At 36.9% G+C, this 57,671-nt stretch carries 53 protein-coding genes (2 of these 53 running past the window's edge); 43 read left to right on the plus strand and 10 right to left on the minus strand.

What is annotated here, in order from left to right; all coding sequences use genetic code 11:
• Positions 1-181, plus strand: the 3' portion of a protein-coding gene (locus MHB42_RS03255) for a hypothetical protein (RefSeq protein ID WP_340804352.1). 41 nt of this gene lie to the left of the window's left edge; the window shows 181 of its 222 coding nt (coding positions 42-222); its start codon lies beyond the left edge, outside the window; the stop codon is at positions 179-181.
• A 159-nt stretch (positions 182-340) separates the two neighbouring features.
• Here MHB42_RS03255 and pruA read toward each other — a convergent pair whose 3' ends face one another.
• Positions 341-1,885: an L-glutamate gamma-semialdehyde dehydrogenase gene (gene pruA, locus MHB42_RS03260; protein WP_445299969.1), complete on the minus strand. Its 1,545-nt coding sequence runs from the start codon at positions 1,883-1,885 to the stop codon at positions 341-343.
• Positions 1,886-2,064: 179 nt separating this feature from the next.
• Between pruA and MHB42_RS03265 the strand changes: the two genes are divergently transcribed.
• Complete coding sequence (locus MHB42_RS03265; RefSeq protein WP_340804353.1) at positions 2,065-3,396, plus strand: helix-turn-helix domain-containing protein; 1,332 nt, start codon at positions 2,065-2,067, stop codon at positions 3,394-3,396.
• Positions 3,397-3,418: 22 nt separating this feature from the next.
• Here MHB42_RS03265 and MHB42_RS03270 read toward each other — a convergent pair whose 3' ends face one another.
• Positions 3,419-4,393: a proline dehydrogenase family protein gene (locus MHB42_RS03270; RefSeq protein ID WP_340804354.1), complete on the minus strand. Its 975-nt coding sequence runs from the start codon at positions 4,391-4,393 to the stop codon at positions 3,419-3,421.
• Between the two features lie 359 nt (positions 4,394-4,752).
• On the opposite strand from MHB42_RS03270, the gene MHB42_RS03275 reads away from it, so the two are divergent.
• The 4 genes from MHB42_RS03275 to MHB42_RS03290 all read left to right on the plus strand — a co-directional run bounded on the left by MHB42_RS03275 (position 4,753) and on the right by MHB42_RS03290 (position 9,848).
• Complete coding sequence (locus MHB42_RS03275; RefSeq protein ID WP_340804355.1) at positions 4,753-5,733, plus strand: proline racemase family protein; 981 nt, start codon at positions 4,753-4,755, stop codon at positions 5,731-5,733.
• 96 nt (positions 5,734-5,829) lie between these two features.
• Positions 5,830-7,191, plus strand: coding sequence for a branched-chain amino acid transport system II carrier protein (brnQ, locus tag MHB42_RS03280; protein ID WP_340804356.1), 1,362 nt, complete (start codon positions 5,830-5,832; stop codon positions 7,189-7,191).
• A 133-nt stretch (positions 7,192-7,324) separates the two neighbouring features.
• A complete protein-coding gene (gene putP / locus MHB42_RS03285) occupies positions 7,325-8,809 on the plus strand; it encodes a sodium/proline symporter PutP (RefSeq protein WP_340804357.1) in 1,485 nt (494 codons plus the stop codon).
• Between the two features lie 175 nt (positions 8,810-8,984).
• Positions 8,985-9,848 carry an EamA family transporter gene (locus MHB42_RS03290; RefSeq protein ID WP_340804358.1) on the plus strand — a complete coding sequence of 288 codons (864 nt, stop codon included), beginning with the start codon at positions 8,985-8,987 and terminating at the stop codon, positions 9,846-9,848.
• 67 nt (positions 9,849-9,915) lie between these two features.
• On the opposite strand, the gene MHB42_RS03295 is transcribed toward MHB42_RS03290, so the two are convergent.
• Positions 9,916-10,464: a helix-turn-helix domain-containing protein gene (locus MHB42_RS03295; protein ID WP_340804359.1), complete on the minus strand. Its 549-nt coding sequence runs from the start codon at positions 10,462-10,464 to the stop codon at positions 9,916-9,918.
• Positions 10,465-10,787: 323 nt separating this feature from the next.
• Here MHB42_RS03295 and MHB42_RS03300 point away from each other — a divergent pair, with 323 nt between their 5' ends.
• The 5 genes from MHB42_RS03300 to MHB42_RS03320 all read left to right on the plus strand — a co-directional run bounded on the left by MHB42_RS03300 (position 10,788) and on the right by MHB42_RS03320 (position 16,425).
• Positions 10,788-11,789, plus strand: a complete 1,002-nt coding sequence (locus MHB42_RS03300; protein WP_340804360.1) for a proline racemase family protein — start codon at positions 10,788-10,790, stop codon at positions 11,787-11,789.
• 19 nt (positions 11,790-11,808) lie between these two features.
• Positions 11,809-12,786, plus strand: coding sequence for an ornithine cyclodeaminase family protein (locus MHB42_RS03305; RefSeq protein WP_340804362.1), 978 nt, complete (start codon positions 11,809-11,811; stop codon positions 12,784-12,786).
• A 132-nt stretch (positions 12,787-12,918) separates the two neighbouring features.
• Complete coding sequence (locus MHB42_RS03310) at positions 12,919-14,142, plus strand: dicarboxylate/amino acid:cation symporter (protein ID WP_340804364.1); 1,224 nt, start codon at positions 12,919-12,921, stop codon at positions 14,140-14,142.
• 515 nt (positions 14,143-14,657) lie between these two features.
• Complete coding sequence (locus MHB42_RS03315) at positions 14,658-15,263, plus strand: IS607 family transposase (RefSeq protein WP_099806482.1); 606 nt, start codon at positions 14,658-14,660, stop codon at positions 15,261-15,263.
• A complete protein-coding gene (locus MHB42_RS03320) occupies positions 15,256-16,425 on the plus strand; it encodes an RNA-guided endonuclease InsQ/TnpB family protein (protein WP_340804366.1) in 1,170 nt (389 codons plus the stop codon). Before MHB42_RS03315 ends, MHB42_RS03320 begins: the two co-directional genes overlap by 8 nt.
• Positions 16,426-16,768: 343 nt before the next feature.
• Here MHB42_RS03320 and MHB42_RS03325 read toward each other — a convergent pair whose 3' ends face one another.
• Both MHB42_RS03325 and brnQ (MHB42_RS03330) read right to left on the minus strand, forming a co-directional pair.
• Positions 16,769-18,142, minus strand: coding sequence for a S41 family peptidase (locus MHB42_RS03325; protein WP_340804367.1), 1,374 nt, complete (start codon positions 18,140-18,142; stop codon positions 16,769-16,771).
• Positions 18,143-18,304: 162 nt separating this feature from the next.
• Positions 18,305-19,630 (minus strand): branched-chain amino acid transport system II carrier protein, encoded by a 1,326-nt coding sequence (gene brnQ / locus MHB42_RS03330; protein ID WP_340804368.1) that lies wholly within the window; start codon positions 19,628-19,630, stop codon positions 18,305-18,307.
• 249 nt (positions 19,631-19,879) lie between these two features.
• Here brnQ (MHB42_RS03330) and MHB42_RS03335 point away from each other — a divergent pair, with 249 nt between their 5' ends.
• The gene (locus MHB42_RS03335) at positions 19,880-20,761 is read left to right on the plus strand and encodes a C40 family peptidase (protein ID WP_340804370.1); all 882 of its coding nucleotides are present in this window, start codon (positions 19,880-19,882) and stop codon (positions 20,759-20,761) included.
• Positions 20,762-21,282: 521 nt separating this feature from the next.
• Here the strand turns inward: MHB42_RS03335 and MHB42_RS03340 are convergent.
• Together MHB42_RS03340 and secA2 are read right to left on the minus strand one after the other, a co-directional pair.
• The gene (locus MHB42_RS03340; RefSeq protein ID WP_340804371.1) at positions 21,283-22,179 is read right to left on the minus strand and encodes an accessory Sec system S-layer assembly protein; all 897 of its coding nucleotides are present in this window, start codon (positions 22,177-22,179) and stop codon (positions 21,283-21,285) included.
• Positions 22,179-24,542: an accessory Sec system translocase SecA2 gene (secA2, locus tag MHB42_RS03345; protein ID WP_340804372.1), complete on the minus strand. Its 2,364-nt coding sequence runs from the start codon at positions 24,540-24,542 to the stop codon at positions 22,179-22,181. Before secA2 ends, MHB42_RS03340 begins: the two co-directional genes overlap by 1 nt.
• A 225-nt stretch (positions 24,543-24,767) precedes the next feature.
• Between secA2 and MHB42_RS03350 the strand changes: the two genes are divergently transcribed.
• A complete protein-coding gene (locus MHB42_RS03350) occupies positions 24,768-25,847 on the plus strand; it encodes a glycosyltransferase family 4 protein (RefSeq protein ID WP_340804373.1) in 1,080 nt (359 codons plus the stop codon).
• Between the two features lie 123 nt (positions 25,848-25,970).
• On the opposite strand, the gene MHB42_RS03355 is transcribed toward MHB42_RS03350, so the two are convergent.
• On the minus strand, positions 25,971-27,017 hold the full coding sequence (locus MHB42_RS03355; protein ID WP_340804374.1) for an LCP family protein: 1,047 nt from the start codon (positions 27,015-27,017) through the stop codon (positions 25,971-25,973).
• Positions 27,018-27,208: 191 nt separating this feature from the next.
• On the minus strand, positions 27,209-27,844 hold the full coding sequence (locus MHB42_RS03360; protein ID WP_340804375.1) for a YigZ family protein: 636 nt from the start codon (positions 27,842-27,844) through the stop codon (positions 27,209-27,211).
• A gap of 153 nt (positions 27,845-27,997) precedes the next feature.
• Between MHB42_RS03360 and MHB42_RS03365 the strand changes: the two genes are divergently transcribed.
• From MHB42_RS03365 to prfB, 28 genes are all read left to right on the plus strand, one after another.
• Positions 27,998-29,146, plus strand: coding sequence for a sensor histidine kinase (locus tag MHB42_RS03365; RefSeq protein WP_340804376.1), 1,149 nt, complete (start codon positions 27,998-28,000; stop codon positions 29,144-29,146).
• A 34-nt stretch (positions 29,147-29,180) separates the two neighbouring features.
• Entirely contained in the window at positions 29,181-29,855 is a 675-nt protein-coding gene (locus MHB42_RS03370; protein WP_340804377.1) for a response regulator transcription factor, read from the plus strand.
• Between the two features lie 195 nt (positions 29,856-30,050).
• Positions 30,051-30,599 (plus strand): DUF3225 domain-containing protein, encoded by a 549-nt coding sequence (locus MHB42_RS03375; protein WP_340804378.1) that lies wholly within the window; start codon positions 30,051-30,053, stop codon positions 30,597-30,599.
• Positions 30,600-30,768: 169 nt separating this feature from the next.
• Positions 30,769-31,614, plus strand: coding sequence for a DegV family protein (locus MHB42_RS03380; RefSeq protein WP_340804379.1), 846 nt, complete (start codon positions 30,769-30,771; stop codon positions 31,612-31,614).
• 67 nt (positions 31,615-31,681) lie between these two features.
• A complete protein-coding gene (locus MHB42_RS03385) occupies positions 31,682-33,049 on the plus strand; it encodes a DEAD/DEAH box helicase (RefSeq protein WP_340804380.1) in 1,368 nt (455 codons plus the stop codon).
• Positions 33,046-33,636: a ComF family protein gene (locus MHB42_RS03390; RefSeq protein WP_340804381.1), complete on the plus strand. Its 591-nt coding sequence runs from the start codon at positions 33,046-33,048 to the stop codon at positions 33,634-33,636. Before MHB42_RS03385 ends, MHB42_RS03390 begins: the two co-directional genes overlap by 4 nt.
• Positions 33,637-33,714: 78 nt before the next feature.
• Positions 33,715-34,128 (plus strand): TIGR03826 family flagellar region protein, encoded by a 414-nt coding sequence (locus MHB42_RS03395; RefSeq protein WP_340804382.1) that lies wholly within the window; start codon positions 33,715-33,717, stop codon positions 34,126-34,128.
• Between the two features lie 124 nt (positions 34,129-34,252).
• On the plus strand, positions 34,253-34,513 hold the full coding sequence (flgM, locus tag MHB42_RS03400; protein ID WP_340804383.1) for a flagellar biosynthesis anti-sigma factor FlgM: 261 nt from the start codon (positions 34,253-34,255) through the stop codon (positions 34,511-34,513).
• A gap of 15 nt (positions 34,514-34,528) precedes the next feature.
• Positions 34,529-35,029, plus strand: a complete 501-nt coding sequence (locus MHB42_RS03405; protein ID WP_340804384.1) for a flagellar protein FlgN — start codon at positions 34,529-34,531, stop codon at positions 35,027-35,029.
• Positions 35,030-35,044: 15 nt separating this feature from the next.
• Positions 35,045-36,592: a flagellar hook-associated protein FlgK gene (gene flgK / locus MHB42_RS03410; protein WP_340804385.1), complete on the plus strand. Its 1,548-nt coding sequence runs from the start codon at positions 35,045-35,047 to the stop codon at positions 36,590-36,592.
• Positions 36,593-36,620: 28 nt separating this feature from the next.
• Positions 36,621-37,541, plus strand: a complete 921-nt coding sequence (gene flgL, locus MHB42_RS03415) for a flagellar hook-associated protein FlgL (RefSeq protein ID WP_340804386.1) — start codon at positions 36,621-36,623, stop codon at positions 37,539-37,541.
• Positions 37,542-38,194: 653 nt separating this feature from the next.
• Complete coding sequence (locus tag MHB42_RS03420; protein ID WP_340804387.1) at positions 38,195-38,758, plus strand: DUF6470 family protein; 564 nt, start codon at positions 38,195-38,197, stop codon at positions 38,756-38,758.
• 17 nt (positions 38,759-38,775) lie between these two features.
• Positions 38,776-39,219, plus strand: coding sequence for a flagellar assembly protein FliW (gene fliW, locus MHB42_RS03425; protein WP_340804388.1), 444 nt, complete (start codon positions 38,776-38,778; stop codon positions 39,217-39,219).
• Positions 39,219-39,434 carry a carbon storage regulator CsrA gene (csrA, locus tag MHB42_RS03430; RefSeq protein WP_340804390.1) on the plus strand — a complete coding sequence of 72 codons (216 nt, stop codon included), beginning with the start codon at positions 39,219-39,221 and terminating at the stop codon, positions 39,432-39,434. Before fliW ends, csrA begins: the two co-directional genes overlap by 1 nt.
• 592 nt (positions 39,435-40,026) lie before the next feature.
• Positions 40,027-41,301 carry a flagellin N-terminal helical domain-containing protein gene (locus MHB42_RS03435; protein WP_340804391.1) on the plus strand — a complete coding sequence of 425 codons (1,275 nt, stop codon included), beginning with the start codon at positions 40,027-40,029 and terminating at the stop codon, positions 41,299-41,301.
• Between the two features lie 60 nt (positions 41,302-41,361).
• Positions 41,362-42,582 (plus strand): flagellin lysine-N-methylase, encoded by a 1,221-nt coding sequence (gene fliB, locus MHB42_RS03440; protein ID WP_340804392.1) that lies wholly within the window; start codon positions 41,362-41,364, stop codon positions 42,580-42,582.
• Positions 42,569-43,306 carry a hypothetical protein gene (locus tag MHB42_RS03445; RefSeq protein ID WP_340804393.1) on the plus strand — a complete coding sequence of 246 codons (738 nt, stop codon included), beginning with the start codon at positions 42,569-42,571 and terminating at the stop codon, positions 43,304-43,306. Before fliB ends, MHB42_RS03445 begins: the two co-directional genes overlap by 14 nt.
• A 70-nt stretch (positions 43,307-43,376) precedes the next feature.
• Positions 43,377-43,730, plus strand: coding sequence for a hypothetical protein (locus tag MHB42_RS03450; RefSeq protein ID WP_340804394.1), 354 nt, complete (start codon positions 43,377-43,379; stop codon positions 43,728-43,730).
• 191 nt (positions 43,731-43,921) lie between these two features.
• Positions 43,922-45,700 (plus strand): hypothetical protein, encoded by a 1,779-nt coding sequence (locus MHB42_RS03455; protein WP_340804395.1) that lies wholly within the window; start codon positions 43,922-43,924, stop codon positions 45,698-45,700.
• Between the two features lie 313 nt (positions 45,701-46,013).
• Complete coding sequence (locus MHB42_RS03460; protein ID WP_340804396.1) at positions 46,014-46,403, plus strand: flagellar protein FlaG; 390 nt, start codon at positions 46,014-46,016, stop codon at positions 46,401-46,403.
• Between the two features lie 25 nt (positions 46,404-46,428).
• Positions 46,429-48,804: a flagellar filament capping protein FliD gene (fliD, locus tag MHB42_RS03465; RefSeq protein ID WP_340804397.1), complete on the plus strand. Its 2,376-nt coding sequence runs from the start codon at positions 46,429-46,431 to the stop codon at positions 48,802-48,804.
• A 21-nt stretch (positions 48,805-48,825) separates the two neighbouring features.
• Positions 48,826-49,188 (plus strand): flagellar protein FliT, encoded by a 363-nt coding sequence (locus MHB42_RS03470; RefSeq protein WP_340804398.1) that lies wholly within the window; start codon positions 48,826-48,828, stop codon positions 49,186-49,188.
• 77 nt (positions 49,189-49,265) lie between these two features.
• Complete coding sequence (fliS, locus tag MHB42_RS03475) at positions 49,266-49,676, plus strand: flagellar export chaperone FliS (protein ID WP_340804399.1); 411 nt, start codon at positions 49,266-49,268, stop codon at positions 49,674-49,676.
• Between the two features lie 198 nt (positions 49,677-49,874).
• Positions 49,875-50,252, plus strand: coding sequence for a PilZ domain-containing protein (locus MHB42_RS03480; protein ID WP_340804400.1), 378 nt, complete (start codon positions 49,875-49,877; stop codon positions 50,250-50,252).
• Positions 50,253-50,393: 141 nt separating this feature from the next.
• Positions 50,394-50,945 (plus strand): ribosome hibernation-promoting factor, HPF/YfiA family, encoded by a 552-nt coding sequence (gene hpf / locus MHB42_RS03485; RefSeq protein WP_340804402.1) that lies wholly within the window; start codon positions 50,394-50,396, stop codon positions 50,943-50,945.
• A 128-nt stretch (positions 50,946-51,073) separates the two neighbouring features.
• Positions 51,074-53,587, plus strand: coding sequence for a preprotein translocase subunit SecA (gene secA, locus MHB42_RS03490; RefSeq protein ID WP_340804404.1), 2,514 nt, complete (start codon positions 51,074-51,076; stop codon positions 53,585-53,587).
• A 389-nt stretch (positions 53,588-53,976) separates the two neighbouring features.
• Positions 53,977-54,510 carry a competence protein ComK gene (locus MHB42_RS03495; RefSeq protein ID WP_340804405.1) on the plus strand — a complete coding sequence of 178 codons (534 nt, stop codon included), beginning with the start codon at positions 53,977-53,979 and terminating at the stop codon, positions 54,508-54,510.
• An 84-nt stretch (positions 54,511-54,594) separates the two neighbouring features.
• Positions 54,595-55,699 (plus strand): peptide chain release factor 2 gene (gene prfB / locus MHB42_RS03500; RefSeq protein WP_402894056.1). Its coding sequence is split into 2 segments (ribosomal slippage): positions 54,595-54,669 and positions 54,671-55,699, totalling 1,104 coding nucleotides; the frame shifts between segments, so codons are not numbered across the junction.
• A 41-nt stretch (positions 55,700-55,740) separates the two neighbouring features.
• Here the strand turns inward: prfB and MHB42_RS03505 are convergent.
• Positions 55,741-56,250 (minus strand): competence protein ComK, encoded by a 510-nt coding sequence (locus tag MHB42_RS03505; protein ID WP_340804406.1) that lies wholly within the window; start codon positions 56,248-56,250, stop codon positions 55,741-55,743.
• Positions 56,251-56,476: 226 nt separating this feature from the next.
• Between MHB42_RS03505 and MHB42_RS03510 the strand changes: the two genes are divergently transcribed.
• The gene (locus tag MHB42_RS03510; protein WP_340804407.1) at positions 56,477-56,719 is read left to right on the plus strand and encodes an IDEAL domain-containing protein; all 243 of its coding nucleotides are present in this window, start codon (positions 56,477-56,479) and stop codon (positions 56,717-56,719) included.
• 304 nt (positions 56,720-57,023) lie between these two features.
• Positions 57,024-57,671, plus strand: partial view of an excinuclease ABC subunit UvrB gene (uvrB, locus tag MHB42_RS03515; protein WP_340804409.1) — the 5' end (the start) only. Its footprint extends 1,332 nt past the window's final position; 648 of the gene's 1,980 nt are visible here — the first part of the coding sequence; the start codon lies at positions 57,024-57,026; the stop codon falls past the right edge of the window.

The following is a 57,671-nucleotide window of genomic DNA, read 5'->3' on the forward strand; positions in this document are numbered from 1 at the left end:
AAATAAAGATTGGACATTTATTATTATTGGGATTGCATTATCAACTGCTTTTTATGCGGGGAAGGCTAGAGGGAAAACTAAAAATCAATTACGCCCCAGCGTAATTGTGTTCGGATTTTTTCGAGTTCGCTCGAAAAGCTCCTCTCAAAAATCCGTAACATCCGCCGGGGCTTTTATCTAGATTCAGTAGGCGTTTGGGCACTCACTGAATGTAGTAAAAATTAGCATTCATCCCCCTCCTACAGAGGAAGAGGTCTTCTGCTGAATCAAGATAAATAGATCAAGTGACAGAAAGGACTGTTTGAAAAGATAATAACTTTTCAAACAGTCCCTTTTTTAATTAAAGCATTTCTGAAGTTGTTTTTGCTTGCATGTGTAATTGTAGGTAGTCTGGGCCACCTGCTTTAGAGTCTGTGCCTGACATATTGAAGCCACCGAATGGTTGGTAACCAACAATCGCACCTGTACAGCCACGGTTGAAGTACAGGTTGCCGACATGGAATTCTTCACGTGCTTTTTCGATATGCATACGGTTTTTCGTAATAACTGCACCTGTTAAGCCGTATTCTGTATCGTTTGCAATGTCAATGGCATGGTCGAAATCTTTTGCTTTCGCAATTGCCACTACTGGTCCAAAGATTTCTTCCTTCATAATGCGTGCAGAAGGGTCTACATCTGCAAATACTGTTGGTTGTACAAAGTAACCTACTGAATCGTCTGCTGTACCACCTGCTACAAGACGACCTTCGCCTTTACCGATTTCAATGTACTCTGTAATTTTATTGAATGCTGCTTGGTCGATAACTGTTGCCATAAAGTTGCTGAAATCTGCTGGATCACCCACTGTTAATGTGTTTGTTAATTCCACCACACGCGCTACCACTTGGTCATAGACATCTTCTACGATAACCGCACGAGAACATGCAGAGCATTTTTGACCAGAGAAGCCAAATGCTGATTTCACGATGGATTGCGCAGCTAATTCTAAATCAGCTTCTTTATCGACAACGATTGTATCCTTACCACCCATTTCAGCGATGACACGTTTTAACCAAATTTGTCCTTCATTGACAACAGAGGCACGTTGGTTAATGCGTAAGCCAACATCACGTGAGCCTGTGAAGCTAATGAAGCGTGTTTTTGGATGGTCTACTAGGTAGTCGCCCACTTCTGCACCAGAGCCTGGGACAAAGTTAACCACACCTGCTGGAAGACCCGCTTCCTCTAATACTTCGATAAATTTATACGCAATAATTGGTGTTGTAGAAGCAGGCTTTAATAGCACTGTGTTCCCTGTTACTAATGCTGCCACCGTTGTGCCTGCCATAATTGCAAAGGCAAAGTTCCATGGAGAAATAACGATACCAATTCCTAATGGAATATAGTCATAGCGGTTATATTCACCCGGACGGCTTTCTACTGGTTGCCCATCTTTAATGCGTAGCATTTGACGACCATAGTATTCCATAAAGTCGATCGCTTCTGCTGTATCTGCATCTGCCTCAGCCCATGGTTTTCCTGCTTCCTTTGTTAATAAAGCTGAGAATTCATGCTTACGACGACGCACAATTGCTGCTGCTTTGAAAAGTACATCTGCACGAATAGCAGGATCAACCTTTTTCCATGTTTTAAATGCTTTGTCTGCCTCTTGCATCGCTTTTTCAGCAAGCGCTTGGTTCGCTTTGGATACACGACCTACGACTTCTGTTTTCTTTGCAGGGTTATAGGAAACGATTTTATCTTCTGTTGTGACACGCTCGCCACCAATAATGAGTGGATAGTCTTGGCCTAAGTAGCCTTCCACTTTATTTAAAGCTTCTACATATGCATTGTAGTTTGCCTCTTGTGTAAAATCTGTAAATGGTTCGTGTTTGTACGGAATCATTAGTAGTTTTCCTCCCATAAATAAAAGTGCCAAATGATTATGCACTATAAATTTTTTGATAATTCTATAATGCAATATAATTTGGCATTAATCAATATAAATTTTATAAATTTTTTAATTTTTAAGTCTGTTTTTCATATTGATGTTAAAATAAATGTAAGAGGATACAGGAGGATGAGATGGAAAATAATGTTTTATTAAATATTTATAAGTATGTTATTGAGCAGGGGGATATGGGTATCTGTGTAGTGGATATAGAGGGGAAGCTGCTTATATACAATAAAAAAATGCGAGAATTAGAGGGCGTTAATGAGGATGAATTTGAGCAGAGACGGGCACTAGAGATTATTGATTTTGAAATAGAAAAAAGTGATATCTATAAGGTGCTAAGCACGGAAACGCCTGTGCTAAATGTGAAAAAAACATATTGGAATAAAAAAAATCAAGAAGTTACCTACATAAGCAATATTTATCCACTGCACTATGAGGGGAAGCTAGTCGGTGCGGTGGAATTTGCACGGGATATTACACAGCTTGAATATATGATGTACCAGCCATTACGAAGATATGGTGCGCCGCTAACATTTGATATTATTACAGCCGTGTCTGATGTGATGAAGGATGTAATTGAGAAGGCAAAAATTGTTGCGCTTAGCAGAATGCCTGTGGTGCTAATTGGAGAGTCTGGTACAGGGATTGATATGATTGCTGAGGGTATTCATCATGATTTAAAGGTTCAAAATGATATGTTTATTGCGTTAATTTGCCGTAGGGATGAGGAAACAATATTAAAGCAATTTGAAAAATATATTGTTGAAAAGGAGAAAATCACCTTTTTTGCTGAACGGATTGAATATTTATCGATGGAGGCGCAGGAGCAAATTGTAGAGCTTTTCAACAACTATCCAAATCATCAACATATGCTAATTGCAAGTGTGGGCAAGGACCCAATCGATTTAATTCAAGAGCAGCAGCTATCGAAAAAATTATATCGTCTATTTTCAGGCATTACGATTTATGTGCCGCCATTACGAGAACGAAAAGAAGATATTATGCCATTTGTCGATGACTATTTTAAGCGACATCGTGATTCATTTGGTTCGTCAATTCAAGGCTTATCGGAGGAAGTAAAGGATATCTTTTTAACGTATGACTGGCCTGGAAATTTAAAGGAATTAGAAGTATTGCTTGATGAGATTTCCTCACTGCTCACAAATGAAACAGCTATTGACCTCCATATGCTACCAGCCCACTTCAAATGGAAAATCCAGCATTCCTCTGATTATGGGGCAGAGGATACGGCGGATTTATTTATTATTAAAAATCCAACTGATATTAGGCCGCTCGATGTCTACATGAAAGAGGTTGAGGAATATTATATTTCCAAGGCATTGGATTTTCATCAGGGGAATATTTCAAAAACCGCTGCCGCATTGGGGATACGACGCCAAAGTTTACAATATCGTGTGAAAAACTATAAGCTCAATAAAAAAAGCGAAAACATTGATTAATAAATGTTTTCGCTTTTTATTATTACTTCGCTTTTTTGGATAGACGGCCAAGAGCAAATGCTGCAACACCTAGGCCAATCGTTGTGTTTGTTTTTTTATTAAACACTTGCTTTGTTACAAGCGCTAGGTTTTGTGGGCGCTCTGCTAGACGGCGCATAAAGTATCCGTACCAATCATTACCAAATGGTAAATATGTACAGAAGTTATAGCCTTCACGTGCAAGGTCTAGCTGCATATCTTTACGGAAGCCATAAAGCATTTGGAATTCAAATTTATCGTTTGGAATATTATGCTGTTTTACAAATTGCTTTACATGATTGATAACATTATGGTCATGCGTTGCAATCGATGTAAATTTCCCGTGCAATAAATGGTATTCAATTAGCTTTAAGTAGTTGCGGTCGATATCAACTTTTGATTGATAAGCTACCTCCTCAGCTTCTTTGTAGGCACCTTTTACAATACGAAGGCGGAAATCCTTATATTTTTCAATGTTTTCGTCTGATTCGAAGAAGTATGCTTGAATAACTGTTCCAACATTATCGTACTCTTTGTGTAGCTTATCTAATAAATCAAATGAGCTATGTAAACGACCATAGTTTTCCATATCAAAGTTTACAAAAATATTGTATTGATGTGCAAGCGCTACCACTTCTTTTAAGTTTTCATAGCAGAAGTCGATATCGATATCTTGACCTAGCTGTGAAGGCTTAAGGGAGATATGTGCATCTAATTGCTCATCATGAATGGCTTGAATTACTGCTAAAATATTGTTTTTTGCTGCTGTTGCTGCTGATTTCTCAAAAACGAACTCACCAAGGTTATCAACAGTACAAGAAATATTTGCACGGTTTAATTCTTTAATTGTTTGCACAACCTCTGGAATAGTTGTTCCTGCTACAACGCTTTGTGCACCCATGCGTAAACCGTATTTTTGTGCAGCGCTGTTTAATAATTGATTTTCTGAAAGCGCGATAAAAAAGTCACGTAATGCCATAAAAATGACCCCCTGAATAGAAAATTTTAATTTCTTGGCGATTATATCACTTTAAAAAAAAAAGAAAACGGTTAAATTCTGAAAAAATTTTTTTCTGAAAGATGTTTTTTCGTTGTGAGGTATTGTGTTTATTGAATTTTCGAAGATTTAAAAACAAGCAAAAAAATTTTTTGTCGAAAAAAGAACTTTTCAAACGAGAGTTTTTGCTATATGTTGTGATGTATAGATTTATTTGAAAATTCAAAAAGGAGGGATTATAGCATTAAAATGGTATTTTAGTATCATTTTTACATTTTTAGGCATTGTTTATTCTAAATTATTTTAAAAAAGTATTTTCGGATTTTTAAGGAGGTAATTATATGAGCAATTATAAATACGAAATTAAAACAATTGATACACATACTGTAGGAGAAGCAACACGTATTGTAGTAGGCGGATTTCCAGAAATTGTTGGCGAAACAATGATGGACAAGAAAAACTTCGTAAAAGAAAATTATGACCATTTAAGAATGTTACTAATGAACGAGCCTCGCGGACACAAAGATATGTTTGGTTCTATTTTAGTTGAGCCTGTTAATAAACAATGTGATATTGGCGTTATTTTCATGGATAGTGGCGCTTACTTAAATATGTGTGGGCACGGAACTATTGGTACAGTTACAATGTGTATTAATACAGGGCTTATTGAAAAGAAAGATAAAGTATTAGTTGATACGCCATCGGGTATTGTTGAATGCTCTATTTATTATGATGGAGATGAAGTGGAATCAGTTGAATTTAAAAATGTACCAGCCTTTGTGCTACATAAAGATTTGAAAATTGAATTGGATGAATTGGGTACAGTTCAGCTCGATATTGCTTTTGGAGGAAGTTTTTTTGCAATAATAAATGCTAGTGAATTAAAAGTAGAAATTGATTTACAAAATAAACAAGAGATTCTTAAATATTCTAAAATCATAAGAGATTATGTGAATGAGAATGTTAGTATTAAACATCCACTAATTGAAGGTATCACATCTGTTGACTTAGTAGAGATTTCAGAAAAACTTACGAATAATCATTATAAAAATGTTGTTGTCTTTGGGAATGAACAAATTGACCGTTCACCTTGCGGAACAGGTACATGTGCAAAAATGGCAACGCTTTCTCTAAATGAAGGAGAGTCAATTATCCAAGAAAGTATTATTGGTTCGCAGTTTACAGGCAGAATTTTAGGTAGAACGAATGTAGGAGATTATGAAGCAATCATTCCATCTATCCGTGGTGCAGCTTGGATTACTGGAGAGCATAAATTTGTACTTCAAAATAAAGATATTTATCCAGAAGGCTTTGTTGTTTAAATAAATATAAACAGGTGTGTTGATTATATAAATATTGATTATTGATGTATGTATTATCAACACACCTAAACTATAAATAAAAAAGGGGTAGTATGTATGACGAATAAAATATCTCCATTTCAGATTTTAGCAATCGGCTTTATGTTATTTGCGATGTTTTTAGGTGCAGGGAATGTTATTTTTGCACCAATTGTAGGACAGCAAGCAGGAACCAACACACCGATTGCGATGTTGGGCTTCTTAATTACAGGGGTAGGCTTAGTTCTTTTAGCAATTATTGCATTAAATAAAGGGGGCGGAACGGTAGAAAGTTTAGCAAATCGTGTTTCAACAAAATTCTCCGTTGTTTTTTGTATTTTAATTTTCCTTGCATTAGGACCTTTCTATGTACTTCCACGTACAACATCGGTTGTGTATGAAATTGGATTACGTCAATTGTTACCAAGCGGTGGGAACCATGGAACATATTTAGCAATTTTTTCAGTTATCTTTTTTGCTGTGACAATTTATTTGTCTTGGGAAACATCTAAATTTATTGACCGTTTAGGAAAAGTTGCAACACCTATTTTTATGGTCATTTTAGTTTTAATTGTTGGAAAATCCATTATTACACCGATGGGTTCTGCCAATGCACCTGTGATAGGAGGCGATTATGAAACAACAATGGATGCCTTCTTAAAAGGCTTCACACAAGGCTATTTCACGATGGACGTACTAGCTGCCTTTGTATTTGGTGGTATCTTTATTAAATCAATTGAAGCACTGAATTTAAAATCACAAAAGGAAGTTTCAAAAGTGTTCTTCCAAGCAGGTGTTATTACAGTTATTGGTCTAATCGCTTTACAGGTATCTATGGCTTGGATTGGTGTATCAAGTGTAGACTCAGTTGGCTATGTGTCAAATGGTGGAGAGCTTATTGCTTTAGCATCAAAATCATTATTTGGACAACTTGGTCTTTATCTAATTGGGATTGTTATTTTCTTAACAGGAATTACAACAAACGTAGCATGTTTAGCCGCACCTGCGGAATATTTTAGCCGTGTTATTCCAAGTGTTTCATATAAAAAATGGTTAATTATTTTTTCATTATTTGGTGTTGTATTTACAAATTTCGGTTTAACAAAAATCTTATCAATAACTTCACCAGTATTAATGCTTTTATATCCAATTGCAATTACGTTAATTATCTTAATTTTCACAGATAAATTATTTGGTGGTGCACAAAGCGTTTATATCGGTGCGATGGTAGGCACAACATTTGTCGCAATTTTAGATGCATTGCAAGATGCGAAATTTATGGTAGAGGAAATTGATTCAACATTTTCTTTCATTCCATTATTTACATCAGATGCAGGTTGGATAATTACAGGATTATTAGGTGCAATTATTGGCTATTTCTTTAAAAATAATAAACAAAATGAAAATATTGTACAAGGTGATAACAAAGCAACAAACTAGATAAATAGCTATGCTATGATAATATCAATATTTAAAAGATTTTTTGCATGTTGAGTAAAAAGCACATTCATATTACCTAAAATTGAGGATTTTTGTTACAATAAAGGTAAATTTGAAGTAGGAGGCGAAAGATATGTCAGAAAATTTATATCAGTTACTTGCAATTGTCATTTATTTAGTAGCAATGTTAGCAATTGGATGGTATTCATTTGTGAAAACGTCTAATTTAACGGATTATATGTTAGGAGGACGTTCATTAGGGCCTGCTGTTACAGCACTTAGTGCAGGTGCAGCAGATATGTCAGGCTGGTTATTAATGGGTCTACCAGGTGCCATTTATTTATCGGGGATTGTTGAAGCATGGATTGCCATCGGTTTAACAATAGGGGCTTATTTAAACTGGCTATTAGTCGCACCAAGACTACGTGTATACACACAGGTTTCAAACGACTCCATTACAATTCCAAGTTATTTGGATAATCGTTTGCGTGACCATACAAAGCTGATTCGAATTGCGTCAGGTATTATTATTTTAGTATTCTTTACGTTTTATGTATCGTCAGGTATGGTAGCTGGTGGTAAGTTTTTCGATAGCTCATTTGGCTATGATTACCATACAGGTTTATTAATTGTATCAGGTGTAGTAGTAGCCTATACATTATTTGGTGGGTTCTTAGCTGTTAGTTATACAGACTTTATCCAAGGCTTAACAATGTTTGTAGCATTAATTGCTGTGCCTTTATTTGGCGTGTTCTTAACAGGTGGGCTAGGTGATACAATTGATTCCATCAAAGCTGTTGATCCTGAACACTTAAATTTACTACCATCAACAGTTACAGCGGCAGCTCTTATTTCTTCCATAGCATGGGGCTTGGGTTATTTTGGACAACCACATATTATTGTCCGCTTTATGGCGATTAGCTCAGTGAAGGAAACAAAGCAGGCACGACGTATTGGTATTGGCTGGATGATTTTAAGTTTATTTGGTGCTCTTGCAACCGCTTTAGTTGGTGTAGCGTATTATCAACAAACTGGCGGAGAGCTGAAGGATGCTGAAACAGTATTTATTGTAATGGGGCAAATTTTATTCCATCCATTTATTGCAGGTATTATGCTAGCTGCTATTTTAGCTGCTGTTATGAGTACGATTTCTTCACAATTAATCGTAACCTCCTCAGCACTTGTAGAGGATATTTACAAAGCTTTATTCAATAAAACAGCAAGTGATAAGCATTATGTGTTTGTTGGTCGTATGGCTGTATTAGTTGTATCCATTGTTGCAGGGATTTTAGCTTGGAATCCAGATAACTCTGTTTTAAACTTAGTAAGCTTTGCATGGGCAGGCTTCGGTGCAGCTTTCGGTCCAATTATTTTATTATCATTATATTGGAGAAAATTAACAAACTATGGTGCTATTAGTGGTATGATAACAGGTGCAGTGACTGCATTTATTTGGGGTAAGGTAGAGGTGCTAACTTCTGCATTATATGAAATTGTGCCTGGCTTTATCGCATGTTTACTTGTAGCAATCGTTGTAAGTATGATGACATATAAACGCAATCAAGATATTGAAGATGAATTCGATAGTATGGAAAAAATTCTGAAAGAAGAAAGATAGTAGCTATTCTATTGTTAAATTATTTTCATAGATTGAGGTGAATAAATATGCTTTGGAAGCCATTATTTGAAAATGATGTACCATCCTCACCTTTCTGCTCTTAGCGGGGGAAAGGTGAGAGCTTCTCTCCGTTAAGTGCTGTCATAAATCTAAATAATAGACGGAGGGAATTTTGGTGAAAATCTTACCATATATCATTGTATTACTAGCTGCAATTCTTTGGGGAACTACTGGTACAACGCAAACATTTTTACAAGGAGATATTTCGCCGATTGCCGTTGCCTGTATTCGTTCAGCGATTGGTGGAGGCGCATTGCTCGTCGTTGCATTATCCGCTCGCATGATACATTGGCAATCATGGCCATGGAAATGGAATATACTTGCAGCTATTTCCATTGCACTTTTTCAAGGCTTCTTTTTTTCATCCATACGTTACACTGGTGTCGCTATTGGTACTGTTGTTACAATTGGGAGTGCACCTGTATTTGCGGGTATGCTTGAATGGCTAATTTGGAAGGTAAAGCCGACAAAAATATGGGTAATTTCAACTACCTTTGCCATTGTTGGTTGTATTTTATTGTTTGCGGTTGGTGGTGACACAACAGTAAATAGCTTTGGTATTTTACTTGCTCTTAGCGGTGGCTGTATGTTTGCATTGTACACAAATGTGAGCAAGCGTTTAACAGAAAAAGCAGCAACATTGCCTGCAGTAGCCATGACATTTTCATTATGTGCAGTATTGCTGGTCCCATTTGCATGGCAAGGTGGATTTAGCTGGATGGGAGTCCCGGGCAATATTTGGTCAATGACGTATATGGGCTTAGTGGCAACAAGCTTAGCATATGTGTTATTTTTAGGGGGATTGCGAGCTGTTTCATCCTCAGCAGCTGTAACGCTTAGCTTAGCAGAACCTTTAACAGCCGCATTACTGGGTGCATTTTTCCTTGGAGAATATTTAGCATGGACATCGTGGCTAGGTATTGTCCTGATTTTTGCAGGAATTTTAGTATTAACAGTAGGAACTCGTGTGACCAAATAACAAGTGTAATGTGCCTTTTGCTCAAAAAGGCACATTTTTCTTAAGATAAATTTGGGGTTTGTAAAAATTAAACGATAAGAGGGGTAGATGATACAAAAATAAATTGTGTTGGATGTTTAGTTTTATTAAACCAGTTGTGAGGCACATTCGATTCCATATGAATGCTATCTCCTGGCGATAAATCATACTCGGTATCATTCAAAATAACGGTCAACATACCTTCCAGCACATAAATAAATTCCTGTCCCTCATGAGAAAAAGGAGTTTCTTTTTTATCTCCTGGTAGCAAAGTTACTAAAATAGGCACAAAGAGAGGATTAGTAACATTTCCTGAAAGGTCTGAATAAATAAATGATGACGAATGCTCGGCTTGCTTAGCACCACCACGTCTTATCATATTTTTATCCATTTCTATTGTATCAGGGAAAAAATAGCTAGGGCTAACACCAAGTGCTTCAGATATTTTGCGTAGAGATTGTAATGTAATGGAGCAAAGAGAGCGTTCTACTTGAGATAAAAAGCTTATTGATAAATCTGTTTTTTCAGAAACTTCCTTTAATGTCATTTTTTTTGACTTGCGAAGACTTTTAATTAATATTCCTATATCACGATCCATAATATCTACCTCAACATAGCTTATTGTAATGAAAGTATATATAATCCTTAGATACTTGTAAAGCTAAGGAAGCTTTGGATACTGCTAGAATTTAAAATAAATTTCTGAAAATATCGAATTTTTAAAATAGCTATGTATAATAACTGTAAAAGCTTTAATTTTTGGTTATAAATTTAAGTGTTGTTTAAATTACTTTAAGCGTTAATTAATTTAATGCGTTTTTTATAGCATGAAATTTAAGTAATATTTAAATTTTAGGGTTTTGTTATTGAAAATTAAAGTAATAATAAAATATTTACAACGAAAGGCTGAAGGGAAAATAGATGAAATTTAAAAAAATGTTTACAACAATTGATTTACACGTATCAGGTGAGCCATTGCGTATTATTACAGGGGGATTACCAGAAATCAAAGGGGCAACGCAACTAGAAAGACGTGCCTATTGTATGGAGCATTTAGACCATGTACGTGAAGTATTAATGTATGAGCCAAGAGGACATTTTGATATGTATGGCTGTATTATTACGCCACCTGCAACACCAGGAGCAGATTTAGGTGTATTATTTATGCACAATGAGGGCTGGAGTACAATGTGTGGTCATGGTGTGATTGCAGTTGTCACAATGGCAATTGAAACAGGGATGATTGAGGTCGAAGAAGATAATCAGAAATTTATTATTGATTGCCCATGTGGTCCAGTAACAGCCTATGCAAAATGTAATGGCAATGAAGTAGAGTCAGTATCATTTGAAAATGTACCTTCATTTGTGTATCAAAAAAATGTGCCAGTGCAGATTGATGACTATGTTTTCAATGTAGATATTTCATATGGTGGTGCTTTCTATGCTGTTGCCAATACAAAGGACATAGGCTTAAACGTAAATAGCAAAGACCTTTGGGATTTAAAAGTATGGGGCGACAAAATTAAGCATTATATTGAAGCACAAATGGAAGTTAAACATCCAGTGGAAGATATTTCAGGGATTTACGGTGTTATTTTCTCTGATGAGCCAAATCATCCTACTGCAACTTTACGTAATGTTGTTATTTTTGCAGATAGACAGGTTGACCGCTCACCATGTGGCTCAGGTACAGCAGCGAGGGTAGCAACTTTATATGAGCATGGTAGGCTAGCAGAGGGCGGAAGCTTTGTTCACGAAAGTATTACAGATGGGCAATTTATTGGCGAGGTAGCCTCACTAACACAGGTTGGAAGCTATCAAGCTGTTATTCCAAAAGTAACAGGAGATGCCTATATTACAGGCTTTCATCAATTTGTAGTAGACCCTAAAGATTCACTAAGCAGAGGGTTTTTATTCAAATAATAAAAAAGGAGGAGAAGCAATGTTAGTTATTAGCGCTGAAGAGCAACGAGCCTTAGTGGATATTCATGAGGTGATGGGCTGTGTAGAAGAAGCTTTAAAGGAATTTTCAGCACAGAGAACGATCACACCTATTCGAGCATCACTTCCTTTTTCCAATGCTCAAAATACAGCATTAATTATGCCCTCTGTAGCAGAGGAATTAAAAAGTGTCGGGCTAAAGGTCGTGATGGTTGCCCCAAACAATACAAAATCAGGAAAGAAAACTATTAATGGTGTAGTCATGTTATCTGATTTTGATACAGGAGAGCCAGTTGCATTATTAGAAGGTTCGTTTTTAACAATGGTTAGAACAGGAGCCCTATCAGGTGTTGCCACGAAATATTTAGCACGTCAAGATGCTAAAAAGCTATGTGTAATTGGTACAGGAGAGCAAGCAAAGGGTTTAGTGAAGGCTATATTAGCTGTTCGCGATATTGAGGAGGTTTTTCTCTATAACAGAACAGCAGAGAAAGCACATGAATTTGCTGCCTATATTCGTAATCAATTTGATATACCTGCTCAAGTATGTGCGGATTCAAATGAGGCTGTTCGCCATGCAGATATACTTGTCACAACAACAAGCTCATCTGTGCCAGTTTTCTCTGAATTATTAAAGCCAGGTGTTCATGTAAATGCTGTAGGCTCCTTTAGACCAACAATGCAGGAGCTGCCTTCTAGTGCAATTGCTTGTGCTGATAAAGTAGTAGTGGAATCGACAGAGGCTGCGTTAGAGGAAACAGGTGATTTACTGTCACCTATCAATGAAGGGGTTTTTCAGGCAAGTGAAATCTTTGGTGAGCTTGGACAAATTGTTGCTGGTGAGCTAAATGGGCGAGCAAATAATGAGGAAATTACGATATTTGAGTCTGTTGGATTAGCTGTTGTAGATATAGTAGTTGCTAAATATTTTTATGAAAAAGCTATACAACATAAAATGGGGACAAGTATTACACTTTAAGCTGTAGCACGATGTCAGGACATATAGCTAGTCCTGACTTTTTTATTCAAACTTTTTGCACTAAAATTTAAGTCACACTAAAATTTATATACAAGAAATATACCTTCAATTCAAACTTAAGGGGTTGTTTGCATGAAATGGTGGAGAAATCAAAAGCTGTATATTAAAATTTTTATTGGGGTCATTGTTGGTGTCTTATTAGGCTTACTATTTGGACCAAAAATTGCTGTTATTAAGCCTATTGGAGATATTTTTATTCGCTTGCTACAAATGTTAATCGTGCCGCTTGCCTTTTTAAGTATTATATCGGGTATTACAAAGCTAAAAGATATTAAAATGTTAAAGTCCATTGGCGGAAAAATTATGCTAATTTACGTGCTTACTACTTTAGTAGCCACATTAATTGGTGTTGCAACTGCATTAGTGTTAAAGCCAGGCAAAGGAGAAAAGGGGCTTCTTGCTCAGGCTGAGGCTGTGGAACGACAAGAGTTTAGCTTTATTGATAATATTGTGCAATGGTTTCCGTCCAATATTGTGCAATCAATGGCAGAAACAAATATGCTACAAATTATTATATTCGCTATTTTTATTGGAGTAGCCCTTGTGCTTCTTGGAGATAAAGTGAATAAAATTAAGGAGCTAGTGAATGAAGGGGCAGAGCTGATGATTAAAGTGGCAGATATTGTTATCGGTTTTGCACCATATGGCATTATGGCATTGATTGCACATGTTGTTGGAACGCTTGGTATGGATGTCCTTATTGAAGTAGGACGCTATGTACTAGCATCTTTTGTTGGCTTTTTAGTCATTCTCTTAGTCGTTTATCCAATATTATTGAAGGGACTAGGCAAAACAAGTCCAATTTTCTTTTATAAACAGGTTAGTCCAGCAATGCTTGTAGCTTGCAGTACAACATCAAGCAGTGCAACACTTCCTGCTTCCATGGAGGTGTCGAGAGATGGACTTAAAATACCAGAAAGTATATACGGCTTTACATTGCCACTAGGTGCTACATTAAATATGAATGGCTTAGCATCAACGTTAGGGGTTCTATCTGTATTTGCTGCTAATTTATATGGCATCTCCATATCATTTGGTATGATTTTACAAACTGCCTTTTTAGGAGTAATTCTTGCAATGGGCTGTGCTGGGGTGAAAGGAGCGGATGTTGTAACAGCATCCTTATTGCTTTCTACGCTAGGACTGCCACTTACTATTATACCAATTATTGCAGCAGTATCCCCAGTTGTGGATATGGGCAATACCGTTGTCAATATTACAGGTGACTTAGCTGGCACACAGGTTGTCTACCAAAGAAATCCAGAATATGCGAGCGAAGAGATTTCAACTTTATAAAAATTAAGGTGACGGTAACAAATTCTTTGTAAATTGTTACAAATTAACTAATGTTTGTAATGTTATATAGAAAGCCGTGCGTGTCGGTAAACGGCACGTAGCGAGGGTTAACTGCGGGCAATCCGTAAAGCTGGATGAACCACAACGTGGCATGAAAATGCGAGCGTGACGGTTACGAAAGTAAAAAAAATCATCTGGATGGCATAAGGTTAAATCCTAAGTGCTATGGAACAATCGGTCTTCCGCATCGACTCCCCTTTAAACTGGGGAACGTTCAACGACTATCCTGTATAGCTGACGGGAGTACATCACAAGCTTATGGTGGTGGAAAAATCCTCTACCTAAGGAATTGGGTAAACATATAGTCTGCGCTCATGTGAAAGCATGAGAAGTTCATAAGAGAACTGCTGTCAAAGTTGCGTTTGATAGTGAACAGTTAAAACTTTATAAAACTTTATAAAATAGTTGTGATATTTTAAGGTATTTGTGTTATGATTACTTTAGAGGTGATTGTAATGCAAAGATATTCGATAAGAAAATTCGCTGACCTTATTGATGTCAATCCTCAGACTTTGCGTAACTGGGATAAAGAAGGCAAGTTGAAACCCGCCTACGTGAACCCAGATACAGGCTATAGGTATTATTCAGAAGAACAATTACAAGAGCAACTCGGGAAGATAGCCGAGGAAAAGATTGTGGTTGGTTATTGCCGTGTCAGCTCCAAGAAGCAGCAAGCAGATTTGGAGCGACAGGTTCAGAACATGAAGACGTATCTGTTGGCGCAAGGAAAGCCTTTTAAAATCGTGACGGATATCGGAAGTGGTATCAATTACAACAAGAAAGGCTTAAATGAAGTGATTGATTTGGTAATGGATAAGAAAGTCTCTAAAATCGTTGTTCTTTACAAGGATAGGCTTGTCCGATTCGGCTACGAACTCATCAAAAACATTTGCGACAAGAACAATGTGAGCATCGAAATCATCGACCACAATGAGAAATCCGAACAGGAGGAAGTCGTTGAGGATTTGGTTCAGATTATCACAGTGTTCAGTTGCAAGCTCCAAGGGAAACGTTCCAAGAAAACGAAGGAACTGATTAAGGAGCTGAAAAAAGATGATTAAAGCCATTAAAATCAAGCTCTATCCCACGAAAGAACAAGAGTCGATGCTATGGAAAACAGCCAACCACGCAAGGGGCGCTTGGAATGTTGGTCTTGGTTATATCAAAGACGAATACGAAAAAGGAAATAATGTCTCCACAGCTCAGGCTAGGCAGATGATTACTGATGTCAAGAAGTCCAATAAGGATTATCTATGGCTAGGTGAAATCAGCGCTGACGCTTGGCGTAACGTATTCCAAGATATGACCAAGGCATTCAAGGTGTTTCGGGAAAACCTTAAAAAAGGAATCCCGTTCCCCGATGCAGGCTACCCTCAGTTCAAGAAAAAGTCCAAGTCAAAGCCTTCCTTCTATCATGATGAGCGTAAGCTGAAAGTCTACGGGAACAAGGTTTATCTCGAAAAGATAGGCTTCGTCAAGATGAAAGACGAAGGAAGACTGCCTCAAGGAAATTACAAAAAGGATAAAATCAAGGTCTCCAATGTCCGTGTCGGATACGACAACAAGAACTGGTATCTGACTTGTGGGATTGAAACCTCAGAAGCATACTGGACACCTAACCAAGATTTATCCATCGGTATTGACTTGGGAATTAAAGAACTGGCTGTTACCAACGTGGAAGGTTTGCGCTTCGACAACATCAACAAAAAACGTGAAGTCAAGCGTTTGGAGAAGAAGCATCGGCGGATGTCCCGTAAAATCAGTAGAAAATACGAGGCAAACAAAGATGGCAAGAGGTTTGTGAAGACCAATAATATTGTTAAATTAGAGAGGCTTCGCAAGCGAGTAGACAGACGATTGACGAATATTAGGGACAATCACCTTCATCAAGCTACAAAGGCGATTATCAAGCAAAAACCAAGCAAGATAGTCGTTGAAGATTTAAATGTCAAGGGCATGATGAAGAACAAACACTTGGCAAAATCGGTCGCAAATCAAAAGTTTTTCGAATTTAGAAGACAACTCAAATACAAAGCCAAATTTTATCTTGGTATTGATGTGACAGTGGCAGACAGATGGTTCCCATCGTCTAAAATGTGTTCTTGTTGCGGTCAAATTAAATCTGATTTGAAACTGAAAGACCGTGTTTACAGGTGCGATTGTGGCTTGAAAATCGACCGTGATTTGAATGCTTCAATCAATTTAGCGAATTATTCAATCTAGGAAGCTTAACTCCAAACTAAATCCTAGATATGTACCGTGTGATGCACGGGAATTTAAGCCCTCGGAGAGTTATATCAAACCGTAGTAGCTTCGGCAAGGCGGGACTCGTTGAACAGGGAATTTAACCTTATAATTACAATTCATTTTTTAAGAATTTATAAAGTTTTAACATCGGAAGCGAATTCAGGACGAATCTTCGTGATAAGGGCAAATACCTGCAGAGGAAGGGTGAATACTTGCGAAGGCAGAGCAAATACCCGCGCAATCGGACTAAGCAATCTATCTATATATTATCAGCACTATAAAAAATCCTCTCGTCAAACGATATGGCGAGAGGATTTTGCTATTTTTTTATTTTGATATGCTGGTAATAGCCTTTTTGCACCTTGCTATGTGCTTTTGGATGGATTAATAGCATATATTCTTGGTCTGGTGATAACGGATTCGTTGGTGTTACGATAAGAGAATTTCCTACGACTCTAGTGCTTGCTGGCACTTCGTTAGCTCCTAAAGCTACTAATTGAATATGTCCCTTTGCTATTTGTGTTGTTAAGGATGAAGGGATTTTTATTGTTAGCTTTTTTATGTTGGTGCTACTTTTAACATTTGAGAGCTTTTTATATTTTGGGTATTGCTCCTTGAGTGCATCAAAATGTGCTTGGAAAATCGGAGCAGCCGCTGTTTGAATATTAGGCTTTACACCAACTTCATGGATAGCTTTTTCATTAGGCCCTGTAAACTTGCCAACTGTTAGCTTTAAATAACTGCCATCCTGTAATGTATAAAAGCCTTGCATTGCGCCTTTTCCATACGTTGTTTCACCATATAAAATTGCTGCCTTTTGATCTTGTAGTGAAGCGGCAAGCATTTCAGAAGCACTTGCACTATAGCGATTCACTAAAATACGTGTATTGGCTGGGAATTTTATTTCCTGATGAACAGCAGGTATTGTATATGTACCATGTGCCTCTTCTAATAAATAAGCAATTTTCGCTGATGGGAATAGCCCTGTAAGTTCTTCAGCGGTTGTAACATAGCCACCACCATTATTTTGTAAATCAAGAATAAATGATGTAGCACCACGTTGTTTTAAATCTAATAGAGCTTTTTTAATAAGCTGTGCGCCATCCTCTGAAAAGGAAGATAGTGCTATATAGCCAACATTTCCAAAAAGTAACTCCGTTTGTACATTTGGTAATGTGAATTTTTTACGTGTAATAGTTTTCGTAGATGTTTGCTCATCCTGATGTTTAAGTGTAACTTTTACTTGGGTATTTTCATCTCCTAGTAATAGAGAAGTGGCTTCTTCTGAAGAATATCCTGCAATAGCTTGCCCATCAACAGCGATAATAATATCACCAGCCTGCACATCTGCCTCAAAGGCCCCACTGCCTTCAATAACATCTTTAATCAAAATACCATCCTTGTGCTCTTCTATCACAACACCAATCCCAATTGTTGCTAGATTGATACTATTCATATATGCTTCAAACTCTTGTTTTGTAAAATAGGTTGAGTAAGGATCAAGCATATTGATAATTTCTGGGATGGATGTGGCACTTTCTAAATTTCCGTCAATGGTTCCGACATAAGTATTGTTAATAACTTCTTTTATTTCTTCGACAAGCTGTTGCTCATTGCTAGCGGCATCAGTTGTAGAGAAAGATAGAAGGAAGAAGCTTACCATAAATACGAATGACCATATTATTTTTTTCATAGGACACCTCTTTTCTAGAAACTCAACACGAAAAATTCATCATCGAAGAGGAACGGTTATAAATGGATGGTTCAATTTTACAAATCGAGTATCTATTTTTATTATACATGAAGCAGTGGAAATAGTGGAAAATAAATAAAGAATCTGCTAGGGGCAGATTCTTTAGATAAAACGAGCTTGAAGCTTATAAATAATAAAGCCAATACATGCGCCAACAATAGCTGGTAACAGCCATCCAAGACTTTGCTCATACAATGGCAATACTTTTAACAGGCTTTCATATGCTGTGATTTTAATATTCATTTCCTTTAAACCATCATATAAACTAACAAGGAATGTTGGAATAAGTGCCAAAATATAAACGATTTGTCCACCTTTAAAGAACTGATCTGCTAATGAGAGTATCATTAGCACTATTGCTAATGGATAAATAATTAATAAAACAGGTGAAGAGGCACTAATAATCGTCGAAAGCCCTACATTCGTAATCGCTGTACTAAAAATGGCGAAAGTAATTAAAAAAGTTTTATATGAAATCTTTGGAAACAGCTTATGAAAAAATTGTGCGTTTGCTGTCAATAAACCAACAGCAGTTGATATACAAGCTAGTAAAATAGTAGCAGACAAAATAAGACTTCCAAGGTTACCAAACAGCACTTCAGCAGATTTTGCAATAATATTTCCGCCGTTATCAGAAGTTCCAATTGCTTGAATACTTGTATTCCCAATTTGACTAAGTGAGATATAGACAAATGCTAGACCAAAGGCAGCGACAATACCTGCAAATATAGTAGTATTCACTTGTTTTTTCTTATCTGTCACACCCATATCACGTAATGCTTGCAAAATAACGATACCGAAAACAAGTGCAGCTAGTACATCCATTGTTAAATAACCTTGAACAAAGCCTTCAGCAAACGGAGCTGTTATATACTTACCTACAGCTTCTCCGGGTTCACCCATTGGAGAAATAAAGCTCTTTCCTGCAAGTAATAAAATAATCAGAAGCAGCACTGGTGTTAAAATTTTACCTACTCGATCTACTAGCTTAGAAGGATTGATGGATAGGTAAAGTATTAAGACAAAAAACAAAATAGATGTAATAAAAAGCGGCATCCAATGGTCAGTCATAGCTTCAGGAAGCAATGGAGCAATACCTATTTCATAGGACACTGATCCTGTTCGTGGTATCGCGAAAAAGGGTCCAATTGCCAAATAGACGATGGATGTGAATAATATGCCAAAAGTAGGGCTTACTCGATTTGCAAGCAGCTGTAAATCGCCTCCAGCCTTTGCTACAGCTACGATTGCCAGTAATGGTAACCCAACACCTGTTATTAGAAAGCCAATCATAGCTAGCGTAATATTGTCACCAGCTTGTTGACCTAATAATGGCGGAAAGATAATGTTACCCGCACCCAAAAACAAGGCAAATAGCAGTAAGCCTACAGCTAAATTACCTTTGATGAAATGCAAGATATTTTTCATAATGTTATAACTCCTTTAAAATTGAAAAGCTAAAACTTTCAAAAAATTTTAAATACAGAAGTGTATGTTATCATAGGCATGGCCAACTTGCAATCAAAACACTATTGTAATATAGTCGGATTTTATCGTTTTTTATAGGATTGCTAAAATGTTTGAAAAATAGTCAGTATTTCCGATTTCTATAAAAGAAATATCTAGTATGATAGACACACAAGGAAATATTTTAGCATGAACGGAGGCATTTTGGGTATGCAAAAAACAAAAAAATGGAGAATTTTAGCTTTAAGTGCAATTGCAACTTCATTTTTAGCAGTACAAACAGCAGAGGCAGCAACATATACTGTACAAAAAGGGGACACTTTAACAAGAATCGCTCAAAAACACCAAGTAACAATTAGCGATATTATGAAGTGGAATAATCTATCAAAAGACACGATTTATGTAGCCCAAAAGTTAGAGGTTCAAAAGCCAGCAACAAATACAGGCGTAAAACCTTCTAATCCACCTGTAACCACTAAACCGACAGTGAACGCGCATACAGTTGCAAAAGGCGATACATTATCAAAAATTGCTAAACAATATAACGCAACAATTAAACAGATTAAAGACTGGAATAAATTGGAGAATGATACAATCTACATTGGGCAAGTGTTAAAGCTTTCTTCAACAGCAGTGATACCTGATAAAGGTACTATACATAAGGACGCACCCACACCGCCAAAAGTAGTTACACAAGGTCTTTCATCAAATGGACAAGCTACTTACAAAAAAACAATAGAGGTAGCCAATACATTACTAGGCACACCATATCTATATGGAGGCAATACACCGGTAGGTCTTGATTGTAGTGGCTTTATTTTCTATGCTTATAATCAAGGTGGCTTAAAAATTGGTAGAACAAGCAGCGAAGGCTATTTTTATGGCAATACAGTACATGTAACAAATCCAGTGCCTGGAGATTTAGTGTTTTTTGAGAACACCTATAAAGAAGGAATTTCTCATATGGGCATTTATCTTGGTGATAATAAATTTATCCATGCAGGCTCAAATGGCGTTGAAATCTCAGATGTGACATACACATACTGGGCTTCCAAATTAGTAGGCTACAAACGCTTTGACAGCGTAAAATAAACAAAATAACGCGATTTCTACCAATGCAGAAATCGCTTCAGATTGTAGACAAAAGGAATCGAGAAGTTCACGCTCGATTCCTTTTGTCATTTTTCTTCTATAGTATTTATTTTTAATGTATACATGCTTATGGTCTGCATGGAGGAATTTTTGATGCATCATTTCTTTTGTGATGAATAGAGGTTTTGATAAAAATCAATAGTAGCCTCTAATTTTAACTTAAGGTACTAATTGATTAATCGTTAACATTTCCACTTGTTCACGTTCATGGATTTGATTTTTCGTATCACCTCGAAAGTTTACTTTTTATCAACATATGCATAAGATGTTCTTTATGTAGAAGTTGATTGGAACAAAGGGCGGCGACTCCCGCGGAAAGCGTCCGCCCGTAGTGGAAATCAGCGGCTTTCCTTGATTCCATTGTAAAAGAAAAATGACTGTAGGCAAACCCAAAATTCATTGAGTTTGTCTACAGTCTGAAGCGATGTCTGCCAATGCAAAAATCGCCTTTTATATTGATATTATTGCGTTACACGTGCTGTCCAACGAGAAAGGTCAGCACCTTTTGGATTTACTAACGCCGCTGGGAAAATAAATGTCCATGGCTTCGTTGAGTTTGGCTGAACAGTAAGAACAGGGTCCATTTTAAAAGAACCTTTAGCGATTTGTTTTCCTCGTGCATCAATAATTTCAAGAGGAAGCTGTTCTAGGTTAATCGCTTTATTATGCCCATTACGAATAAAAATAGAAACATTTAAGCTACCATTATTCATAAATTTTGCTTGTAAACCTGTAAAGTTTACCTCTGTATCACCTAACTTCGGCAAAGTTTTAACAATTTTAGCAAGCTCTTCTTTTTGCTCTGCTGGTAATTGTTCTTCCCAAGTAGGGTCTAACTCTAATTGATGCTCACGTAAAGATACAAGATTAAAGGCTAACTTCCAACCATCTTCAGGAACTTCATCCACTTGAATCGTTGATTTTTCAAATTCAAATACCCATGGACGAGCACTTTTAGCAGGAATTGTACCAAGCGCTTTAAAATCAAACTTTTTAGAAGCTACGAGTTTATCGTCTTTATCCATAATGAAAAGCTCAATTTCACCTAATTCAATTGCTTCTGAAAGCGATGAGCGGAAAAATGCACGGACTAGCCATTTACCTTTGCGATCTTCTTCAATACTAATAGAAGATAACGATAGTTGATTTGGCTTTAATGGCTCTAGCTCATTCGCAAGGAAGTTAAAAATATACTTTTGCTCTTGTGGTACATCCCAGTCAGGGTGGAAAGAAAGCTTTGTTTCCACCTCTTCATCGTTTGCTTGTTCGTTTCCGTTATTGCCTAGTAAATCCCTTGAATCGATAGTATTTTCTTGTACCACTTTATCTGATTTCTTAAAAAATGAAAATAAACCCATTATTGACCCTCCAATTGTGCTTCAACTGTTTTCATGAAATCTATAACTTCTATAATAATCGAACGACGTAGTTCTTGGAAATTTTTTCCGAATAATTCTAAGCCCTCTCGTTGGTAAATACGCATAGGGTCCTCTTGTTGGTAATGACGAAGCCCAATGCCTTCTTTTAAGTGAGCCATTGCCTCTAAGTGTTTTACCCATCCAACATCTATATTGCTTAACATAACTTTAGGGATTATTTCCATCACACGTTCGTTTTGAGCAAATTTATCCATTTTTGCAGTTAATTCATCTACAGGTGCTTGTAGAGAGTCTAGAATAGGAATGACTTTTCCAACCTCTCGATCAATTGTCACAGGCTTTAGGAAAAGGCTATTTAAACTGCTTTCCATTCCATCATAATCCCATTCAAATGAAGGTATATCATCAGGAGCAGCATCACGTACTGCGAAGTCTACAGTTTCATATAGCATTTGCTTTAATTGCTCTAATATGTTTTCACCAGCTAAAATCTGATCACGTAATCCATAAAGAACTGTACGCTGATCGTTAATAACATCGTCCAATTTTAAGTTGTATTCACGCATGCCGTATTGTGAACCTTCAACAATGCGCTGTGTGCGGTTAATAAGCTCTTGTACCTCTTTATTTTGAATAATGCCTTGCTCGTCCACAACCATTTTTGCTAAGAATTTTTCAACCTCTTCTTTTGCATAACGACGGAACATATCATCTTCAATAGAGAGAATAAAGCGGCTCTCACCTACATCTCCTTGACGGCCAGAACGACCACGTAGCTGATTGTCTACACGGCGACTTTCATGCTTTTCTGTACCAATTACATATAAGCCACCAAGCTCAGGAACACCTTCGCCAAGCATAATATCTGTACCACGACCAGCCATATTTGTTGCAACTGTAATACGACCTTTTTGACCTGCTTGTGAAATCAACTCAACTTCTTGTTCGACTGTTTTGGCATTTAATAATTGGAATTGAAGGTTTTCCTTTTTCAAATAGTCAGCAACTGTTTCAGATTGAAGAATAGATGTTGTACCAATTAAAATAGGCTGTCCTTTTTCATGTCGCTTTTTCGCTTCGGCAGCAACATACTTATATTTTGCCTCTTGAGTGCTAAAAATAAGATCAGGTTGGTCGATACGACGGCGTGGACGGTTTGTTGGAATTTGTACAACCTCCATGCCATATACTTCTCGAATTTCTTTTTCCTGTGTTTTCGCTGTACCTGTCATCCCAGAAAGGTGCGGATACATACGGAAATAGTTTTGAATGGTAATTTGTGCTTGTGATTTATTTTCGTCTGTAATTGTCACGCCTTCTTTTGCTTCGATTGCTTGATGTAAGCCATCAGATAGTGAGCGACCTTCTAAAATACGACCCGTAAACATATCGACAAGCTCGATTTTGTCATCCTTGACAATGTAGTCAACATCACGCTTAAACATCACATGCGCACGAACAGCTTGAATCACATAGTGGAACAGTGTTTGATGTTCTAAGTCATACAAATTATCAACATTGAAGGCAGCCTCAACCTTTTCAATTCCTTTATCTGTAAGGGATGTAGCCTTTGTTTCATCATCGAAATCATAATCTACATCCTTCTTGAAACGCTTGGCTAACATAGCTGCAATGCGATGTAATTCACCGTTAGAAGGCATTTTACCTGCGATAATTAACGGTGTTTTCGCTTCATCAATCAATACACTGTCTACTTCATCGATAATGGCAAAGTGATAAGGACGTTGTACTTTATCTGCTAAGCTGTATGCCATATTATCACGTAAATAATCGAAGCCAAATTCAGTGCCTACACCGTATGTAATATCAGCATCATAGGCTTCTTTTTTATCATCTGCGCCCATCATTGGTATATTTAAACCAACAGTTAGGCCAAGGAAACGATGAATTTGTCCAACTAATTCAAAGTCACGTTTTGCTAGGTAATCATTCACTGTAATAACATGGACACCTTTACCTTCTAATGCACGCACATAGGAGGGAAGGGAGGCAACAAGCGTTTTACCTTCACCTGTAGGCATTTCAGCAATATTACCTTCTGTTAAAACAAGGCCACCAATTAGCTGTACATCAAAATGACGCATACCTAATACACGCTTTGAGGCTTCGCGTACAACAGCAAATGCGTCTGGAATAATAGATGTAATAGGCTCACCCTGTTCTAACTGATCTTTGAAAATAAAAGTCATTTCTCGCAATTCAGCATCTGACTTGTTGACATATTTTTCTTCAAGGTTGTTAATTTGTTCTACTATTTTATAGTAGCGTTTTAATTGACGAGCACTTGTCTGCTCTTTATTACTTTTGAAAATTGAGAACATGGAATATACGCTCCTTTAAAGTTGTCTAAGTGCTAGACACTCCATTATTCTATCAAATTTTACGAATCGTGACTACAACTGACTATATGGGAATCTATGCGTACGAAAATGTACAAAATATTTGTGAAATCGTGGGAAATTTTTAGAAAAAGTATATTTCAATGCTTGTTCATGCTATAATCAATGTGGATTTCAATGTAGATTACTTTTTTGAGGAGGAGAGACATGCTCTACGTGTCTTTAATAGCAGCATTTGTTGCATCCATTTTGTTAACTCCATTAGTGAAAAGATTAGCGTTTAGAATAGGTGCAGTTGATGCGCCAAACTATCGAAAAGTACATGCTCGAATTATGCCGAGACTTGGTGGCTTGGCAATTTTCCTTGCGTTTATAATTGGTGTAGCGATTTCATATCCGTTTTTAATGGATGTTTTAAGAAATGCTAAAAATGATAATGATATGTATTTACTGGCAATTGTTATGGGAGCCTGCATTATCGTTGTGACTGGTGTTGTGGATGATATGCGTGAGATTTCCGCAAAGGCAAAAATGCTTGGTCAGTTTGTGGCAGCATTAATTATTGTTTTTGTCGGTGGCATTCAAATTGACATGGTAAACTTACCGTTTTTAGGTACATTGGATTTTGGTTTACTAAGTATTCCATTAACAATTATTTGGATTATAGGTATTACCAATGCCATTAATTTAATTGATGGCTTAGACGGTTTAGCTGCAGGTGTGTCAACGATTGCACTCATCACATTAGCAGTGATGGCATTTATTATGAGCAATATGTTTGTTTTAGCAATAGCAGCCATTTTAGCTGTAGCATCGCTTGGCTTCCTATTTTATAATTTCCACCCAGCGAAAATTTTTATGGGTGATACAGGGGCGTTATTCCTTGGCTTTATGATTTCAGTATTAGCGTTACTTGGTTTTAAAAACGTTACATTTGTTTCATTAATCATTCCAATTATTATTCTTGGTGTACCGATTTCTGATACATTCTTTGCGATTGTGCGTCGTGTACGTATGAAGAAAAAATGGTCTGATCCAGATAAGTCACATTTACATCACCGTTTACTGGATATGGGCTTCACACATCGCCAAACGGTACTACTTATTTATGGTATTGCGATGATGTTCGGTTTAGCAGCCATCATTTTCTCAATGGCAAAAGTATGGGGCGCTATTTTACTGGTAGCTGTCATATTAACAGCCATTGAAATCTTTGTCGAGATCATTGGACTCGCAGGCAAAAACTATAAACCGCTTTTAAATTTTGTGCGGATATTTAATAAATAAACCTTAAAAGCAATCATACAAATGTGTGTGATTGCTTTTTTCTATGGCTATCCGTCAATTCAGCAATTTCAATAAAAAAGACCATAGACAATGCTTGCTTTGTCTATGGTCTGGCAATATTCGTTATTCGATTTCTGAGGTTTCATCGCTGGCAGCACTGTTTGTTCCTGTAGTGCCGTTTGTTAGGCTTGATGAGCTTTCATTAAGTCCAAGATGATTTTGGAAAGTTTCTTTTATTTCTTCTACAGAATTTTGGTTTAGCTGGTAATAATAAATACCAGTAGATGTATCATCGATGCCCTCTAATGTTAATGAATCGATACGTGGAGCACCTTGTGTTAAATACGATAAGAACGATTTCATTTCTGAGAATGTCATATCTGTTTTCATGTTATCGCCAAGCGCTTTAATGACATCATCGTATTTTGTAATAGAGCCAACAGAAGCAACTTTTTTAATAATGGCTGATAAAATTTCCTGCTGACGTTTGCCACGCTCAATATCGCTATCTTGTTTACGTGTTCGCGCAAGAGCAAGTGCCTCACTACCATTTAAGTGCTGTAATCCTGGTTCTAAGTTGATGGTAAATTTATCGAACTCATCTAATTCATGTAATTCATATGGTACTTCTGCTTCAATACCACCTAAGGCATCGACAACATCGATAAAGGCATTGAAGTTCATACGCACATAATAGTCAATTGGGATATCAAATAGCTCTTCTACTGTTTCAATCGTAGTAAGTGTCCCACCTAAAGCATGTGCATGTGTAATTTTGTCTTTGTAGCCAACCTTTGGAATATAAACGTAAGAATCACGAGGGATGCTTAACATTTTCACCGTATTTGTCTTATTATTTAATGTAGCTAAAATAAGTGCATCGGAGCGAGAGTTTTCAGAGCCTTGCTCACGTTTATCACTATCATCAACCCCAACAAATAAAATAGATACATTATCGTGAATAGGCTCTACTTTTGCTTCACGATGAGTAGGAACCTCTCGACCTTCTAATACTTCATGTGCAGAGTTTGCAGCATGTTCTACTTGCTTTGTAAGGTAAACTCCATAAGCAACTACACAAATTGTCAAACTAGCAATTAGTAGAAGTGTAATTTTTATAATGAAGGAAGCTTTAGAAGACCTTTTTTTGTTAACCGATCTTTTTTTCATATTAGATATATTCTCCTCTAACTAATGGGAATAATAATGCAATGAAGCTAAATATATCTTTTGTGCGAGTACAATTTAATGTGTAGTTACGCTAAGATATAATAAATAGAACTAGGTACATATTATGGTCAATAAAATAGCCTAACATAAAAATTATACTATGCATATTTCAATTCGACAATTAAAACTATTTATTTTACAATAAATTCTATAAATTGAGCATCTTCAAAAGTGATGGTTGCTTGTCCATTGGTAATGTCTGTGATCCAACTTCGGAACTGTTCTTCTCCTTCCTTTGGCACAGAAACAATTATTTCGACACCTTCCAAATAGCGTATTTCTTCCAATGTATAAGACGAACCTCGTATTTCATTTTCAACTTTTCCTAGCCATGTGTAATCAATAGCAACTTTCATAAAATGATGAAGTCTTCGTTCGACTATTTGTGCAGCCATCAAACCTTCTGTTGTTGCTTTGCCATATGCACGAATTAGACCACCGCCGCCTAGCTTAATACCGCCGAAATAACGTGTTACAACGACAACGGTATCTTTTAGCCCTTGCTTTTTTAAAACCTCTAACATAGGGACGCCTGCGGTACCACTAGGTTCCCCATCATCATTTGCCTTTTGAATATGATCGTGTTCACCAATAATATAAGCTGAGCAATTATGTGTTGCGCTATGATGCATTTTTTTGATGCTGTCGATAAAGGCGATTGCATCCTCTTCTGTTTCTGCACGTTCTATATAAGTGAGAAAACGGGATTTAGAAATAACAATTTCGCTTTCGCCGTATCCTTTTACTGTTAAATAGTTTTCTCTCATTTGTATCAATCTCCTTTTAATTCGAGTTCTATTCTATAATTTTCGTAAAGAAAAAGCATTAATTTTTAGCATGGTGGTGCTATAATAGGTTTAGACTAATTTGGTCTATTCAAATAGTAAGTAATCATAAGACATTAGACTGGGGAGTATACTATGTTTTCAAATGATACTTTCGATTTAAAGTCGCTTGATGACATTTTTAATCGAATGTTAGATACAATTATGAGCTCAAAAGATGATATCTTTATTATAAGCGAACAAAGTCGAAGAAACTTCGAGGATATGCAAAATGAGCTAGAAATTGTTCGAAAACAAATATCCATCGTAATTGATGAAGGTGATGCTTTAGAAAAAAGTACACAGCTTGCTAAGCAAAGACTTGTGCTAGTGAGTAAAGCTTTTGATAATTATACCGAAGAACAAGTTAGAGAAGCCTATGAAACTGCACATGATTTTCAAGTAAAGCTCTCCGTTATTAGAACACAAGAAAAACAGCTACGTGATAAAAGAGATGATTTAGAGAGAAGATTGAGAGGGCTGCTCGATACAATCGAACGTGCTGACCATATTGTTAATCAGGTAAATGTCGTTTTGAGTTACTTAACTTCAGATTTAAAAAATGTTAGTTTAGCGCTTGAACAAGCAAAAATGAAGCAAGATTTTGGAATACGTATTATTGCAGCACAAGAGGAGGAGCGTAAACGCTTATCACGAGAAATTCATGATGGACCTGCTCAAATGCTTGCCAATGTGCTAATGCGCACCGATTTAATAGATAGAACGTATCGCGAAAAAGGCATTGACAAGGCATTAGCTGAAATTGCTGATTTAAAGAAGACAGTGCGTAATGCGTTATCTGAAGTGCGACGTATTATCTATGATTTAAGACCAATGGCACTGGACGATTTAGGCATTGTTCCGACATTAAAGAAGTATTTATCAACAGTAACTGAATACAATCCAGGTATCGAAATACACTTCCAATCAAGAAGCACAGAAAAGCGTATACCTTCAAATTATGAGGTTTCAATTTTCCGATTGGTGCAAGAATGTGTGACAAATGCCATGAAACATGGTAAATGTAAAGATATTTGGGTAAAGCTTGAATGGTTAAAGAATGCTGTGAATATCGTTGTCAAAGACGATGGTGTAGGTTTCGACCCAGATACAGTAAAGGACCATTCATTTGGAATTTTAGGTATGAAGGAACGTATTGAAATTCTAGGTGGTACAATCTCTATTACTAGTGAAATAAATCGTGGTACAACGGTTTTATTTAAAATTCCTTTAGAAATAGAGTAAGTAATTGTTGCAGAAATTTAGGGGGTAAAGACATATGACAAAGATTATTATTGTAGACGATCACCAGTTATTCCGTGAAGGAGTAAAACGTATTTTAGACTTTGAAGACACGTTTGATGTAGTAGCGGAAGGTGACGATGGTACAGACGTAGTTACTTTATATGCTGAAAATGGACCAGATGTTGTATTAATGGATATTAATATGCCAGGTAAAAATGGCGTAGAGGCAACATCAGAGTTAATTCATGAATTTCCAGATGCAAAGGTAATTATGCTATCCATTCATGACGATGAAACATATGTAACACATGCACTAAAATCAGGTGCTCTTGGCTATATGCTAAAAGAAATGGATGCAGATGAAATTGTAGAAGCCATTAAAGTAGTTGCCAATGGAGGCTCTTATTTACATCCAAAAGTAACGAAAAATTTAGTAGCAGAATTCCGTCGCCTTTCAGAGCATGAAAATAAAGGGAACTTCCACCAAACTGAAATTCGACGTCCATTCCACTTACTAACAAAACGTGAATGTGAGGTATTACAACTATTAACAGATGGTCAATCAAACCGTACAATTGGTGAAACACTGTTTATCTCTGAAAAAACAGTTAAAAACCATGTATCAAGCATTCTGCAAAAAATGAATGTCAATGACCGTACACAAGCTGTTGTTACAGCCATTAAAAACGGTTGGGTTGAAGTACGCTAATAACGTAAAACTGTTTTTAAAAGCTACTTGATATGAAAGTAGTTTTTAAAACAGTTTTTTTATTTATCAAGCAAGCGTGCAACATTTTATAGCTTAAGGCGTCATAAGGAAGATGTAGCAGGTAAATGTTGAAAATACACAACAAAATTCCTACAACAGCATTTATATGCTACAATATGCGCGGGAGGTTTTTTGATGTTAAAGAAAAGTTTTCTAGCAGTTTTGATCTTAATGGTATTAACTGCCTGTGGTAATAAAGATGAGAAGATGAGTGATGAAGAACGAGAAAAGGTTATAGAGGATGGTACAGTAGGCTTTGAAATGATGGGTGGTAATGTTGAAAAAGCTAATAATGTACCAAAAGAAGAGGAAAAAGCAATTTTGGCTTCTTTTGATGAGTATATTGCAGCACTAAATGCTGAAGAAATTGATCGTTATATGAAAACAATATCAAATAATCCAAAAGGCTTTAAATATGATGAGGAAAAAGCGTATGCAGCAGAAGTGTTTGAACAATTTGATATTAAGCGTGAAGTAGAAAATGTCACAATTGCAAAATACGAGCCAGAGAAAGAAGCGCAAGTGTTTGCGAATCTAAAAATGCACTCTCTTCAGCTTGAAACAAAGGTTGAGCATGAAAGCGCAGGGCGTCAGGTGACTGTTTTTGTAAAGGAAGACGGTGACTGGAAGGTAACGAGCGTCTTCTATATTGGTGACGACTCACAGTCTAGTACAGGCAACTAATCATAGCTATCTTCATTCATCTGAGTGAAGATTAGCCCTTATACATAGAACATGAATGTGCAATGGAAATAAACCTAAGCCACATTCATTTCTTTTTGTAGAAAATAAGCAATTATTGCACCGCGATAAAATTGATTGTAAACTATGAAGAATAGGAGAGTGGACATGGATGAGGACGGCAATCGTAACAGATAGTACGGCATATATTACACCTGAAGAACGAGCACGCTTAAATATTTATATGATACCTTTAAGTGTCAATATCTCAGGTCAATTATTTGCCGAAGAGGTAGATATTACAGCATCTGAATTTTATGATAAAGTGCGGAATGTAAAGGAATTCCCTAAAACAACACAGCCGCCAATCGGAGAATTTGTCGCTCTCTTTGAAGAGCTAGCAAAGGATTATGATGAAGTGATTGCTATTCATTTATCAAGTGGCATTAGTGGAACATACCAAGGAGCTATACAAGCAGGCGCAATGGTGGAAGGTATTGAGGTACATGCCTTCGATAGCGAAATATCCTGTGCTGTTCAAGGTTTTTATGCATTAAAGGCGGCTGAAATGGTGCACCAGGGCTTTACGGCAAAAGATATACTTGCAGCATTGGCGGATATGCAGCAATATACTCGTGCTTACTTTATTGTAGACGACTTAGCACATTTGCAGCGTGGTGGGCGTTTATCCTCTGCAGCAGCCCTGATTGGTGGCTTGCTGCAAGTAAAGCCAGTTCTACATTTTGTTGATAAGGTTATTGTACCCTTTGAAAAAATCCGTACACGTAAAAAGGCATTAAAGCGTGTTGAGGAACTGTTAGCAGAGGATGCGAAAAAATATGAGGCGATGGATGCTGTTGTTATTCATGCTAATTGTGAAGAAGAAGCACAGGCATGGCGAGCACAATTAGCAGCAGCCTATCCAAATGTAAACTTTACATTGAGCTATTTTGGCCCTGTTATCGGTACTCATTTAGGTGAAGGTGCCATGGGCTTAGGCTGGACAAAAAATAAATAATAAGTGTGAGAGTCTCTACAGCAAATGTAGAGGCTTTTTTATATAGGTTAGGAAAGGAGAAGAGAGCATGAAATATAAAGGCTGGATATTGCCACCAGCATTACGAGATTTCCATGAAGGACGCATTTGGTTAAGAAATCATTCACCTTTTTCTGCAATCGATATGGAGAGGGCTATTAGCAATCAATATTTCTATATAATAGAAGGAATCCAAAAAAAGCCATTTATCAAGTGCAATCGTTGCCATAATACAGACCCTGAGTTATTTACGGTATTTGATTGTGCAGGCTGTCGGAGGTCATGTATCTATTGTCGCCATTGTATTCGGATGGGAAGGGTGAGCAGCTGTACACAATTGTTGCTATGGATTGGACCTAAAGCGCTTAAAAAGCGTCAGCATTTATTACAGTGGACAGGGCAATTTACCGAGCTTCAACAGCAGGCTGCCAATGAAATTTTAGCAAGCGTAAGGGCAGGACGTTCGCATCTAACCAGCGCGGTTTGTGGGGCAGGGAAAACGGAGCTGCTTTTTCCAGCCGTCCATGATGCGCTAAAGCGAGCATTGCGTGTTTGTATTGCTACACCGCGTACAGATGTTGTATTAGAGCTATATCCTCGCTTTCAACATGTATTTCCACAAACGGTGATTCATGCCTTGTATGGTGGAGCACCAAAGCAGGATGGCTATGCCCAGCTTGTAATTGCAACAACACATCAGCTTTACCGATTTGACAGAGCATTTGATGTGATGATTGTAGATGAGGCAGATGCTTTTCCTTATACATTTGATGAAACATTACAAAGAGCAGTAGAAAAGGCTAAAAAAGCTGATGCACCGATTATTTTTGTCACAGCAACCCCTTCCACGAGGCTACAACAAGCCTTTCAACAAGAAAGCTATTCATTTATTCCAAAGCGCTACCATAACCACCCATTACCAGTTCCTCAATTTTCAGCTTTATGGAACTATGAAAAAAGCTTTTATCGCGGAAAAATTCCTACAAGGTTAAAAAATTGGACGGAGCAATGCCTTGCCCAACAGCAACCATTTTTATTGTTTTTTCCAACAATCGCACTAATGGACAAGGCAATATCACTTTTTCAATCCATTGATCCTAAAATAGTAGCTGTCCATGCAGAAGACCCAGAGCGGAAAGAAAAGGTACTGAAGCTACGACAGCAAGAGATTCCAGGACTATTAACAACAACCATTTTAGAAAGAGGCATTACTATTCGCAATGTGCAGGTGGCAGTTGTTGGCGCAGAGTCCTCGATTTTTACAGCAAATGCTCTTATTCAAATTGCAGGACGCGTAGGACGACATCAGGATTTTCCTAATGGTGATGTACGCTTTTTTCATCATGGTGTAACAACAAGCATGGATGAGGCACGTGCAAAAATTCTTTATTACAATAAGAAAGGATTTCCGCTATGAATAAAATAGAATCTCGGTGTTTACTATGCTCGCAGCCTTTAAAAACTACAATCTCTTGGACAAGGCTTTTAACAAAGCAATTTGCGCCAACTATTTGCGAAAAATGTCAGCATCGCTTTGTGCCCTCACAATCAGCAACAGCACTTTATGAATATAATGAAGCAATGAAAGAGTATTTGCATCAATTGAAATTTTTACAAGATATCGCACTTGTTAAAGTATTTCGTCAAGAGCTGTACATGCGACTTAAAAAAGAAAAGGCTCTTATTTTACCCATCCCAATGCATCCCGAAAAACAGCAGGAACGCACCTTTTCGCATACAGAAGAGCTTTTAAAGGCGGCACATATATCGTATAGTCAATTACTAGAGAAAACGACAACAGCCACACAAAGCTCTAAAAATAGAGAAGAACGTTTAAATGTCGCTCCACTATTTCGCTTAAAGACAGGAGTACAAGTAGAGCATCAAAACTATTTACTTTTTGACGATATAAAAACTACAGGTACAACCTTAAAGCATGCTACAGAGGTGTTAATGGCGGCAGGTGCTAAAAATGTCCAATACTTCACATTAATTGATGGCTGAAAACATTAATGTATTATGTATAATAGATTATGGGTATATATTGATAGATTACGATGACTGGTAAGAGGAGGAAACAGGATGGCAGAGGTTCGCAATTGTCCAAAATGTAATGAATTTTTTAACTATACAGGAATAAGGGAAGTATGTCATAAGTGTGCACAATCAGAGGAGGAGCTGTATCAGATCGTTTATCGTTTCTTGCGTAAACGTGAGAACCGAGCGGCAACAGTGGAGCGTATTGTGGAAGCAACAGGAGCAGAAGAGGAGCTATTATATAAATGGGTGCGCAAAGGTCGACTGCAACCAGCCATGTTCCCTAATTTGGGCTATCCATGCGATAACTGTGGCCATCTCACAACGAAAGGAAAGCTTTGCACAAAATGTCAGGATGAATTAAAGGCAGACTTACGTACATTTGAAGCGGCAAAGGAATTCCGTGAAAGTGTAGAAGAGCGTGATCGTGCAACATACCATTCGGAGCGTAAACGTTAGTCAAATCACAGTGTGTGTTAATTTTAAACAAAATTAGCACACTTTTTTATATATGAAAACTTAACATTATGTAAGACAATCCGAAATAATAATAAGATAAGATTTTTAGATGGGAGGGTTCAATATGAAAATTACATCTTATGGCATCAATGCGATGAATGCCTATAAAAAACAAGTACGTAATGTCAAATCAGATACAGTTAAAGCATCTTTTGCAGATAAAATTGAAATTTCCAAAGCAGCACAGGAAATGCAAGGTGTGTCAACGTACGGTACTGAACGCGCAGATCGTGTTCAACAATTAAAAGAGGATATTGCTTCAGGTGAATACAAAGTAAACGCTCGCCAGGTGGCAGAGGATATGCTGAAATATTATCGTTTCTAGGGAGGGTGTCACATTATGTCTGTAGAAGCGATACGTTCTACATTAACAATGCTAGAAAGAATGCATAAAAGCTTACTTGAACTAGCCTATAAAAAAACCGAAATTATTAAAGCTGGCGATATCCAAGCACTGGACCAATTGCTCAAGGACGAGCAGGCACATGTAGCGGCAATCGATAAGCTCGAGCAACAGCGTCAGAAACAAGTAACGGACTACTTTGAAGCAAAGGGACTTGCTTCAACTGACAATAGAACTGTTGCAGATGTCATCGAGGCTGCTGAACAACAGGCTGATAAAGAAGCATTATCAGCAGTTCGCGACCGTTTATTGCTTATTATTAATAACTTACGACAACAAAATGACTTAAATCAAAAGCTTGTATTTCAATCACTACAAATTGTGAACCTAACACTTGATTCATTAAGACCTCGTACAGAGCAAATAAACTACTCTAGCAATGAGGTACGTGGAACAAACACTGTAGTCAAAAAATCATACTTTGATTCACAAGCATAAAAGGGAGGAAAAAAGATGCGCTCAACATTTATGGGCTTAGAAGCAAGTAAACGTGGCCTTTTTGTACAGCAAACGGCTTTATACACAACAGGTCACAATATTTCCAATGCCAACACATTAGGCTATTCTCGCCAACGTGTCAATATGCAAGCAACACCAGGTTTCCCAACACCAGGTCTAAATCAGCCCACTTATCCAGGCCACCTTGGAACAGGTGTAGAAGCAGGCTCAATCCAACGTATTCGCGATGAATTTATCGACCGTCAATACCGCCAAGAAACGAATAAGTTTGGTTATTGGGAGTCAACGTTTAAATCGATTTCACAAATGGAAGATATTATGTCAGAGCCTTCAGAATTTGGTATTAACCAAGCATTCACAGATTTTTGGAAGGCAATGGAAGACATTATTGATGATCCAAAAGATACAGCTGCACGTCAAGTATTAATTTCTAAAGGTAAGGGATTAGCAGAATCCTTTAATTATATGGATAGACAGCTAAAACAAATCCAAGGAAATATTGGTAATGAAATTAAAGTATCAACAGATAAAGTAAATTCAATTCTTAAACAAATTGCAGCTATTAATAAGCAAATTCAAGAGGTAGAGCCTAACGGTTATGTACCAAATGATTTGTATGATGCACGCGATTTATTAGTAGATGAGTTAAATCATTATATCCCTGTATCAATTTCCTTCCAAAAATCAGGAGGACTTGCCAAAGATGTAGCAGAAGGCTCCATGACAATTACATATATTTCTGCAGATGGAACTACACGAATTCCATTAGTAGAAGGTAGAGAATACGCTGCGCTTGCAACGATGGATACAAATGATGTACGTGTTGATGGTGAGGTTGATGTTGCTGCAACAGGGGAGTATGCTGAGTTTAGCCAAATTAGAGTTACTGATCTTGGTGAGCCACCTGGCGATCCAACAACAGGAGCAAATACCATTGACTATAGTCAAATGGAGCCTAGCAAAGGTACATTACGTGCATTAATCGATGCTTATGGGCATAGTGGTGGTCAAGGGACTTATCCAGAAATGCTTGCTAACTTAGATTTATTAGCGAATGAATTTATCACACAGTTTAATGCTATTCATAGTGCAGGTTATGACTTAGATGGTGTTTTAGGGGAGGACTTTTTTGCTGGCACAACTGCTCGTGATTTTAGCGTAGTCATTACTGACCCTAAGCGAGTAGCAGCATCTGATATCACAGGTGAGCAAGGAAACAATGAAAATATGCGGGAGCTAGCAGAACTACAGAAGCAAGCGCACGCAAACTTAAAACAAGGTACATTCCAAAACTACTATAAATCACTAACAGGGGACTTAGCAGTAAAAGGGCAAGAGGCTGATCGTAATGCATTTAACTCTAAAACATTGCATTTGCAAATTTCGAATAACCGTGATTCCATGAGCTCTGTTTCCCTAGATGAAGAAATGACAAATATGATTACATTCCAGCAGGCATATAATGCAAATGCACGTATGATTACAGTTGTAGATGAAACATTAGATAAAATTATTAACGGTATGGGAAGAGTAGGCCTATAGTAGCGAACTAATGGAAGGGAGATAAATCATGCGCGTTACACAATCAATGCTATCAAGCAATATGCTACGCAATTTAAATACAAGCTATAGCAAAATGTCTAAATATCAAGATATGCTAACATCAGGTATGAAAATAACAAGACCATCTGATGATCCAGTTGTGGCGGTCAAAGGAATGGGGTACCGTGTAGACCTTGATAGAAATGCACAGTATCAACGTAATTTGCGTGAAGCAAATACATGGCTGGATACAACAGATGAAGCACTTGACCAAGTAGGCTCTGCCTTAAAGCGTGTGAAGGAGCTTATTGTACAGGCTGCTAATGATACAAATACTGCTGATGATCGACAAAAAATTAATGCAGAAATGGAACAGCTTCGTGAGCAACTACGTGATATTGCCAATACAAGAGCAGGGGACAATTATATTTTTTCAGGTACACATACAAATGAGCCCCTTTATATTGATAAAACAGGTCCGCAAAACCCAGCTGTGTCAACTGGTAGAGATAAATCAATTGAAATCAATGTTTTTGACGGTATTTCGATGAATATTAATACTTCGGGTGCTGACTTATTTGAAAATGTTGATGCGTTTATGTCACAGGTCAATACATTATTACAAAGTGGTGCAACAGGTGAAGAAATAAGCGGTGCACTTGGCTTAGATATTACAGATGGTGTTAATACAATTCCTGGTTTAGATAGTGTCTATGCAGACACATTAACTTTAAGGGCAGAAGTAGGTGCTCGACAAAATCGTGTAGAGTTAATGGAAAATAGACTTGAAATACAAGAAGTCAATGTAACAAAACAGATGTCAGCAAATGAAAGCACAGACTATGCAAAAACAATTACAGACATGGTAACACAAGATTCTATTCACCAAGCAGCACTTTCAGTAGGAGCAAGAATCATTCAGCAAACTCTCGTAGATTTTATAAGATAAAATCTACGAGAGTTCTGCCCCGAAAGCGTTAGCGGCAGGGGCAAACACGGAGTGGCAAGTTCTGCCCCGAAAGCGTTAGCGGCAGGGGCAAACACGGAGTGGCAAGTTCTGCCCCGAAAGCGTTAGCGGCAGGGGCAAACACGGAGTGGCAAGTTCTGCCCCGAAAGCGTTAGCGGCAGGGGCAAACACGGAGTGGCAAGTTCTGCCCCGAAAGCGTTAGCGGCAGGGGCAAACACGGAGTGGCAAGTTCTGCCCCGAAAGCGTTAGCGGCAGGGGCAAACACGGAGTGGCAAGTTCTGCCCCGAAAGCGTTAGCGGCAGGGGCAAACACGGAGTGGCAAGTTCTGCCCCGAAAGCGTTAGCGGCAGGGGCAAACACGGAGTGGCAAGTTCTGCCCCGAAAGCGTTAGCGGCAGGGGCAAACACGGAGTGGCAAGTTCTGCCCCGAAAGCGTTAGCGGCAGGGGCAAACACGGAGTGGCAAGTTCTGCCCCGAAAGCGTTAGCGGCAGGGGCAAACACGGAGTGGCAAGTTCTGCCCCGAAAGCGTTAGCGACAGGGGCAAACATGCAACAGTAGGAATAAATTGAATCGAAACTTATCAAGCGTTTGGACATTTCGTTCAGGCGCTTTTCTTAAAAGGAAGGTGCAAAAAATATGAAACTTCCACAAATCCAAATTCATACAACTGATATTCAAATGGATTGGCGTACAACAAAGCCACAACAACATATCGAGCAACCGCAGGCGACATTGCATATTGAACAACCGGCAGCCATTTTAGAAATTCATACAACAAGAGGTATTTTAAAAATTGATTCTTCTCAGGCGAGAAGAGATATAGGGATGATTGGCCCTTTAGAATCAAGTGCGAACTATGCTGAAAAAGGTAAGCAAGAGCTTCTTAAAGGGATCGCGCGTAGAGTACAAGAAGGCTATCAAATGGCGGATAATGCTGGTAAAGGAATGGACCGTGCTACTATTCAAAATATTGCTAAACAAAACCATGGACCACATCATACACCATTCAATATTAAATTTGTGCCATCAATAGGCTCAGTAAAAATCGATTATACACCTGGTACAACAGACGTCAATATTGAAAGAAGAGAGCCAATTATTGACGCGCAAGTGAACAAACCAGTCCTTGAATACACACCTGGTAAAGTAACTGGTACAATGATGCAAAGACCACGTGTTGATATTGATGTAATCGGTTAAAAGGAGAGGGCAATCAAATGAATATTGAAACAAAGTTTTTAGGTACAGTCGAAATTAATGATACGAATATTGTAACATTTGAATCAGGGCTTCCAGGCTTTCCAGATGCACAAAAATTCGTGCTTCTTCCACTAGACGCAGATTTACCATTAGTTGTTTTACAATCAATTGAGCAACAGGAGCTTGGCTTTGTACTTGCATACCCATTTGCGTTTAAAAAGGATTATACATTTGAAATAGGAGAGGAAGACAAAGCAGATTTACAAATAGAACAGGAAGAAGATGTTATTGCCTACACAGTTGTCACATTAAAAGAAACATTTCAAGAATCAACAATGAATTTACTCGCCCCTATCATTATTAATACAGCCAAGAAACTAGGTAAACAAATTGTCCTACAAGATAGTTCACACTATCCTTTACGTTATCCAATCGGCGCCATGGAAGGAAGTGCTGAGTAATGCTTGTTCTATCACGAAAAACAGGTGAATCCATTATGATTGGGGATCATATTGAACTAAAGGTACTATCAGTTGACGGCGACCAAATAAAGCTTGGTATTGTAGCCCCTAAATCTGTAAAAGTCCATCGCTCGGAAGTATTTAAGGCAATACAAGAGCAAAATAGAGAAGCACTTGCGATACCAACAGATTTATTAAACAAATTAAAGAGGTAATAGCAAAGAGGATAACATAAATAAGCTGTTTTAAAAGGAGCTTAGGTAAAATAGCTAATATTATATGGAAGCTTTTTAATCATTAGCTATGCGTTTTCACAATTTTGACAAAAGTAGTCAATGGAGAAACGAAAGAATAAAAGCTAGACAATCATATTGCATCAGAGTTTGAAGCAGTTTCTCGGCAATTAAATAATAAAATATATCAGGCGTGTTGATTAACCTTTATTTTACAGAGAATCGCTTAGAATTCGTTGATTTCTGTTACAGGTGGACGCTTTCTGCGGGTGCGGCTTCAACTCATTTATTTCGGCAAATGCCGAAATCAATGGATTTTCAGCTCGCACTTTTTCCGCTAGAGTCGCCACCTTTCACGCCAATCAACGAGAGAATGCTTTAGACAAAGCGTTTTCCTTCTAACAACACGCTTGAAAATATATTAAATTAAAAAATTTTATAAAAAACTATTAAACATTTAAAACAGCTTACGATATATATAGTGTAAGGCGGAAGTAGTACATAACTACTGATTCCAAACTCTCCCACAGGGACGTGGGTTATACAAAAAAACAATTCAAGGAGGAATTCTATCATGAGAATTCAACACAACATTTCTGCATTAAATGCACACCGTAACTTAGGCTTTAACAACACACAAGCTTCAAAAAACCTTGAGAAATTATCTTCAGGTTTCAAAATCAACCGTGCTGGCGATGACGCTGCTGGTTTAGCAATCTCTGAAAAAATGCGCGGACAAATCCGTGGTCTTGATATGGCTACGAAAAACTCTCAAGATGCAATCTCTTTAATCCAAACTGCTGAGGGTGCATTAAACGAAACACACTCAATTTTACAACGTATGCGTGAATTAGCAGTACAATCAGGAAACGACACAAACGTTAACCTTGACCGTGCAGCAATCCAACAAGAAATTGAGCAATTAACAAAAGAAATCGACCGTATTTCAGATACAACTGAGTTCAATACGCAAAAATTACTTGATGGTTCATTCTCAGGTAAATTCCAAATTGGTGCGAATGAAAACCAAGATATGAGTTTAAACATTGGTAATATGAATGCGGCAAGCCTAGGGTTATCTAAAACTGTAGTAGTAGATTCAGACGTTGCTACTACATTAAAAGATGGTTCTTATACAATTGATGGAACTAAAGTATTAGATGCTAAAGGTCAAGAAGTGGGTAAAGTAGATAAAAATACAATTGTTTTAGCAGATGGTACAACTGTAGCTGCAAAATTTGATAAAGCAGATACTGCTGCAGATTTAAAAGACAAATCTATTATTAACGTTTCAAACGGCAAAGCAGAATTACGCTCACCAGCAGATAAGGCAAAAAATATTGATAAACTTGCTTCAGGTGAGTATGAAATTAGTGGAACGAACGTTTTAAAAGATGGTGTTAAAGTAGGATCTTTCGATGATGCTGCTAAGAAAGCTACAATTACTGTAAAAGATGCAGATGGAAACGAAATTAATGTAGAGGTTACTAAAGCAGAATTAGGTACGGATACTGATTTAGTTGATAAAGAAAAATTCAATATTGGTGGTATTGATGTATCGACTCGCGATCAAGCAACAGCTACAATTACAGCAGTTGATAGTGCAATTCAAAAAGTATCTGAGCAACGTTCTTCACTAGGTGCGGTTCAAAATCGTTTAGAGCACACAATCAACAACTTAGGTGCTGCTTCTGAAAACTTAACAGCTGCTGAATCTCGTATCCGTGATACAGATATGGCGAAAGAAATGATGGAGTTCACTAAGAACAATATCTTAATGCAAGCTGCACAGTCAATGTTAGCGCAAGCTAACCAACAGCCACAAGGCGTATTACAATTATTAGGTTAATTCCTAACAAGGAGCTTGAAGGTATTTACCTTCAAGCTTTTTTTATTAAAGGAGGTAAAAATGGATAAAATGGTATTAATTCCTAAAGGAGTAGAGCAATTTCAATGTATAGGGGCAGCCTGTGAGGATCATTGCTGCAAAATATGGAATGTTAATATTGACCGTGTAGGCTTCATAAAAGTAACAACATCGAGTAACCCTGTTATTAAACCAATAGCTAAAAAAGCATATCAAAAAAATCCAAAGACAACGAACGATGTTAACTACGGTCGCATGAAAATGAATGAACAAAAAGAATGTCACTTTTTGGATGAAAATAAATGGTGCTTAATTCATAAGGAGTTAGGAGAAAGTGCGTTATGTAATACTTGTGCTATTTATCCACGAGAGCATCGGGAAATTGGCTCTTATATTGAAAAATCGTTAACATTATCATGCCCTGAGGCGGTTCGTACATTGTTATTACAAAAAGAGGGGATAGAGTTTGAAGAAGTATTATTACAACCATCAGAGCGTATTCAAAACCAAATAACGTTAGCTGGTGAACAGGTTGATATCGTATGGGCTATTCGTACATTTGTCATTACTTTATTGCAAGAACGTAGTATTTCATTAGATTTACGTATGATGTTGCTCGGTTTATTTGCAGAAAAGTTAAATGAGCAACCAAAAACATTAGAGCATACAGAACAAGTGATTCAAATGATGCAGCAACGTTTTGTAATACCGCAATATATAGAAGCAGTCATGCAAATTAAAGGAAATGAACTTGTTCAACTCCAATTGCATAAAGAACTCCTTCGTACAACAGTGGAAGAATTATCATTTAATGTACGGTATGTCGAAGTAGTCAATCAATTTATTCGAGGTTTAAAAACAGGTCCATTAGAAAATAAGGAAATTACAGAAGAAACTTTACAAAAATATATAGCTGCACAAGCTGTTTATCAACAATTTACACGAGAGCATCAATATATTTTAGAAAACTATGTAGTGCATTATATTTTTACAAATGTATTTCCTTATAACGGGAAAACGATATTAGAGGCATATGAAGATATCATAATTAATTATCAATTAATTAAAGCATTATTAATCGGTCTTGCCTCATATAATGGAAAATTAACAATTGAGGATGCTGTTCTTGCGATTCAAAGTTATACAAAGGCAGTAGCACATAATAATAAAAGCTATGATGTATTGCGTCAAAAAATTAAAGAGTCTAATATGGAGACAATAGCATTTTTACTTGCTTATATTAAAACAAATGAATCAAAATAATTACTATACCGAATCAACTTTAGTAAAATGGTGGACAAATACGTTAAAATTTTTAGAGAAAATTAGTCTCTTTTATTTAGTGCGTACATTTATTATAAAAGATGCAAACAATGAAAAGAAACGGCTGTTTGTGGATATGTGGCTTATAGCACATACACTTTTACCAATTATCTTCGTAGCAATTAATTATATCGATAATGTAAATATAATTGTGAAGTATTGCTTTGTAGCGTATGGTAGTTTGAGAATTTTTGAAATTTTAATTTATCAATTAAATGTGATGCTTGTACATCCATATGAAACAAGAAATTTTATGTTAAATGGTTATCGTCGTATGACGATAGCATTAATTCATAATTTTTTTGAGATTGTTTTTTGGTTTGCAGGTACTTATTTAACATTTCATTTTATCAATGATATTACACCGATGGATGCAGTGTACCATAGCTTTACACATATGGTAACATATAGCTTATCAATTGATAGCAATAAGTGGTCAATATTTACACTTGTTGTGATACAGAGTCAAGCGCTGATGGGCGTTTTTATGACACTTATTTCCCTAGCACGCTTTATTTCACTATTTCCTCAGCCGAAGTCAATGGATGAAAAGGAAAATCAAGAAGATAGTAGTAAAGAATTGGCTGACATAAAGAAAGAGTTAGAGGAAATTAAAAAGCTTTTACGTGAAAAAATTGTACTATATAAAAGTGAGGATGTCTAAAAAATGCTATTGAGACATTCTCTTCACTTTAAAAGAGGTATTATTTTAATAGGGTAAGGAGAGGTAAAGAATGGATGAATTATTATTAGATACACAACAATCTTATTATGATTATGTTGTAAAGCTGCAAGATGGTTGCCAAATGATTGCAAAATCTTTTCAATCAAATAATTTAGAACAAGCTTTTCAAATGATTGCAGATTTTAGTGAGGGGCTTGGATGGTTAGTAACAGTAGAGCAACATATGCAAGCTAACGATTATGTGATTAATAGTCGTATAGAAGAAGTAGTCGAACAGCTAACAACTTTGAACAAACTGTTAGAGAACAGAGATATTGTAGCATTAACAAATTTATTTCAAGCTGAAATAGCTCCTCTTTTTGCGAGTGCTTCTGAATGGACATTTAACAAAGTTCAAAATTAAATAATTAGATAGTGTCAATTTTTATTCTATAAGTATAGAGTAATAAGTTATGATGCTAAAATACATACAGTAATGAACGGTATGCGATTATATGGAATCTGTGAGGGTGTTGGTCTAACTAACACACCTTTTTTGTTTGCATATATTTTACGTAGTATAATGAAGTAAATAGATAAAGGTGGATGATGGGGATGGAGCATTTATTCTTTAATAATTTCTGGGGATTTTGGAACAATCAAGGGAGAGTTATGAAATTAAATGGCGAGCATTTACAGGGATCGCAACAGTTTGTACGAATCACTATATCGCTTGCTACAAGGACAGTGCAAGCATGTAAAGAGGAACCAGGATATATTTTTATCTACCATAATGGAAAGCTATATTACGGGAAAATGTTAGAGCTATACACTAAAGATGACTTTCTGGAACTCTTCCCAAATTTAATAGATACAATGTTTACTTATGCAATTAAAATAGCGAATTTACAAGAAATGCCTGTGGAACATTTAAAATATTTATTTGCAAAGAGTAAGCGGAAGTATATTGGTGATGCTGATTATTCTTTATATCAGACTAAAGATGACAATTATCCATATGCTACTCCAATTGTGGATAATACAAAGGATTTCTTTCTTGATACATATCGCATTGTAAATGATTTTAAGGAAGTCGTTTTATACAGTAATGACACCATACAAAATAGAGAAACATACGGTAAAATTGTTGAAGAGGACGGGGAAATTTTTGTTACTTTAACGAATAAAAAGATGCTTCAAGTAGATACAGATTATTTATTAGGAGAATATGATTTGAATTTGCCACATTACCGACCATATTTTTATGAATTTATGCCAGTAGGTTTAACGACTGAAAAAATAGAGCAGATGGAGCTAGAGAGAAATAGGTGGTATAAGGTAAGTCTTTATGCTGAGGCATTTGTACAAGATGAATTCAATGAAAGAATGATGAAAGGCACACTTCTTTTTAGTGCCTCTCCTCTCAAACGTAAAGGAAGGCAGCTAGTATTCGGAGAAGAAGTTTCTGCAAATATTGAACAACGTTTTAATCAACTACTAAGTCAAGAGCAAAAAAACTGGATAGCGAAAAATGATAATGATGTGAGGCACCAATTTGAACGAGCTTTAAATTTTCCACAATATAACGATTTTGAGTTAAATGTCGTTGTCTATTCGGTAGGTCAAGGAAATTGGATTCAAGTGAAAGGAATCGACAAAGGGAGCGAAATATTTTCATTTTGTTTCGACATTGGGTTTACCATAACGGAAACAAGCAAACTTCATGAAGATGCGATACAACAGGCTGCACAAGAGGCTAAAAAATCGAATTTAATCATGCTTTCTCATTGGGATTTAGATCATATTTTAGGTGCTTCGAAATTGGATAAAGTTGATTATGAGAAAACATGGATTGTTCCACAAATTATTGATACTGCAAGTGAATCATCTAAGCGGTTAGCTGCTTATTTAGCAAAGGAAAGTAATATTAATACCATTTTTGTTGCTGATACATTTAATGGAGCGGTTATTTTTAACAATGATTATTTTGTATTGGGAAAAGGGAAAGGTAATCCAGCGGGGAAAAAAGTATCAGTAGGGAATACTTATAATTGGAAAACAAAATACAATGATTTAAACAATTTGGGGCTTATACTAGAGGTGAAAAACAATGGATGTTCCATGTTGTTACCTGGCGATTGTGAATATATAGAGTTTCCCTCATATTTTATGAAATCATATAGCATAATTGTTGTGCCACATCATGGTGCAACGGTCAATGGTGTTGCCTTACCAAACAAACATGTACAGTGCAGCGAGGCAATTGCTTGCGTAAATCTTAAGAAAACTAAGGGGTATCCCAAACGAGATCATGTGAATATTTTACAGCACAATAAAGGTTATAAAGTAACCCCGAATACTTATTATAACATTTCTAAAACTTTCAAGTTATAAATTTAAAATTAAAATGTCTGGAAGTTTAGAATTATACTTCAATAGTATAGGAAAAATATGAGAAGTTCATTCAAAAATATCGCGACTGCATTTTTAATATTGATTTATCCAAAAAACAAAATCTATTAGGAAACTAATTTTAGTAATTTACACTAAGAGGGCTGTGCAATAGGCGAAATTTATCGTTTTTGCACAGCTTTCTTTCGTTTTGAAACATTGTGTTTGGATGTTTTATAAAAAAGCTGAAATTCTTTATTTTAAAACCGATACTATTGTTAAAGACACCTGTATTAGATTCAAGGAGGATGAAATTATGCGTATTTCAGGGAATGCAGATAATGGTGCAGTAACAATTCAGCAGCAAATCTCCTCTCATGCACCAGCAGTGGAGAAAGTGGCAACGCAAGGAAGCGATGCTACGATGAAAAGTGCTACACCTATTATGGAACAGGTACAACAACTAAGTAATGATGATGAAACGAAAGCAAAAGTACAAGATGTCATTGAAAAAATGAATAAAATGCTGGAAGTAAACCAGAACGCTGCAAAATTTAAGTATCATGAAGGCTTAGATCGATATTATATAACTGTAGTAGACAGCGCCACAGATGAGGTATTAAAAGAAATCCCGCCGAAAAAGCTATTAGATGGCTTTTATGAAATGCAAAAATTATTTGGGATGATTGTAGACGAAAAAATATAAAAATAAGTAAAATGGAGGACTCACTATGGTAATGCGAATTGGCGGTTTAGCGTCAGGAATGGATATTGATGCTTTAGTAGAAAAGTTAATGCAAGCGGAAAGAGCACCATTAAATAAGCTTTTACAAAATAAACAAAAATATGAATGGCAACGTGATGCTTATCGCGATGTCAACACAAAGTTAAGAACATTTGATACGTATATTGCAGATAATTTAGTATTAAAAAATTTAAATACAAAAACAGCAAGTAGCTCAAATTCAGATTTAGTATCAGCTATTGCAACTAGTAGGGCTACAGGAACACTTTCCATTGAAGGGGTTTCACAATTAGCATCTGCAGCACGTACAACAAGTGGACAAATTGATGGTACTGGTGCAACAAAAATGAGTGATTTAGTGGGAAGTGATACGAAATTTATTGAATTCACAGCTCCTACAGCTGATGGTTCAAATCCAACAAGTGTAAAAGTTGCAATTACATCCAATATGACAGTAGATTCCTTTATTGAAAAAGTGAACGAAAGTAATGCAGGTGTTTCAGCAATTTTTGAAAACGGACGCTTCTCTTTCACAGCCAAAAATACTGGTAAAGGCGATATCACTGTTAATGGTGTTGATGCTAATGGTACAAATACCAATATAAGTAAATTAAAATTACAAGAGGGCGAAGGCGCAACAGTAACTGAAGGTAAAAACGCCATTTTCCAAGTAAATGGAATTGCTACAGAGCGTAATTCAAATACATTTACACTTAATGGTTATAACATTACCTTAAAAAAGACATTTAATGATACAGCAACAAATGTAAATAAATATCTTGCTGCCCAGACAGAGCTTACTAATGCTACAGCAGCTAAGGCAGATTTAGAAACAAAGGCTACGACGGCAAATCAGGAATTTGGTACAGCCTCACTTGCATATCAAGATAAGCTTAATAATGTATTTAAAGTTGGATTTGATGATACAGAGAAAGCAGCTTATAACCGCTTTAATCAATCATTTTTAGCTAATCTAACTGATGACGAGATTTCAGAGCTAGGTAATCTTCCTGCATTTGATCAAGATGATACATTTGAAGATATGCTGGCTAAAATCTCAGCTGATAGTACGATTTCAGAAGATTTAAAGGAAAAGCTACACACTTCTTTAACTTCAAAGGAACAGCTAGAAACATTGAAGGATTTAGATGCAACAGCTTTAACGAAATTCCGTACAGAAGCCAATAGAGAGGTTGACTATGCTAGTTTAAATAAGTCTTTTTTAAGTGGGTTAACTGCTGATGAAATTGATGTGATCGCTAGCCTTGATTTATCCAAGGACGATCCATTTGAAGGGCTAAGCTTAGATGCAGATTTACAAGCAAGCGTTCAAGCAAAATTAGCTAGTTTATCTACAGCACAAAAGGAAAAATTAGATACAGTTACTAAGGCAGATTTAACAGCCTACTCTGAACTTGCACAATTACAAATTGTACATGATGAGAAAAGAGTTGCTAAAAACTCAGCGGATGCTGCACTTACTGCTGGAGAAGCTCGTTTAACAAATGCGACTGCCGCATTTGCATCAGCAAAGGCTGAAGCTGAAGCTGCAGGGATTTTAGAAGAAGGAACTGAAAATATTAAAGAAGGGTTGCCTACAAACCCAACTGAAGCTGCTGTTACATTGTCTTCTACAACAAACGTTGACGATATGATGAACAAAATTAAAGATTTTGTGAATATGTACAATGCGTTCGTTACAGATTTAAAAGACCAAACGACACAAACGAAATATCGAGATTATGCGCCACTAACAGAAGATCAGAAAAAAGATATGAAGGAAAATGAAATTAAGCTTTGGGAAGAGAAAGCGAAGAGTGGTTTACTTCGTAATGATTCTATCCTTCGTGATGGACTTTCGAAGATGCGTTCTCTTGTCTATGAAACAGTTCCAGGTCTTGAGGACTCAAAATTCCAGACATTATTTAGTATCGGTATTACAACTACAAAAAATTACAATGATGGTGGCACATTAGAAATTGATGAAAAGAAACTACGTGAAGCGCTAGAAGAAGACCCAGATGCAGTAGCACGCCTATTTAAAAATGATGCCGGTAATGAAAAGGATACTGTAAATGGCCAAACTGTTGATACACGAGGCTATCTTGCAAGACTCCGTAGTTCAATGGATGAATTCAAAATTTCAATTGAGCAAAAAGCTGGTCGTGCTACGATGACAGAACAGCAATACACGCTAGGTAAAAATCTAATTGATACGGAAAAACGTATTTCAACATGGCAAGATAAATTAAAAAACATCGAAGCACGTTACTGGAAGCAATTCACAGCAATGGAGCAAGCTATTAACAAAGCCAATCAACAATCAGGTCTGTTTATGCAAAATGCTGGAGGCGGCTTTTAATTAGCGAGGTAGGAGAGTGTTATGCAACAATCTATAGATCAATTTTTGCAAACGTCAGCTAATTTATTTAAGTATTTGGGTGATATTCCAAAGGGCGAAGATCGTGATGAATACATTGAAACCATTAATGAGATGTTGGATAAGCGTGGAGCAATTATTGAGAGCCTTATTCAAGAGGGATTTCGTTTTGATGAACAAAATCGTGTGCATCGTACATTGTTAGAGCTTGATAATGGTATTAAAGAGCGATTGGCTGCTGTGATGAACGCTGTAAAGCAGGATATGGTTAATTTACAAAAAACGAAAAAAAGTGAACAGCAATATTTTAATCCTTATTCAGACGTTCGTGTGATGGATGGCATGTATTATGACAAAAAGAATTAATATTTACCTATTAGCTTTTCTTCGGAAAATGGTTTAAAATAGTAAATAAGTAACCTTTCAAAGGAGTTGTCCGTTAATTGACAGCAAATTTTGCAGCACAAAATGCATACAAACAAAATAGTGTGACGACTGCCTCTCCTGGCGAGCTGACGTTAATGCTTTATAATGGATGTCTAAAGTTTTTGCATAAGGCAAAGCAAGCAATGCAAGAGAAGGATATACAAGAGAAAAATACCAATATTCAAAAGGCACAGGCAATTATTGCTGAGCTAATGTCAACACTTAATATGGACATTGAAATTTCAAAGCAAATGCTACCGCTTTATGAATATATGAACCATCGCTTAGTTGAGGCGAATATTCAAAATGATGTAGCGATTGTTGAAGAAGTTGAGGGATTGGTGACGGAATTCCGCGATACGTGGAAGGAAGTTATTCGCATTAATCGACAGCAGCAGTTTGGTCAGGGGAACAGCGGGCAAATTTAGACACAATAAGGGACCATCATCAACGATGGTTCCTTTTCTTTAGGTTAAAATTCATCAATAATTTGTAATTATCACTAAATCGTCATAATTTAGGCTATTTAACGGTAAAATATGTTACTTATTCCCTCTAGCTGTTAGCTATACATCGTGTCATAATCAAAGCAATATATATGTTTAACATAGTATTGGGGTGGGAATATGATTTTTAAGCGTCAAGAAGGCTTCCGTTTTAAATTTGAGGAGCCTCTTCCAATGACTTTTGCTATTTATGAGAATGGTAGAGTTAATCAAGAGCAAACGGCTACAGCAGAATTGCTAGATATTAGTCCACGTGGGTTAAAGATGTTTACAGAAGTGGATTTAGGTGTGAATCCTCCACCATTGGATATCCATTTTGTTTTGGATACGCAAAGGGTGCGTGCTTATGGAGAGGTGATTTGGAGCCGTCCCTTTGGCAATGGCAAACAATATGGTGTGTTTTTTAATAATCAAAAGGCTGTTGAGGATTTGATTATTGAAGAACTAAAGCTACGACGCAGAAAAGAAGCAGCAGAGGCGAAAAAGCAAAATAATTAAATAGTATACTTTCTTGCTTTTGCTACTAAAAATGTTTGTTAAAAGAACTAAAATTTTTTGTAAAAAAAAGAATGATTTTAGAGGAATTTCACACACTTGTGTAGAAATATATAGTATAGCAGTTATAAAGGAGGAGTTTACATGTTAAACTTTAACATTCGTGGTGAAAATATTGAGGTAACTCCAGCTATTCGAGAGTATGTTGAAACAAAAATTGAGAAAGTTGAACGTTATTTTAACGAAGATGTTAACGCCAACGCTAATGTCAATTTAAAGGTTTACAATGATAAGCAAACAAAAGTGGAAGTTACGATTCCAATGAAAAACTTAACGCTTCGTGCTGAGGAGCGTCATAATGATATGTATGCTGCGGTTGATCTAATTGTAGATAAATTAGAGCGTCAAATTCGTAAGCATAAAACAAAAGTAAACCGTAAATTCCGTGAGCGTGAAGGCGCAGGCCTTTATTTTGCTAGTACACAAGCAGCCGCTGATGCTGTTTCAGAGGAAGAAGAATACGCAATCGTGCGTACAAAGCAATTCGATTTAAAGCCGATGGATCAAGAAGAGGCTGTATTACAAATGAATATGTTAGGTCATGATTTTTATGTCTTTACAGATGCTGAATCAAACGGCACAAATATTGTCTATAAACGTAAAGACGGTAAATATGGCTTAATTGAAACAACTTAAACTTGCATAATGACAAAGGCTCTCGCAATGGCGAGGGTCTTTTTGTGTGAATAGGGTGACTGTTTGCATGAAACTGTTACACAATGGTAAAATGAAAGTTGAATCTATATAGGAAGTGAAAAACATTCATGGCAAACCTATTAAATAAATTATTTGATTTCAATAAACGTGAGTTAAAAAAATTAGAAAAAATCGCTGACCAAGTTGAGGGATTCGCTTCTCAAATGACGCAACTTTCTGATGCTGAATTACAGGCAAAAACAGAGGAGTTTCAAAAGCGCTATGCTGATGGTGAGGCGTTAGAGTCGATTCGTGCGGAAGCCTTTGCTGTTTGTCGTGAAGCGTCGAAGCGTGTATTAGAGATGTACCCATTCCGTGTGCAAATTATGGGGGCAGCCGCTCTTGACGAGGGTAATATTGCAGAGATGAAAACAGGTGAAGGTAAAACATTAACGGCTACAATGGCCGTTTATTTGAATGCCATAACTGGTAAAGGTGTACATGTTGTAACTGTCAATGAATACCTAGCGAGCCGTGATGCTGCTGAGATGGGACAGCTTTATAATTTCTTAGGCTTAACAGTTGGTCTGAACTTAAATAGCCTTTCAAAGGAAGAAAAGCGTGCTGCCTATGAAGCTGATATTACGTATAGTACCAACAATGAGCTAGGCTTTGACTATTTACGTGATAATATGGTGCTGTATAAAGAGGAACGTGTACAACGCCCATTGCATTATGCTGTTATCGATGAAGTGGATTCAATTTTAATTGATGAAGCGCGTACACCATTAATTATTTCGGGGCAGGCTGGGAAGTCAGCACAGCTTTATAAGCAGTCCAATGCTTTCGTGCGTATGTTAAATGCGGAAACAGATTATACGTATGAAGAGTCAACAAAGGGCGTTACATTAACAGATGCAGGTGTGGAAAAGGCAGAAAAAGCATTCGGTATTGATAATCTATTTGATTTAACACATGTTCGTTTAAACCATGCCATTAACCAATCGTTAAAAGCACATGTTAGTATGCATAATGATGTAGATTATGTCGTGCAGGATGGTGAAATCGTTATTGTTGATAGCTTCACAGGTCGTTTAATGAAAGGTCGTCGTTATTCGGACGGCTTACACCAAGCAATTGAGGCAAAAGAAGGTGTTGAGATTCAAAATGAATCGATGACAATGGCAACAATTACGTTCCAAAACTATTTCCGTATGTATGAAAAGCTTGCAGGGATGACAGGTACAGCGAAAACAGAGGAAGAGGAATTCCGCAATATTTACAATATGAGTGTTGTGGCGATCCCAACGAACAAACCAATTGCGCGTGATGACCGTCCGGATTTAATTTTTGCAACAATGGAAGGGAAATATAAAGCGGTAGCCGCAGATATTGCAGAGCGTCATGCAAAAGGGCAGCCTGTGCTTGTTGGTACGGTGGCAATTGAAACATCTGAAATTATTTCGAAATTATTGGATAAATATAAAATTCCACATAATGTTTTAAATGCGAAAAATCATGAGCGTGAAGCGGAAATTATTGCAGATGCTGGTAAAAAAGGTGCTGTAACAATTGCTACAAACATGGCTGGTCGTGGTACAGATATTAAACCTGGTGAGGGTGTATTAGAGCTTGGTGGGTTAGCCGTTATCGGTACAGAGCGCCATGAATCACGCCGTATTGATAATCAGCTTCGTGGACGTTCTGGGCGTCAAGGGAATCCAGGGGTTACGCAATTCTACTTATCATTAGAGGATGATTTAATGCGTCGTTTTGGCTCAGATAATATGAAGTCGATGATGATGCGTTTAGGCATGGACGATTCACAGCCATTGCAATCAAAGGTTGTATCAAGAGCTGTTGAATCAGCGCAAAAACGTGTTGAAGGGAATAACTTTGACGCACGTAAACGTTTATTGCAATATGACGATGTTCTCCGTCAGCAACGTGAGATTATTTATAAAGAGCGTTACGATGTACTAGAAACAGAAAATATGCGTGAGCTTGTTGAATCCATGATTCAAGAAACTATCGATAATGTTGTGAGCACATATACACAAGGTGAGCAGAAGGATTGGAACTTAAAGGCGATTGAAGATTTTGTAGCTGCCAACCTGTTAGAGGAAGGTCAGTTGAAGGTAGCTGATTTCCAAGGCAAGTCTGCTGAGGACATTAATCAAATGATTTCTGATGCAGTACGTGTGCGCTATGATGAAAAAGAGGCAGAACTAACACCAGAGCGTATGCGTGAGTTTGAAAAGGTAATTTTATTACGTTCGATTGATACAAAATGGATTGATCATATTGATGCGATGGATCAGCTGCGTCAAGGTATTCATCTGCGTGCATATGGTCAAAATGATCCGCTTCGTGAATATCAACAAGAAGGCTTTGCGATGTTTGAGGATATGGTAGCTGCTATTCGTGAGGATGTTGCGAAATATGCAATGAAGGCAGAAATCCGTAATAATCTTGAGCGTGAGGAAGTGGCGAAGGGACAAGCTGTCAATCCAAAAGAGGATGGCGGTGGCTCTGCTCCGAAAAAGCAACCTGTACGCAAAGCTGAAAATATTGGTCGCAATGATTTATGTCCTTGTGGTAGTGGTAAAAAATATAAAAACTGCCATGGTGCGGGACAATAAAATAAGCAATAACGATCATCTCTTAAATTTTCAACAAAAGGCAGCAAGCGTTAAGCTACTTGCTGTCTTTTGTTATTTTTTAATGTATAAAAGGACTGGAGGCACACACGAATAAAGAAAATTTAATATAAAAAGTCAGAATTTATAGACAATTGAAATTTTTGGGTATACAATAGCTGGTGTAATAGGATTTTAGTTCAGTATCAAATTACTAGGATTATCCTAAAAAGTTATATGATATTGGTACTAATGTCTATGCGAAATTATTTTTAGCAAGAAAAAGGAGGAGGTTGATGGAATTATTCTACTCGAGAAAAATATCAGGAATATAAGCGTATATTCCTATGTATTTTTATTAAAAACATAAAGTGTATAAAGGAGGAGTATGTATGCATAAAAAAGATATTATGACGAGTGATACAATGCTATATATGCCTGAGTATGATGCCTTTGGAAACTTATGTACTCGGGTAATTGAAAAAAATAATGAATATATATCCCAACTAGCACCAACGAAGTTAATAGACTTTAATTTACGCTATTTTGGTTCTAGTTTAAGAGGCGCTTTTGATGGCTCAAAAATGGTTTTAGGCAAGCTCAATAAAAATCCAATTGTCATTCATGAGCGCTGTAATATATTATGGTTCCCAAGTAAGTCACCCTTACATCCTCAATGTATATGGTTTGCTGTGCATCATATTGATGATTATATAGCTGTGGATAAAAAAAGAACAAAGGTTATTTTTATGAACGGTATGGATATTACAGTGGATATTAGTGTGAGGGCGCTGGAGTACCGTATTCAACGGGCTTTTTTATTAAAGTATAAATTGGAGAAGCGCACAAAGCATTTACTTGTACAATATGATCGCGCGAAAATATTTCAGCGCTTAGCATTTAATATGTTTGAGGATGAAGTATAGTAGTAGGTTTTCCTTTGTAAAAACGTTATAATAAAAAGATACAAGGCTTATATGCTTTATTACTAACGTTCGGAGGATTTAACAATGATTGAATTAGCAGATGTACGTAATGTGTTAGACACTACAGCCAAAAAATTGGCGGACTTTAGGGGGTCTCTTTGACTTAGAAAACAAAGAGGCACGTATTCAAGAGCTAGATGAAATGATGCTAGAGCCAGGCTTTTGGGATGACCAACAAGGTGCACAAGTAATCATTAATGAAGGAAATGGCTTAAAGGCAATTGTCAATGAATATAAAGATTTAGTGGAAACACATGAAAATTTAGATATGACACTAGAGCTTTTACGTGAAGAACCGGATGAAGAATTACAGGAAGAGCTAGGCAAAGAGCTAGCAGAATTCCAACAAAAAATGGCTGATTTCGAGCTACAATTACTGCTAAGTGGACCATACGATCAAAACAATGCTATTTTAGAGCTACATCCTGGTGCAGGTGGTACCGAGTCACAGGACTGGGGCTCTATGCTATTACGTATGTATACTCGCTGGGCAGAAAAGCGTGGCTTTAAAGTAGAAACAGTGGATTACCTCCCTGGCGATGAGGCGGGGATTAAATCCGTCACATTATCGATTAAAGGTCATAATGCTTTCGGTTATTTACAGGCTGAAAAAGGTGTGCATCGTCTCGTGCGTATTTCACCATTCGATTCATCTGGCCGCCGCCATACATCATTTGTTTCCTGCGATGTTATGCCAGAGTTTGATGACAATATTGAAATTGATATTCGCACAGAGGATTTAAAAATTGATACGTATCGTGCAACAGGTGCAGGTGGTCAGCATATTAATACAACAGATTCAGCTGTTCGTATTACACATATTCCGACTGGTACAATTGTGCAATGTCAGGCAGAGCGTTCACAGATTAAAAACCGTGAAAAGGCGATGACGATGTTAAAAGGAAAATTGTATCAATTAGAATTAGAAAAACAGCAGGCACAGCTTGATGAAATTCGCGGTGAGCAAAAGGAAATTGGCTGGGGCTCGCAAATTCGCTCTTATGTATTCCATCCATATTCAATGGTGAAGGACCACCGTACAAATGAAGAAACAGGTAATGTTGGTGCGGTGATGGATGGCGATATAGATCCATTCATTAATGCTTATTTACGTTCAAAGATTAACTAATATGTATTCCCCCAAGAGAGAGTCTTGGGGGATTTTTTATGTTAAAAGGGTGGGGAATATGGTGCATCCTGACTAAGCTGTTTTCGTTCATTCATATAATGCTTGTATAACATGGATGCATTGACAAATTGTTTGCTAATGGAAGCATATTGAATAGGAAGCTCAATCTGTATATCGTTTTTGAGTGTCACAATACAGCCAGCTTTACTAGGGGTAATATTAGTAATGGCATGAAGACCAATCCATATATTATGGATGGAGTTTGGTGAATAGGTTGGTAGAAAAATACATGGATAGCCGTAATCAAAGGCAACAGCAATCGGTAGCTTATGTTGATTGCCAAAAAAGCGCTTGGCTGATTGTTTTGCAGCTTCATAGGTTGTGCCTAATGAAATACAAGATTTTCGAAGGACATGTAATGGCTTACGTGTCACGATCAGCTCATTATGTTTATCAATTACATGTGTGAAAATTTTAGAGTTGTGTTGAATTGGTTGTAGCACATACGTATTGAAGGATACTAAATAGCGATTTACATAATTTTGTGCCATATGAAAAATGCCTCCTTTTTCTATTGATAGCTGTAGTATAGGTAATAAAATAAATTCTAGAAAATATCAATAAAGATGAGAATTGCTTAAGAAATAGCGAAATTGCTTAGAGAATTTGCTACAAATAGCGCGAGATTAATAGTCAATCCAAGTTATTTTCGAGTCTTAAGCATTGCATTTTTATTTCAATTTTCATATAATTTAGAAAAGGATCGAGGTGAGATCGTTGGATAAATATTATTCGTACACAGATTTTCTAAAAGCCGTTGGTCAGTCGAAAAAAGTTGATGAGGCAGAGAAATTATTAAACGAGATTTATTTAGATTTATTTTTAAATCGTATCCAGCGTATGCATCGTCAAGAGCAGCTCATGGTTCTAATCGATAGAGCACTCGATGAAAAAGATGAAAACGCATTTTATCGCTACGCAGCCGAACTAAATTCTTTGCAGCAAACAGAGGATGAATAATAAGATTGCCCCGTTCTCCATGAATAGTGGAGAGCGGGATTTTTTTGTTTAACCGTTAAGGGCATTCGCTCAAAAATGATAGAGAACTGCTCAAAAGTAGTGTCACCTGCTTAAAATAGAAGCTTGAAAGTTAGCGGAAACGGCTATGATAAGAGTAAAAGACTTCATTGGTTTCGCAGTTATTATGTATAAATTTTAGGGGTAGAAAAAAGTTTTACAAACATTCGTTCGTTAAATGTTCGAAATTTTACGAGTGCTATGCTAAAATATATGTACAAATTGGAAGGAAAGGACGGGGACATGTGTGCAAACATTTGATTTACAAGCGCCATATCAGCCTAGCGGAGATCAACCACAGGCAATTGCTGAATTAGTGGAGGGTGTAAAGGCAGGTAAGCGTCATCAAACATTACTTGGTGCGACAGGTACTGGTAAAACATTTACAATTTCGAATGTTATTCAACAAGTAAAAAAACCAACGCTTATTATGGCACATAATAAAACACTCGCAGGCCAGCTATATAGCGAGTTTAAAGAATTCTTCCCAAATAACGCCGTTGAATATTTTGTCAGCTATTATGATTACTATCAACCAGAAGCCTATGTACCACAGACAGATACCTATATAGAAAAAGACTCTAGCATTAATGATGAAATTGATAAGCTGCGTCACTCTGCAACTTCAGCATTATTTGAGCGTGAGGATGTCATTATTATTGCATCTGTGTCCTGCATTTATGGTTTAGGTTCACCAGAGGAATATCGCGAAATGGTGGTATCGATTCGCACAGGTATGGAAATTGAACGTAATCAGCTATTGCGTAAGCTCGTTGATGTGCAATATGAGCGTAATGATGTAAGTTTTACACGCGGAACATTTCGGGTACGGGGAGATGTAGTGGAAATATTCCCAGCATCGCGTGATGAGCATTGTATCCGTGTAGAATTTTTC

It is taken from the genome of Lysinibacillus sp. FSL K6-0232 (genome assembly GCF_038008325.1).
Lineage (GTDB): Bacteria > Bacillota > Bacilli > Bacillales_A > Planococcaceae > Lysinibacillus.

What these genes read in the sequence shown, in the direction of transcription:
- pruA (WP_445299969.1), bottom strand. Translation starts at nt 1,885, where the DNA reads ATGATTCCGTACAAACACGAACCATTTACAGATTTTACACAAGAGGCA.
- MHB42_RS03265 (WP_340804353.1), top strand. Translation starts at nt 2,065, where the DNA reads ATGGAAAATAATGTTTTATTAAATATTTATAAGTATGTTATTGAGCAG.
- MHB42_RS03270 (WP_340804354.1), bottom strand. Translation starts at nt 4,393, where the DNA reads ATGGCATTACGTGACTTTTTTATCGCGCTTTCAGAAAATCAATTATTA.
- MHB42_RS03275 (WP_340804355.1), top strand. Translation starts at nt 4,753, where the DNA reads ATGAGCAATTATAAATACGAAATTAAAACAATTGATACACATACTGTA.
- brnQ (WP_340804356.1), top strand. Translation starts at nt 5,830, where the DNA reads ATGACGAATAAAATATCTCCATTTCAGATTTTAGCAATCGGCTTTATG.
- putP (WP_340804357.1), top strand. Translation starts at nt 7,325, where the DNA reads ATGTCAGAAAATTTATATCAGTTACTTGCAATTGTCATTTATTTAGTA.
- MHB42_RS03295 (WP_340804359.1), bottom strand. Translation starts at nt 10,464, where the DNA reads ATGGATCGTGATATAGGAATATTAATTAAAAGTCTTCGCAAGTCAAAA.
- MHB42_RS03300 (WP_340804360.1), top strand. Translation starts at nt 10,788, where the DNA reads ATGAAATTTAAAAAAATGTTTACAACAATTGATTTACACGTATCAGGT.
- MHB42_RS03305 (WP_340804362.1), top strand. Translation starts at nt 11,809, where the DNA reads ATGTTAGTTATTAGCGCTGAAGAGCAACGAGCCTTAGTGGATATTCAT.
- MHB42_RS03310 (WP_340804364.1), top strand. Translation starts at nt 12,919, where the DNA reads ATGAAATGGTGGAGAAATCAAAAGCTGTATATTAAAATTTTTATTGGG.
- MHB42_RS03315 (WP_099806482.1), top strand. Translation starts at nt 14,658, where the DNA reads ATGCAAAGATATTCGATAAGAAAATTCGCTGACCTTATTGATGTCAAT.
- MHB42_RS03320 (WP_340804366.1), top strand. Translation starts at nt 15,256, where the DNA reads ATGATTAAAGCCATTAAAATCAAGCTCTATCCCACGAAAGAACAAGAG.
- MHB42_RS03325 (WP_340804367.1), bottom strand. Translation starts at nt 18,142, where the DNA reads ATGAAAAAAATAATATGGTCATTCGTATTTATGGTAAGCTTCTTCCTT.
- brnQ (WP_340804368.1), bottom strand. Translation starts at nt 19,630, where the DNA reads ATGAAAAATATCTTGCATTTCATCAAAGGTAATTTAGCTGTAGGCTTA.
- MHB42_RS03335 (WP_340804370.1), top strand. Translation starts at nt 19,880, where the DNA reads ATGCAAAAAACAAAAAAATGGAGAATTTTAGCTTTAAGTGCAATTGCA.
- MHB42_RS03340 (WP_340804371.1), bottom strand. Translation starts at nt 22,179, where the DNA reads ATGGGTTTATTTTCATTTTTTAAGAAATCAGATAAAGTGGTACAAGAA.
- secA2 (WP_340804372.1), bottom strand. Translation starts at nt 24,542, where the DNA reads ATGTTCTCAATTTTCAAAAGTAATAAAGAGCAGACAAGTGCTCGTCAA.
- MHB42_RS03350 (WP_340804373.1), top strand. Translation starts at nt 24,768, where the DNA reads ATGCTCTACGTGTCTTTAATAGCAGCATTTGTTGCATCCATTTTGTTA.
- MHB42_RS03355 (WP_340804374.1), bottom strand. Translation starts at nt 27,017, where the DNA reads ATGAAAAAAAGATCGGTTAACAAAAAAAGGTCTTCTAAAGCTTCCTTC.
- MHB42_RS03360 (WP_340804375.1), bottom strand. Translation starts at nt 27,844, where the DNA reads ATGAGAGAAAACTATTTAACAGTAAAAGGATACGGCGAAAGCGAAATT.
- MHB42_RS03365 (WP_340804376.1), top strand. Translation starts at nt 27,998, where the DNA reads ATGTTTTCAAATGATACTTTCGATTTAAAGTCGCTTGATGACATTTTT.
- MHB42_RS03370 (WP_340804377.1), top strand. Translation starts at nt 29,181, where the DNA reads ATGACAAAGATTATTATTGTAGACGATCACCAGTTATTCCGTGAAGGA.
- MHB42_RS03375 (WP_340804378.1), top strand. Translation starts at nt 30,051, where the DNA reads ATGTTAAAGAAAAGTTTTCTAGCAGTTTTGATCTTAATGGTATTAACT.
- MHB42_RS03380 (WP_340804379.1), top strand. Translation starts at nt 30,769, where the DNA reads ATGAGGACGGCAATCGTAACAGATAGTACGGCATATATTACACCTGAA.
- MHB42_RS03385 (WP_340804380.1), top strand. Translation starts at nt 31,682, where the DNA reads ATGAAATATAAAGGCTGGATATTGCCACCAGCATTACGAGATTTCCAT.
- MHB42_RS03390 (WP_340804381.1), top strand. Translation starts at nt 33,046, where the DNA reads ATGAATAAAATAGAATCTCGGTGTTTACTATGCTCGCAGCCTTTAAAA.
- MHB42_RS03395 (WP_340804382.1), top strand. Translation starts at nt 33,715, where the DNA reads ATGGCAGAGGTTCGCAATTGTCCAAAATGTAATGAATTTTTTAACTAT.
- flgM (WP_340804383.1), top strand. Translation starts at nt 34,253, where the DNA reads ATGAAAATTACATCTTATGGCATCAATGCGATGAATGCCTATAAAAAA.
- MHB42_RS03405 (WP_340804384.1), top strand. Translation starts at nt 34,529, where the DNA reads ATGTCTGTAGAAGCGATACGTTCTACATTAACAATGCTAGAAAGAATG.
- flgK (WP_340804385.1), top strand. Translation starts at nt 35,045, where the DNA reads ATGCGCTCAACATTTATGGGCTTAGAAGCAAGTAAACGTGGCCTTTTT.
- flgL (WP_340804386.1), top strand. Translation starts at nt 36,621, where the DNA reads ATGCGCGTTACACAATCAATGCTATCAAGCAATATGCTACGCAATTTA.
- MHB42_RS03420 (WP_340804387.1), top strand. Translation starts at nt 38,195, where the DNA reads ATGAAACTTCCACAAATCCAAATTCATACAACTGATATTCAAATGGAT.
- fliW (WP_340804388.1), top strand. Translation starts at nt 38,776, where the DNA reads ATGAATATTGAAACAAAGTTTTTAGGTACAGTCGAAATTAATGATACG.
- csrA (WP_340804390.1), top strand. Translation starts at nt 39,219, where the DNA reads ATGCTTGTTCTATCACGAAAAACAGGTGAATCCATTATGATTGGGGAT.
- MHB42_RS03435 (WP_340804391.1), top strand. Translation starts at nt 40,027, where the DNA reads ATGAGAATTCAACACAACATTTCTGCATTAAATGCACACCGTAACTTA.
- fliB (WP_340804392.1), top strand. Translation starts at nt 41,362, where the DNA reads ATGGATAAAATGGTATTAATTCCTAAAGGAGTAGAGCAATTTCAATGT.
- MHB42_RS03445 (WP_340804393.1), top strand. Translation starts at nt 42,569, where the DNA reads ATGAATCAAAATAATTACTATACCGAATCAACTTTAGTAAAATGGTGG.
- MHB42_RS03450 (WP_340804394.1), top strand. Translation starts at nt 43,377, where the DNA reads ATGGATGAATTATTATTAGATACACAACAATCTTATTATGATTATGTT.
- MHB42_RS03455 (WP_340804395.1), top strand. Translation starts at nt 43,922, where the DNA reads ATGGAGCATTTATTCTTTAATAATTTCTGGGGATTTTGGAACAATCAA.
- MHB42_RS03460 (WP_340804396.1), top strand. Translation starts at nt 46,014, where the DNA reads ATGCGTATTTCAGGGAATGCAGATAATGGTGCAGTAACAATTCAGCAG.
- fliD (WP_340804397.1), top strand. Translation starts at nt 46,429, where the DNA reads ATGGTAATGCGAATTGGCGGTTTAGCGTCAGGAATGGATATTGATGCT.
- MHB42_RS03470 (WP_340804398.1), top strand. Translation starts at nt 48,826, where the DNA reads ATGCAACAATCTATAGATCAATTTTTGCAAACGTCAGCTAATTTATTT.
- MHB42_RS03480 (WP_340804400.1), top strand. Translation starts at nt 49,875, where the DNA reads ATGATTTTTAAGCGTCAAGAAGGCTTCCGTTTTAAATTTGAGGAGCCT.
- hpf (WP_340804402.1), top strand. Translation starts at nt 50,394, where the DNA reads ATGTTAAACTTTAACATTCGTGGTGAAAATATTGAGGTAACTCCAGCT.
- secA (WP_340804404.1), top strand. Translation starts at nt 51,074, where the DNA reads ATGGCAAACCTATTAAATAAATTATTTGATTTCAATAAACGTGAGTTA.
- MHB42_RS03495 (WP_340804405.1), top strand. Translation starts at nt 53,977, where the DNA reads ATGCATAAAAAAGATATTATGACGAGTGATACAATGCTATATATGCCT.
- MHB42_RS03505 (WP_340804406.1), bottom strand. Translation starts at nt 56,250, where the DNA reads ATGGCACAAAATTATGTAAATCGCTATTTAGTATCCTTCAATACGTAT.